Below are 55,848 nucleotides of genomic sequence, written 5' to 3'. Positions count from 1 at the left end.
TAAATAAGTTTGACGTCCACATTTCTGGGTTTTTGCTGGGGGCAAACCCGTCTAAAAACCAAGCATCTACGCTAGCATTTAATGCCGCAAAGCCCTCTTCCGCTTCGCCAAACCATAGGGTCAGCTGAATACGACCTTGAGCTAATTCAATACGATGAAAGCCATGGGTGAGCTCAGGGTAATGGGCAATCAACTGTTGGCTGTATTCTTTTAGAGACGGCCACATAGTTAGCGCGTTAGTGAGCATATCTTTTGTTAAAGGAAACTTTTCAACGGAAACGAAATGCAGGGTGGTATCGGTGGGGGCGTCTTCTAAAAAAGCTTTCCATGCGCAGAGAAAATTTAACCCTGTACCGAATCCAGTTTCTGCAATGGTAAAGTGATCTTGAGAAGGCCGAGCGCTGGATAGGTTTTTCCAACGCTCATTTAAATGGTTATTTTGAAGAAAAACATACCGTTTTTCTTCAAGCCCAGCGTCTTTATCAAAATACACATCGTCAAACTTTTCAGAGTGAGGGGCACCATCTTCCCCCCAATTTAGCTTGGGTGTTTCTAAACAATAACTAGTTAACACGTTTGATGCTCTCAATCACAATAGGGGTAGAGGGAACATTTTGGTAGGGACCCATAGAATGAGTAGGAAGCTTAGTAATATTGTCTACTACGTCCATACCAGAAATTACATGACCAAAGACGGTATAGCCAGGAGCGCCGCGAGCGCCATCGTTTAGAAAACTGTTGTCCGCTTGGTTTATAAAAAACTGAGACGTGGCACTGTCGGGGTTTTGAGTGCGGGCCATGGCAATAGTGCCTCGATTATTCGCTAGACCATTGTCACCTTCATAAGGAATCGCTGCATGGGTTGGTTTTTGTGTCATGTCAGGAGTAAAACCACCGCCCTGAATCATAAAACCTGGAATGACGCGGTGAAAAATAGTGCCATTATAAAAACCTTCTTCCACATAACTTAGAAAGTTTTTAACCGTATTAGGAGCCGCTTTATCATTCAAATCGATGCGAATAGCGCCTTGATTCGTTGTAATATCCACTTCTGTTGCATTGGCTTGAGAGCAAAGTGCGGTAAACATAAGGCCAGCAATGAAAATTTTACGCATAATAGGATTTCCTTAAAGAATGAATGGCCCAATAGTATTGGGAGCATGGCTGCAGGCCAAGTGGTTTTGACGTATTTATAGACATTATACAGGAGAGATTGATGCGAACGGCGGTTATAGAGATTGAATATTGTACATTGTGTCGCTGGATGTTACGTGCGGCATGGCTGTCTCAGGAATTACTGACGACCTTTGATGATGACATTAAAAGTGTCACCTTGATTCCTACGCAAGGCGGGATTTTTAAAGTTAGAGTAAACGGTGAAGAGGTATGGTGCCGTAAAGCGGAGAATGGTTTTCCAGAGGCAAAAGTGCTTAAGCAAAGAGTGCGAGATGTCATCGATCCAGAGCGAAATTTAGGTCATTCTGATGTAAAAACAGACGCATAATAAAAAACCGCTCGTTGCAATGGAGCGGCTTTTAAAATACCGGAGATGAAAGTGATCAGTTCGGAAAGACTTGTTTGAAAGGCTTCACTGTTACATTTTCGTAAACTCCAGCAGCCATGTAAGGGTCTGCATCGGCCCATGCTTGTGCTGCTTCTAAAGAGGAGAATTCTGCGACGACAACGCTGCCAGTGAATCCCGCATCACCAGGGTTATCTGAGTCTATTGCAGGGTTCGGCCCTGCCAAAACTAACTTACCGTCATCTAAAAGTTGCTGTAAGCGCGCAAGATGGGCTGGGCGTGCTTGTTGGCGTGCCGCTAAGCTATTTTCTACATCGTTACTAATGATGGAGTAAAGCATGATTATTCCTTGTTTTGAATTTGTGATGAAAGGTAGATGCCTTGTAAAATGATAAAGACAATCGTCATACCAAGTAGGCCAAATAGTTTGAAATCTACCCAGATTTCTTCGCTAAAAGAGAAGGCGACGTAAAGATTTACAGCACCTGAAAGAATGAAAAAGGCGACCCAAGCAATATTCAGCGTACGCCAAACTTTAAATGGAAGCTCGATTTTATCTCCCATCATTCGTTCAATGATGTTTCTTTCGCCAATAAACTGGCTTCCTAAGAAAGCGAGAGCAAATAAACCATTTACAATGGTTGGCTTCCATTTGATGAACTCGCTGTTACCAAATATAACCGTTGCGCCACCTAATAAAATAACCAATGCCAAAGAAACAAGGTGCATTTTTTCCACTTTTTTATAGCGGAGCCAATTATAACCAACTTGTAATATGCTGGCAGGAATCAAAACAGCGGTAGCGAGTATGATGTTTCCAGAGAGTTTGTAGACTACGAAGAAAACAAGGATAGGAAGAAAGTCGAATAATATTTTCATATAAAAACCAATTTATGTATGCTGAACCCATGATAACCACCATTTCTTTTAAAGAACAGCCTATCTATGCCTGAAGCCGCTTGTTACCGTAAAGTTGATCTACATTCTCATTCCAATTTCTCAGACGGGCGATTATCGCCAACTGAATTAGTGGATTTAGCCGTTGAGCAAGGTGTTACGCTCTTCTCACTTACAGATCACGACACCTTAGATGGATTGCCTGAAGCGCGTCAGAGGGCAAAAGAACATCAGTTAAGCTTTTTGAATGGCGTTGAGCTTTCTACACAATGGAAGGGGATTCCTCTTCACATGGTGGCGTTGAATTTTGATCCAAATAATGCCGCCTTATTATCTATCGTTCAGAAAAACCAACATATTCGCTTAGACCGAGCCCGTTGTATCGCTGACTTATTAGTGAAGCAAGGATTGCCTGACTTATTTGATGAGGCTGTTGCATTGGCGGGAAATAGCCAACTAGGGCGACCTCATTTCGCGACCTTGATGGTAGAGAAAGGGCTAGTGAAAGATGCGAATAAAGCTTTTGACCGTTATTTAGGCAATAAACGTCTTGGTAGTCTTAGAGATGTTTGGCCAGAGCTGGATGTTGTCTTAGGTATGTTGAAAGATGAAAATATGGCTTTGATATTAGCTCATCCCAAACGCTATCCGTTAACGGTGACTAAATTAAAACGCTTATTAGCAGACTTTAAAGCATGGGGTGGTACGGCAATGGAAGTTGCCTCAGGTAATGAACGCCCGGATCACGTTCGCCTTATGGAACGACTTTCTCAAGAGTTTGCTTTGAACGCCTCAGTGGGGAGCGATTATCACGGGCCCTTTGGTCCTTGGACGCAGGTAGGGCGCTTTACTCAGATACATGAAAGTGAAGTGGATCTAGTGTGGCGAGATTGGGTTTAGTTTTTTGAGTTGAGTCTTATGCCTCGAATGGTCTAGTATGTTGTTGATATGGCGTATTTTTAAACGCCTTCTTATTATAAATGGAGTGTATTTTGAGTCAGTTTTTTCAAATTCATCCAGAAAATCCACAAACACGTTTGGTGAAACAAGCTGCTCAAGTTATTCGTGATGGAGGAGTTGTTGCCTATCCTACAGATTGTGGTTATTCATTAGGGTGTCGTTTAGGTGATAAATCGGCAATGGATAAGATTAAAGCCATTCGTCGTTTGGATGATAAACATAATTTTACATTGGTGTGTCGAGATTTGTCTGAGATATCGACTTACGCCCGTTTTGATAACCATCTTTACCGTTTGCTTAAAAATAATACGCCTGGGCCATATACTTTTATTTTCCACGCAACGTCTGTTGTTCCTAGGCGTTTAATGCACCCTAAGCGTAAAACGATAGGGATTCGGATTCCTGATAGTCGTATCGTTTCTGCGTTATTGGATGAGCTAGGAGAGCCTTTGATGAGCGTGTCTCTTATTTTACCAGGTGAAACTGAGCCGATGACAGATCCTTATGACATTCGCGACACGCTAGAATACGCTTTAGATTTGGTTATTGATGGCGGTTTTTGTGGCTTAGAGCCAACCACTGTCGTGATGATGGATTCAGAAAAAATAGAGGTTGTACGCATTGGCGCGGGTGATCCTGCGCCTTTTATGTAAATAGTTAGGAATGTCGCTGTCAAGCACCGCTATGTATGACTATAATGCCCAAAATTTTGTGTTTAAAAAACTGGGTTGCTGAGAAGCATTCCCTCTAAGAGGTTCGTAATGGACGAGAAGTTACAAAAAGTTTTAGCTAGAGCGGGTCAAGGCTCACGTCGTGAAATGGAAACCCGTATTCGTGACGGGCGTGTCATTGTGAATGGCGCTGTTGCGACGCTGGGCGACCGAGTTAGCGTTAGTGATATTATTGAGCTGGATGGTTATCCTGTAAAACTGACCGAAGCAGGCGAAGGCCGTCGAGTCATTATTTATAATAAGCCAGAAGGCGAGGTATGTACTCGCAAGGATCCAGAAGGCCGTCCTACTGTCTTTGATAATCTTCCTAAATTGCGTGGTGAACGCTGGATTGCGGTTGGCCGACTAGACATTAATACCTCTGGTTTGTTGTTATTCACCACTGATGGTGAATTAGCCAATCGATTGATGCACCCTTCAACAGAGATTGACCGTGAATATTTGGTCCGTGTAATGGGTGAAGTCACTGAAGAAAATATAGCGACCCTTAAAAAAGGCATCAATTTAGACGAAGGTATCGCTAAATTCACTGACATCGTTGATGGTGGTGGCGAAGGTATTAACCGTTGGTTTTACGTTTGCTTGATGGAAGGTCGTAACCGTGAAGTTCGACGTTTGTGGGAATCTCAAGGCGTAAAAGTAAACCGTTTGAAACGAGTGCGTTTTGGCCCTGTCTTTTTACCTTCTAAAGCCAAAGTTGGCCGTTGGGTAGAAATGGAAGAAGTTGACGTTAATTCACTGTGTGCCATGGTGGATCTGAAAGTATCTGCTATTGCGCAAAAAACACAGCAGCAAAAGCTGGATGTGAAGCGTACTAAGAATAAGCATACTGGTGGCGCTCGTCGTCCAAAAGGCTTTGACTGGCAGAGTACAGACAAGCCTGAATTCAAGCCTAAAAAGCCAGGTAAACGTACATTTAGGTAGTAGTCACATTTTTTAGGAGTCGTACTGGCATGGTTCGTTGGATAAGCCTTTTTGTTGTTGTTTTAGTAATAGGTTTTTTTGCTTACATCAAAATAAATAATCGGCCACCTGAGGATTTAGGGGTGACTGCGGAATTATTAAAACCGTGCCCTACGTCTCCTAATTGTGTTTCTAGTCAGGCAGAAAAAAGTGATGCAGTGCACTATATAGAGCCAATTATTTATCATGGAAGCCGTATGGATACACAGCTTTCTATAGAGTCTTACTTTCTAAATCAAGGTTATACTCAAATTGTTAATAGCCAACTAGGGTATGTTCATATTCAAGTTAAAAGCCATTTTTTAGGTTTTATTGATGATGTTGAATTTTATTTGCCTGAGGCTGATAGCATAGTTGATGTTCGCTCTGCTTCGCGTGTTGGTTACTCTGATTTGGATGTTAATCGCGATCGTATTGAAAAACTTAGAAGCTATCTTGCTCATTAGTTTTTACAGAAAGATACATTTATTTATATAAAAATAGAGAACATATATTAGGAAGAGGATTGCTTATGAATACGGATGACAACTACTCAATTTTAATTGTTGAAGACGATGAGCGGCTAGCCTTACTTACTCAAGAGTATTTAATCAAGAATGGTTTCTTGGTTAATGTTGAGTCGGATGGACGAGCTGCTATCTCTCGTATTATTGAAGAACAACCCTCTCTTGTTATTTTGGATCTTATGCTTCCTGGCGCTGATGGTTTTACTGTCTGTCGTAGTGTGCGTAATGATTACAAAGGTCCTATTCTAATGCTGACCGCGCGCAGTGATGATGTAGACCAAATACTTGGCTTGGAAATTGGCGCTGACGATTATGTCTCTAAGCCAGTAAAACCACGAGTGTTATTAGCTCGAGTTCAATCGCTGTTACGACGTAGTACACAGGACGTAGACTTATTGGCTGCAGCAGAGAAGAAGCCAGAGCAAACGTTAACGTTTGGTCCTTTGGTTATTGATAACTCGCGCCGAGAAGCTTGGCTTTCTACTGAAGAAGTTGAATTAACAAGTGCAGAGTTTGATCTTCTTTGGTTGCTTGCTAGTCAAGCGGGAAGAATTCTAAGCCGAGAAGAGATTTTTGGTGAATTACGTGGTATTGAATACGATGGACAGGATCGTTCAGTAGATGTTCGTATTTCTCGCATTCGTTCTAAAATAGGGGATGATCCTATTCATCCTCGCCGGATTAAAACAATCCGCAGCAAAGGTTACCTTTTTGTAAAAGAGGTTTGATCGTCCAATGCAAAAAGAAATATGGCGGTTATTTCAACACCTGATTGTGGGTTGTTTAATCATACTCGTTTGTTGTTATGCCGCCGTTGAATTTGCAGATTATCGTTTTAGTCAAGCAAAGCGTGATCAGCTTTTATGTGTTGATGCTGAGCTCAGTGTTGCAATACTGGCAAGTGGCATCACAAGGTCACTCCCAGATTCTCAATTTAATTGGAAATCGGCTAATTTATCCCTTAACTCTCCTCAAGTGACGGCTTTGTTAGCGACAAAAAGAGGGGCTTATTTGCCAAATGGGGACTATCAGCTGTCATTTGGTCCGCTCTCACATCCCAGTTTAGTCGGTGTTGTTTCAGCAAAAAGTTATATGTTTCATCTAGAGGCATTACTTAAAACACTGCTTCTTTCCCCTCTTTCATATGCAGATAAGCAGTCTTTATTGAAAAGCATATCGTGCTTGAAGGTAGAGAAAACCTCTTCTCCAATGTCGCTTACAGTCGATGACGTTACCTTAGTTCACGCAGAACATAACTATTATGGCTTTTTGTGGAAGGGGGAAGTATCAGGTGATGTAAATTACATTTCTATTGATCACGTTAGCCCTGTCTCTTTAACGCTTATTGTTATTGTTATTGTTGCCATTGCAATTATCGCTATGCTTATTTTAATTTGGCGAGAGCTGTTTTATCTCGATGAAAAAAGAGAAATATTTGAGGATATGACTCGTCAGATTGCACGAGGGCTAAGTGGTTTGCCTACAGAAATATCTGACAGTAGTGGAACATTAAAAGAGTTGGCGTATTCTTTTGACTCTATGTCGTCGCATATTCAAAGATTGCTTAAAGTACAAAGAGACATGATCAATGCCATTTCACATGAGCTGAGAACGCCAATTGCTAGGCTTCGATTTGGCTTAGAAGTTGTCAAAGACGAAGTCGATCCATCCGTTGTGCATACTGTTATTGCTCTAGAAGATGATGTAGAAGAGCTAAATACATTAGTGGATGAAGTACTGACCTATGGAAAATTAGAAGAAGGTACGCTAGCGCTAAATTTCCACCCTTTCGGGATTAAGCAATTAGTAGACTCTATTTTGCAGAATAATGAATCGTTACTAAAACACTTGAAAGTAAATGTGGATATTTCTGAAAAAGATGTCGTCATTGCTGATGAACATCATTTGCATAGAGCACTGCAAAACTTAATCCTAAATGCTTCAAAATATGCCACCAGTCAAATTGCTATTATTTTTTCATACGATGAGGATCGCTGGCAGCTTGATATCGAAGACGATGGGCCAGGAATTTCTTTTGAAGATCGTGATAAGGTATTTATTCCATTTCAGCGCTTAGATAACAGTCGGACGCGCGCTTCGGGTGGCTATGGATTAGGGTTAGCAATCGTACAACGCATCGCTTTTTGGCATGGTGGTGCTGTGCTGGTGGATGAAAGCAGTCTTGGTGGGGCTAAATTTAGTTTGATTTGGTCTCGTAATCAACGTCAGGATAATTTGTCCTGATGTTGATTGCGGGCTTTGTAAGGTTAAAGGTCTGGCGATAAGATGCCTTTTAAGTTTTTAAAGCATGTTTTCGATGCGGTATTAATCAAGTCTTCCATATAGGCATTATTGCGCTGATCTTTTCTTATTGCTAAGTAAAGCTTGCACCAAACACCTTCTTCGCCCAATGATTTTGTAATCACATATTGTCTATTTGAATACTCGGTTAACGCCCAATTAGGGATGCAACAAACGCCACGGCCACTGGCCACTAACTGCATCATCATTAAGGTTAATTCACTGTGGCGAACTTTTGCAGGCGCAATTCCAGCGGGCATTAGAAAATGTTTAAAAATATCCAAACGCTCAGATTCAACAGGATAAGTTATCAGAGTTTCTTCTTTAAAATCTTCAGGTTCTAAAAATTCTTTCTTTGCTAATCGGTGGTGTCGAGACAAGGCTACTTGGGCCTCATACTGGAATAAAGGAATGTATTCCAGATTGGGTAGATCTTGAGGGTCTGAAGTAACCACTAAATCTAAATCACCGCGAGCAAGTGCTGGCAATGGCATAAAGCTAAAGGCTGTGGACAAGTCCAGCTCAACATCTGGCCAATGTTCGCGGAAATGATCAATGGTTGGCATTAGCCATTCATAACAGCTGTGACACTCAATAGCGATATGAAGACGTCCACTTTCACCTTCCGCAAAGCGTTGTATGTCTCTTTGTGCCGAGCGAAATGATAATAAGACATCGTCCGCCAGTTGCAATAGTCTAAGGCCAGCGCTAGTGAATCTAACAGGTTTAGTTTTACGGATGAATAAGGAGCAGCCGAGCTTTTCTTCTAGATCTTTAAGTTGGTGAGAAAGCGCGGATTGGGTTAAATGAACCCGCTCAGCCGCTTCTACTAAGCTGCCAGTTTCTCGAAGTGCTGTTAGTGTTTTTAAGTGCCTAACTTCAATAATACTCATAATAATTTACAGTACGTGAGTTTAATTCAGTGAATGAGATAGAAAAAAACCATGATATAAAATACATCACGGTTTTTTTAAGATTCTTTTATTTACACAATAAAAATTCGAGAAGGGCTTTTTGTGCATGAAGACGATTTTCTGCTTCGTCCCAGACAACAGACTCAGGATCATCGATAACATCTGCAGAGACTTCTTCACCGCGATGGGCAGGGAGGCAGTGCATAAATAAGGCATCAGTATTTGCTAACGCCATTAATTCTGTATTCACTTGGAATCCATCGAAGTCTTTTAGCCTTTGTTCTTGCTCATCTTCTTGTCCCATAGAGGCAAAAACGTCGGTTACGATAAGGTCTGCCTCTTTGGCTGCTGCTTGAGCGTCATGTAATACAGTGACTCGATCTTGATGCTCTGCAACCAATTCAGGGCTAGGTTCATAGCCTTTAGGGCAAGCGATAACCAATTTAAAATCCAGCAATGCAGCAGCATTGATGTAGGAATTACACATATTGTTTCCATCACCAACCCATACGACTTTTTTGCCTTCTATTGAGCCTCTGTGCTCTTGATAGGTTTGCATGTCGGCAAGTAATTGGCATGGATGGTAATCGTCTGTAAGCGCATTGATGACGGGCACAGACGAGTATTTAGCGAAGGTTTCAACAATGCTATGTTCAAAAGTACGAATCATTACTGCATCAACCATGCTAGAGATAACGCGAGCACTGTCTTCGATGGGTTCACCGCGTCCCAGTTGCGTATCACGAGACGACAAAAATAAAGCATGACCACCAAATTGAGCCATACCAGACTCGAATGAAACTCGAGTTCGGGTTGATGATTTTTCGAAAATCATTCCCAAAACACGATTTTTAAGCGGTTCGTATAGTGTGCCTTCGTGATGAATTTTCTTAAGTTCTGAAGCTCGAGATAGTAGCTGTTTTAACTCTGCAGACGAAAGGTCTTTGAGAGTAAGAAAATGCCTTGGCGACACGCTAAACTCCTTAACGGTTATTTAAAAAAGGGTAATCGTCCAATCTAATACACTCACGGGAGTGAGTAAAGCGTAATTCGCATTTGAAAGAACAAAGGAAACCATCAAATTGGGGTTGTAAATAGTAGGTCAACCCCCATAAACTGGGTCAAGTTGATCCATTTACCGTAATATTATTTTTGACGGTTATCACAAAAAGACGAGACAGGGTGAGGTTTTATAATGAGCAGTACAATTGAGACAATTAAAGAACAAGTAGCAAGTAACGATATTCTTCTTTATATGAAGGGTAATCCTCGCGCGCCACAGTGTGGTTTTTCATCGCAAGCAGTGCAAGCCCTTATGGCATGTGGCGAGCGTTTTGCTTTTGTTAATATTTTAGACAACCCTGATATTCGTGCTGAATTGCCAAAATACGCCAATTGGCCAACGTTCCCACAACTATGGGTTAAAGGCGAATTAGTCGGTGGTTGCGATATCATTATGGAAATGGCATCAAACGGTAAGCTTCAAACGCTAATAAATGAAGCGGTAGGCTCTACAGAAGAGTAACTGTTTTTAGTAGGTAGTTTACGCAAAATTCAACATTCGTATATTCAAGAGGATTTAATATCATGTCTATTCTAGTTGGTAAAAAAGCGCCAGACTTTATGGCTCCAGCGGTACTTGCTGATGGCCAGATTGTTGACTCATTTAGCTTGTCTGAAACGATTAAAGGAAAATACGCCATCGTATTTTTCTATCCATTGGATTTCACCTTTGTTTGTCCTTCTGAGATCATTGCAATGTCTCATCGTATGGATAAATTCCGTGAAATGGGTGTGGAAGTTGTTGGTGTGTCCATCGATTCCCATTTTACCCATAATGCGTGGCGCAATACTCCAGTAGAAGAAGGCGGGATTGGTCCGGTTGAATATACGCTAGTTGGTGACATGGATCATTCCGTTGCAAAGGCTTACGGTATTGAAGCTGAAGCTGGAGATTCTTATTACCCAGTAGGCGTTGCTATGCGTGCTTCTTTTATTATTGACCAAAAAGGTATTGTTCGTTCACAAATCGTGAACGATGAGCCAATCGGTCGCAATATGGATGAGTTGGTTCGTATTGTTGATGCGCTTCAGTTCTTTGAAGAGCACGGTCAAGTTTGTCCGGCTGGTTGGAATAAAGGCGACAAAGGCATGGTAAACACACCTGAAGGTGTTGCATCTTACTTGTCCGAAAGTGGTAAAGCGCTTTAGTCGTTATTAATTAGGTACATGAAAGCACGTATTGGTTTAGCTAATGCGTGCTTTTTTTTGATTTTTTTATGTTATTTCGTAGAGTTCTAACGGCAAGTTATCAGGGTCGGAAAAAAAGGTGAAGCGTTGGCCTGTAAGATGGTCTGTGTGTATATCTTCTACTTCAATTTTGTTCTCTTTCAGGTGTTTTACGCAGGCGTCTAAGTCACTGACTGCAAAAGCAAGGTGCCTTAAACCTTGCGCTTCTGGGTGGGAAGGGCGTATTGGTGGGTGAGGAAATGAAAACAGTTCAATTTGTTCATTCTCATTAATTTTTAAATCTAGCTTAAAAGATTGTCGCTCTTCTCGATAAGTTTCTCGAATAATGTCGAAACCTAACAGTTCGCTGTAAAAGAATTTAGACGTTTTGTAGTCTGAGCAAATAATAGCCACATGATGAATGTGTGAAACATTAAACATAGTGGCGCTCATTTTGGATTTATTTTTTTAAGCTCATTTGCAAGTTCAATTACTTGCCTTCTAAACCAAATATGGCTGGCGTCATGATGTAGCAAGGCGCTCCAAATCATTTTAAGCTCTATCTTAGGTATCTTGAAAGGGGGTTCCAGAATGACAAGGTCTGGATTGTTTCGATTGATCATGGCGACCTTTCTCGGCAGCGTGGCAATGAGGTCTTGTTCAAGCGCAAGATGCATTGCAGTATGGTAGCTTCTAGTGAAAACACGGATACTGCGCTTTCTATTGATGCTTTGCAGGGCTTCATCAACCCAACCTAGTTTTTGTACGTCGTTCGGGTCCATGCCAACACCAACGCCAAATCCTGTTTTGCTGACCCAAATATGCTGAGACTGTAAGTAGCTTTCAAGATTGAAATTGTTTCTTACCGCATTGTCAGTGCTCATCATGCAGACGAAATCATCATGCCAAACGCTTTTCTCATGAAAGGATTGTGGTAGTTCTTCAAAGCGATTAATCGCCATGTCAATTTTACCAGCTTCCACATCATGAAAGGTAACATCACTTGGTGTCATTATATCAAGAGTAATGCCTGGTGCATTTTCACGTAATCGATTTAAAAGTCTCGGAATTACGGTGGAAGCGGCGTAGTCACTGGCCATTATGCGAAAGACTCGGGTACTTGTTCGTTCGTTAAAGTCCGCTTCAGGTTGTAAGGCTTCTTCGAGTTCTAGTAATACTTTACGAACGATTGGCTGTAACCGAAGCGCTTTTTCAGTGGGTTTCATTCCTTCGCTAGTTCGGACTAATAATGGGTCGTTAAGTAAATCCCTTAGTCTCTTTAGTCCATTACTCATAGCTGGTTGTGTAATGTGTAATTTACTCGCCGCTCGAGTGACGTTACATTCTCGCAATAAGACATCTAAATAAATAAGTAGGTTTAAGTCTATTTTGTTTATATTCATCTTGGTTATGGCAGCCAGCTAGATTATCGCTTTAGGGTGTTGATTGTATTGACCTTAACGCAAAGTATAACTGAGTATTACTGTTTCTTGAGAACTTTTTAAGAGCGATAGGAAAAGCATTGGCAAGTGGGTTGGTCGGCTTACTCGCTTCTGGCATAATGCAGTCATTCTGATAAGGCTCGTTAGTACATGTGAAGTTGGCCTAGGGTTGTTTTGTTGCCCTATTGCCTTTTTAGTGTGTTTGTAAGGCTTTATGACTTTTTATGGGGTAATAATGAAAGCTTCATGTTTATGTGGTTCTGTTACGTTTACGATAACTTCTCCTTTTATAAGCGCCAGTATTTGCCATTGTAGCCAGTGTAGAAAAACACATGGTGGTACTGGAGCGGCTTATGGTACTTGCTTAAAAGAAGACGTAGAGTGGATTTCGTCGAAAAAAAGAGTGCGTCGCTTTGCGTCATCGGAACGAGTTAGGCGTGGGTTTTGTAAGGATTGCGGTAGCCCAATTTATTATTATCATAAGGATTTCCCTAACCATATTGAAATTTCGTTAGGGGTTTTGGATGAAGAGCCAACTATGGCGCCTGATCACCATTTATTTGTCTCCAGTAAGCCTGATTGGTATGACATAAATGATGATTTAACTCAATATCCAGAGCTTAAGTGAGATTGTGTTGATTGTTAGTTATTCCATTGCTTCTTATAAGGAAGGAATGGAATAACATTGATCCACAAAACTTTGTGCGTTTTTAGTAAGGGCTGTATTTTTCGGGGTGATAATGAGTAGGTTTCGATTGAGCTCCAAAGGCGTTTGGTAAAGTTTAATCAAACCAGAGCTGAGCTCTTGAGATAGGGCTATTCTCGACAAGCAACCTAATCCCATTTTATGAATAACTGCTTGTTTTACCGCTTCCATATGCGCGAGTGAAATAACCACATTAAGCTGCGTTATATTTTTTCCCATTGCTTGTTCAAGTATGTTTCTGGTGCCAGATCCTGCCTCTCTCATGACCCAATCCGCTTCTTGTAAATCATTCCAAGACAGGCTTTCTGGGCGAATTTCTTGTGCTGACCCAAAGACCACTAATTCATCTTTTAACCAGACTTTCGTCATTAGCTCTGCGTGTTGGCAATAACCCTCAATAAAGCCAACTTCCGCTTTGCCTGTTAATAATTGTTGGATTACGTGCTGTGTATTACCAATATCTAAATTAAATCTTATATTGGGGTGTTGTTGTTTAAATATCGACATCTGTTCTGGAAGTAGATAGTTTCCAACACTTACACTGGCCGCAATATGGAGCGATCCGCTTAGCTCGTCATCACTTCCCATGCTTTCTATTTGTTCTATTTGGCTTAGAACCGCTCGCGCTTGAGGTAAAAGATGCCTAGCCTGAGGCGTAATTTGTAAGCGCTTTCCATGCCTTCTAAAAAGTGACTGCCCCAATAATGCTTCTAGTTCACGCAAGGCCTGGCTGGCGGCTGGTTGGCTGATAGATACCATTTCGGCGGCAGCGGTCACTGAACCGGTATGGACTACGGCTTCAAAAATTTGTAATTGTCTTAAAGTTATTCTCATGGGCTCATTGTATCCGCATTTGGATTTTGATGAGTAGCCCTTTAAGCATTTAATAATCGCGAGCAGGGATCGCCTTTAGCATGCAATATTAAATTATCCACAGTGGTTGCAGCGATATGCTCTAACGCTTCTTGGGTAAAAAAGCCTTGGTGCCCAGTAACAACAACATTCGGGAAGGTCAGCATTAGCTGAAAGACGCTGTCCTGGATGATGTGTGAAGACATATCCTCAAAGAATATTGCATTCTCTTGCTCATAAACATCCAGTCCTAAATAGCCGATTTTACCTGTATAGAGCGCATCGATGGCTTCTTGTGCATTGACTAAAGCACCTCGGCTGGTATTAATAATCATGACGCCGTCTTTCATTTCAGCCAGACTGTTTTTGCCAATTAAATGATGAGTGGAGGCATTGAGAGGGCAGTGCAAACTAATAATATCACTTTCGTTATAAAGCGTTTCTAGGTCTGTGTATTCACATCCTGCTTCTAGTAGCGCTTCGTTAGGTGTTACGTCGTAACAAATAACCCTACAGCCAAAGCCTTTCATAATACGGCAAAAAGCTTGCCCTATGCGTCCGGTGCCAATGCAGCCAACGGTTCTGCTTTGGATATTGAAGCCGAGCAGGCCTTCAAGAGCAAAGTTACCTTCTTTCACTCTATGATAGGCAATGTGCGTTTTTCTATTCAGCGTCATGATGAGCGCAACCGCGTGTTCTGCCACGGAAGTAGGGCTGTAATCAGGGACATGATAGACCTTAATGCCAGCTGCTTTAGCGGCGGGTAAATCCACATTATTAAATCCCGCACAACGTAGCGCGATGGCGGTGAGCCCATGTGCTGCTAAATAGTCAATTACGTGACAATTAATATCGTCGTTTACAAAACAAGAAACCGCGTCAAAGCCTTTTGCTAGTGCCATCGTCTCTGGACTAAGTCTGCTTTCTAAATAGACTAATTCGATCGCTGGTGTTTTTGTCACAGCATCGGACAGTGTTCTTTTGTCGTAAGGTTTGCATGAAAAAACAGCCACTTTCATAATTGTTAGCTCCAATAGCGCTTTGTTTAGGGTTTAAAAAGTATACTAAGGTGGTTGGGAAAGAAACTATTCGATTCTTTGTTTCTTTATAGAGTATTGATTTGACTCAAGATAACTACTTTTAGCCATTATCTTGATAAAAATTGTTGAAAACTTGATTGACCTGATGGCGGGAAGCGGACTACAATCAATTTCGTTTAAAAGAGTTGGCAATATTTATGTCCAGAGTTGCGAATACTACGTCATGTATGTTCCGTCCTGTTAAGTCATAAGTAATACCGAGTTTTTTTAGCACAACAACGCATGATGATAACATCTGCGTGTAAATTAACTTACCTACAGGAAAACAGACATGTCTGACGTAGTAACTGGTACAGTAAAGTTCTTCAACGAAACTAAAGGTTTCGGTTTCATTACTCAGGATTCAGGTCCTGATGTTTTTGTTCACTTCTCTGCAATCAACACTTCTGGTTTCAAAACTTTGGCTGAAGGTCAAAAAGTTGAATTCCAAGTAGCTCAAGGCAAAAAAGGCCCTGAAGCTCAAAACGTTACACCTTTATAAGGTAACGTTGCTGAGGTTAACCTCAGCAGTGCGAATGCTAAAAAGCGACTTTTAAGTCGCTTTTTTTGTTTTTGTCCAAAATGGAAAACTTAACTTTACGTTACTCGAATACAAGATTTGATTATTATCGAATTTGTTACTTAGCATAGAAAAGAGGTGATTTGATGGCGGCTAAATCATTGCAGGAGCAGCTCTTAGGAGCGGGACTTGTTAATAAAAAGAAAGCAAATAAGCTAAAAGCGGAAAAACTGCAGCATAAACAGAAAGTAAAAAATGGCAAAGCGACTGCTCAGGATGATAGTGAGCGCCAGTTAGAGCTAAAAAAACAGCGTGAAGAAAAAGCAGAGAAAGATCGTCAGCTGAATTTAGAGAAGCAAAAAGAGCTCGAGAAAAAGGCGATACAAGGCCAAATACGTCAAATGATTGTGCAAAATAAAATTACCAAGCAAAACGGTGATATTGCCTATCATTTTACCGATGAAAAAAAGGTTAAGAAGCTTTATGTTAATCAAGCGATGCACGATGACTTAACAAAAGGACGTTTAGCTATTGCTAAGCTAGACAGCGGCTATGAGCTTATCCCTGAGCCTGTTGCGCTAAAGATTATAGAGCGAGACGAGCAGTATATTCTTGTTTGTAATAGCCGCACTGAGAGAGTCGAGGATGAAGAGGATCCTTATGCAGACTTTCAGATCCCAGATGACCTTATGTGGTAATGAACACAGTCTCTTTCCCCGGTGTTTGACCAAAACACCGGAAATACCCAGACAAAGCGCACTTAAAAGCTCTGCTATAAATACACATCTCTCAATCCTCTGTTCTTTTTTAGGATCATTGTCGATTTTCAAGAAAATGACATATTTTTTCTTTATTACCTTATTTCTTACGAATATGGTGGTATATTAGCCTCTACACAGTGCGGAAATTATGCAAATAGCGACTATAAATACCTGATTTATATTGCATTTATATTAATTAAAGAAGAAGTCTTCACATCTTTTTAAAACTGTGTATATAATAATGACGAAATAAGGATAAATAGTGCAACATAATGCCTTGTTATTGCCTATTTCGTAAGAATGTTTAGATTGTTTGATTGTTGCTTGCACATATCAAGCGCTCATAATAAAGAACGCAATACATCATCTATAAGGGAAACGAGAATGAAAAAATCAATTGTCGCTCTTGCAGTTACTAGCGCTGCTTTTGCCTCTATCTCTGCTTACGCAGCAGAAGATTCTTCTGTAGATTTCTACGGTAACATCCAATACGCATTTTCAAATCAAAATGGTGTAGGGACTAATTTTGAAGATAATGGTTCTACACTTGGTGTAAAAGGCGAGTCTAAAGTAGATGACAACTTAACCGCTTTTTTCAAGTATGAACTAGAATTTAAAGCTGACGAACAAGAAGATCGTGGTGCTGCTACTGCTTACAATCAATCTCATCTTGACCAAGCGTTTGTAGGTTTGAAAGGTGATTTTGGTAAAGTGACTGCCGGTACTCATGACACTATCTACAACAATGCCATCCAAGACGGTATAGATCAGTTTGAATATTTAGGTACGGCGAAGGCAGCTGGCTCTAGCCAAGGTGATACTATCACTTACTTCTCTCCATCTATGAGTGGCCTTGAGATGCAAGTAGCAGTACAAACTAAAGGTACTAATCCAAACGCTACTAGTAATACCTCTACAGGTGATAATAGCGGCAATGCGCCTATGGCAGTAATAAAGTACTCTACTGATATGTTTTCTGTTGCGGTTGGTTATGATTCACGTGGTAACACTGCAGCATCAAATACTAAATCATCAACTGGTGTAGCAGTTACTGTAACACCTATGGATAACCTTACTGTTACAGGTAAGTACGAAACAACTGAAGATACAGCGAATTACCTAGGCCTTGCAGCTCGTTATGGTTATGGTATGGGCGATGTTTACGGTTCTTACGTAAATGTTAATCCTGATTCTTCTCAAGTAAATCACGAAACTTATAATCAGTATGCTGTAGGCGTAACTTACAGTATCAATTCTAACATGTACACCTATGCTGAAATTGGTAGTTTTGGTAGTGCTACTGCAAATGTAGGTTCTACAGCTACATCAGTAGTTGGTGTAACATACGCTTTCTAAGATCATTTTACCTAGCTAGGTAATGTGACACTTGTTGATGATAAGGCTCTTCAAAGAGCTTTATTTATAACAAAATATAGATGGTTCTATAAAAAGCATTAGTCTTTACTAATGCTTTTTTGTTTTTGAGTACTACCTAGTTCCCTTTCTACAGTTTTATCTATAAATTCTTCTTTCGAATAATCACTTTCTTTATTGTAACGTTTTGAAGATATTGACTATTTCTTACCGTACGATAAGATGCGAGTAATTGGCTTTACTAATAATCCTTTCCCTCTTATGCTACTTCATAATAAAAACATCTAAATAGCCGCGAGGAATGTAATGAAGTATGTCGTCGAAAAGCAACCTGCTGTGTTGTTGCCAGTCACTAATAGCGATGATCTTTTTCCAGTCGGTCGAGTGTATTGCGTAGGGCGAAACTATGCTGAGCATTCTCGTGAAATGGGTGATGATCCAGACCGTGATCCACCCTTCTTTTTTTGTAAAGATGCTTCTTGTGTTTTTCCTGTGTCTTATGGTGTAAACAATACCATCCGTTATCCGATGGCAACCTCTCAGTTTGAGTATGAGGTTGAGTTGGTTGTTGCCCTTGGTAAAGGAGGGGTGAATTTATCTCTCGAGCAGGCTAAAGACTCGGTTCTTGGTTATGCGGTTGGCTTGGACATGACGCGTCGTGATCTGCAGGGGCAAGCTAAGAAAAAAGGACGACCATGGGAGGTGGGTAAATCGTTTGATCAGTCTGCGCCGATTGGTCCTATTACACTTCAGAGCCCTGAGTTGGCCGTTAGTGTCGCTTCAAGTGCTATATCCCTGTCGGTAAATGGCGATATAAAGCAAACTAGTAGTGTGGCTAATTTGACTTGGTCTATTGAAGAAGTGATTTGTAAGCTATCAGAGGTGTTTGAGTTGCGACCTGGGGATCTTATTATGACGGGGACGCCGGAGAATGTAGGCCCTGTTGTGATGGGTGATAGTATGTTGGCTAGCATTAATATGCTTGGTGATATTACCGTTTCTGTTACTGGTTAAACTCTAGAAACCTCTCTTTTAGTGCTGCTGCTTGTGGGGATTTCGCTTTATTTAAAAGATGGATGACCACTTCGGCAGTGCAAAGGCCTGCTTCTTTTTGATTTTTACGTTTTGTGTAAATTGATTTTTCTCCTTGGATTTCATAATGAGGGAAGTTTTTTAGGTAGGGGGATTGGTTGTACATTTTTCTGGCCTGCTGCCAGGTTCCATCTAAGATGATTATGTTTTGAATACTTGAAAAAGTGTCGCTTTCAAGGGTAGGAGAATCCTGATCGACTAAATAGACGATGGCGGTTGTGTTGGGGTTCAATGCCAATAGCTCAGGATGTGGGTTTTTTCTAGCCCATTCAATCATTCTACATTGGGCCATTAATACTTCTTGTACTAATTTCCCCGTTCCCGTTTTTTTCTTTCTCTCTTCACTGTGTGTTAATAACCAAATATTCATGTTGGATATCTTTACCCTCATTTTTGTTTTTCTATTATAATGATATTTAATGAGAAATATTGAATTTGAGCCTGATAAGTTATTAGTTTTTATATAAATCTTACATTTCATTACAAACTTTTTTTTAATGGGCTTCCCATTTGTTTTTCTTCGTCATATGATCAAAGTCTTAGTGTGTTTTTTAATCTATTTTCAGGTTTATAGATTGGGCGCTTTTAAACAGACTAAAAGATTATATTCTTTTAGTTTTAAATAAGGTGTTAAATTAATAGCACCATAAAAGAGAAATGAGGTTTTTATGTCAGGTCAATTAGTTTCCGGAATTGTTAAATGGTTTAATGACGAGAAAGGTTTTGGGTTCATTGAACGTGAAGGTGGTCCAGATGTGTTTGTTCATTTTCGTTCAATTAACGGTGACGGCCGTAAAACTTTGACAGAAGGTCAAAAAGTCTCTTTTGAAGTAACTCAAGGCCAGAAAGGTCCTCAAGCTGAGAACGTAACCGCTATCTAGGTAATGCGCGATAGAGGTCACTTTAGCGATTTAAAAAGCCATACCCTTGTGTGGTTTTTTTATGCCTCTCTTTTGCTGTATATTCAAACGTATATTGAATTACAGGTCTTGTGAGCAGATTTTGAATCCTATTTTATATTCCTTTCGTCGTTGTCCTTACGCGATAAGAGCAAGATATTGCCTTGCTATCTTAGATGTTCGTGTAGAAATAAGAGAAGTTGTTTTAAAAAATAAACCTGATGCTTTGTTGTTGCTCGGTGGTCGTACCAGTGTTCCTCAGCTGATTGACTCAAGGGGGCAGCGTTTTGCTGAAAGTTTAGATATTATTTTTTGGTCATTGGAAAATACAAATAACCAAACGTTAGCAAATTCTTTATGGCCGTGCGAGCGTACTAGGCAGCAGAAATTATTGTCTTGGATACATTATAATGACCATTTTTTTAAATATTGGTTAGATCGTTATAAATACGCAGACCGTTATCCAGAGTTTTCAGAGGAATATTATCGTTGTCGCGCAGAGGTGTTTCTGCGTAGGTTAGAGGGTCGATTAAAAAGCCATGCTTTTATAATGAGTGATTCATTGTCTCTTGCTGATATTTGTCTTTTTCCTTTTGTTCGTCAGTTTGCTGCTGTTGATCATGCCTGGTTTAACGGTAGTCGTTATGTAGAAGTGAGGCGCTGGCTGTCAGAGTTTTTGGCATCGGAGCTATTTTCTATTGTTATGACAAAATATGAAAAATGGGAAGATGGACAGCAGATGCGGACTTTTCCTGATTGAGGTTTTGTAAAAAGCTAACAGCAGAAGTTGTTTGCTGTTAGCTTTTTGTTTGCTAGTTTTTTATTTTCTAGTCAATGAGGCCAAAACTTACCCAATACCAAAAGTTTGGATTTGCGTCACTTGGCAATGGTAGTGGTATGAAATTCCCTTCTTTATTAAGGTGAGGGGAGTTTGGATAATTGTTCTTCAGCACGGATAAGTTTAATTGTGCTAAATCAGTGAGCTTAAGGTCATTATAAGACTGAATCGTGATTGCTAAAGCCTCTTCCACTGACGTTGACGTTGGGTAGTGGTCGATAACCGCTTGACCTCGACGTAATGCCGAAAGAGGGGCTTTGCGTTTTAGGTAGTAACGAGCAACTTGTAGTTCATGACGAGCGATTGTGTTGCGCAAGAAGATCATGCGCGCTTTGCCGTCAGGTGCGTACTTGCTGTTAGGGTATCTTTGTAAGAAGTCTCCCATTTCTCTAAAGGCTTTTTGCAGCTCTTGAGAATCTGTTTTACTAGGATCGCTATCTAGATAGCGTTGGAGAAGACTTTCAGATCCGCTATAAGTCGATAAAGCTCGCATGTAATACGCATAGTCAATGGCATCATGGTCTGGGTGGTTTTTTATAAAACGCTCAGCTGTTGAGTGAGCGGAAATATAATCTCCAGATTCGTATTGCGCGTAGATTAGATCCAGCTCTGCGCGAGTACTAAACTCGCCAAATGGGTAGCGAGAGTCTAAATCTTGTAGATTTTTGACTGCCGTTGCTGGAAGGTTTTCGGCGAAAGCTTGTTGAGCTTTTTCATAATAAGCATGTTCTGGGAGGTCCGGTTCTTGAACCTGTTTGCTTGAACATGCCGCAAGAAGTAAAGAAAAACTGGCGATTCCTGCGAATCGGAGCAGCGAGCGATTAAATCCCATGTATAATCAAAACCTTGAAGTGGTAAATTAGCCTCTATCGGCATTTTGTAGCGTTCTATTGCGAAATCAAAGTAAAAGGCAAGATGCTACACGTTTTTTCACTTTCAGATCTTATGATAAAATCAAAGGTCTGAAAACAACAGATTGAAATACATTGTATGGCAGAGCGCATAGTAAAAGAAGCCCAGGTCCCTTTTGATTTGGGTGGTACTCGTTTCGACCAAGTAGCGACTGAGCTATTTAATGATTATTCCCGTTCGAGAATCAAGATTTGGATAAAAGAGGGAACCCTTCTTGTCGATGGTAAAATCACCAAACCAAAAGAGAAGTTGTTTGGTGGTGAAGTGATAACTCTTGATGTTGTTCTTGAGGATCAGGAAGACCATGAAGCACAAGAAATGCCACTGGATATCATTTATGAAGATGATGATATTATTATTGTAAATAAACCGGCAGGCTTGGTAGTTCACCCTGCTGTGGGTAACCGAGATGGCACGTTAATGAATGCCATTTTGCACCACGCGCCAGAAACAGCCCATGTGCCTAGAGCGGGTATTGTTCATCGTCTAGACAAAGAAACAACCGGTTTGATGGTTGTTGCAAAAACTTTGGCGGCGCAAACAGATCTAGTGGCTCAGCTGCAAGAGCGTAGCATGGGGCGTGAGTATGAGGCTGTTGCTATTGGTGAGATGACTGGTGGTGGGATTGTTGATGAGCCTATTGGACGTCATCCTCATAACCGCCAGAAAATGGCGGTTGAGCCGGTGCATGGTAAAGACGCTGTGACTCACTATCGATTAGTGAAGCGTTTTAAAAACCATACGCACATACGTCTTAAGCTTGAAACAGGGCGTACACACCAGATTCGTGTTCATATGGCGTATATTCAATATCCGTTACTTGGTGATCCACAATATGGTGGACGCCTTAAAATGCCAAAAGCGTGTACGCCAGGCTTACAAGAGGCATTACGAGGGTTTCGCCGTCAGGCGCTGCATGCCAAAAAGCTAGAGTTATCACACCCTATTACGGGGGAGTGGATGCAATGGGAGATTGATCTTCCTGAGGATATGCAGTTGCTATTAGATGCCTTGAAAAAGGATCTGAAAGAATCGGACAGCGATGACTCGGAATATTTCTAATAAAAAAGCAGCTTCGGCTGCTTTTTTTTGCCCTGTTTTATTGCTCTGCTTTACTCTCTGTTCCTAATGGATTTTTTTATTGGAGAAAAATGTGACCGGCAAATCATCTCAAGCTTATTTAACCCCTTCATGGCCAGTGCCAGCAAATGTAAAGGCGTATGTATCAACGCGAAAGGGCGGTGTCAGTCAGGGAGAGTTTAGTTCGCTTAATTTAGGGGCGCATGTTGGTGATGACATGAGTGATGTGCAAACTAACCGCCAAATTTTTTCGTCTATTGTTGCTATGCCAGACAGTTTGATCTGGCTTAATCAGGTGCATGGGATTGATGTTGCTGTGTTACCTAATGATTGCGACTCTATTGCTGCTGATGCTGCGACTACGACAGAGCTAGGGCAGGTCTGTGCAGTGTTGACGGCTGACTGTCTCCCCGTATTTTTTTGTAATAAGTCGGGTACTCAAGTTGCGGTTGCTCATGCTGGCTGGCGCAGTTTGTGCTCTGGTGTCCTAGAGGAAACTTTGAGCCACTTCAGTGTATCGGATGACATTGTAGTTTGGTTGGGACCAGCTATCGGTCCTGAAGCCTTTGAAGTAGGGGGCGAGGTTCGAGACGCTTTTATTGAGCGGCAGAAAGAGGCAGAAGCGGCATTTACACTTCAGAATAATGGAAAGTGGTTAGGTGATCTTTATTTGTTGGCTCGCCAAAGGTTGGCCGCCCAAGGTGTGACTGAAGTGTATGGTGGCGATTTTTGTACTTATCAAAATGAAGATCAATTCTTTTCTTATCGGCGCGAGGGTAAGACTGGAAGAATGGCCTCGGTTATTTGGTTGGAAGCGTCGTTCAGCGTGTGAAAAATTTGTTTTTTATTGACGAGTGTCAAAAAAATGACACTCTCCTATTGAAAAGTCATTAAGCGGACCTATTTAATCAGTAACAAAAGATATTTCCCTTTTTCAAGGAGGTCAAAATGCAAATCGACCATTTAACGAGCAAGCTTCAGTTAGCCCTTTCCGATGCGCAATCCATTGCGCTTGGGCAGGATCATTCTTATATAGAACCTCTTCACTTAATTATAGCTTTGATGGATCAGCAGGGCGGTAGCACTCGTCCGATTCTCCAGCAAGCGGGTATTCAGGTAGCGAAATTTCGAGAAGGCTTAAACGCCCTGCTAGATCGTTTACCGAAAGTGAATGACCATGATGGCAATGTGCAGATCTCACCTGAATTGGGGCGTCTGTTTAACTTAGCGGATAAAGAGTCACAAAAACGAAAAGATCAATTTATTTCATCTGAATTGGTCTTAATGGTCATGTTTGATGGTAAAGATGATTTAGCAAAAGCATTAAAAGCGACAGGTGTGACGAAGGCTGATATAGCTTCAGTTATTGATAATGTTCGTGGTGGCGATTCAGTTGATGACCCGAATGCTGAGGAGAATCGTCAGGCACTTGATAAATATACTGTGGATCTAACCGCTAAAGCGGCTGAAGGTAAATTGGATCCTGTGATTGGTCGAGATGATGAGATTCGTCGCACTATTCAGGTGCTTCAGCGTCGTCGCAAAAATAACCCTGTGCTTATTGGTGAGCCCGGTGTTGGTAAGACCGCTATTGTGGAAGGTTTGGCGCAGCGCATTATTAATGGCGAAGTTCCAGAAGGATTGAAAAATAAACGGGTCCTATCGTTAGATATGGGCACCTTGATTGCTGGCGCGAAATTTCGTGGTGAATTTGAAGAGCGCCTGAAAGCGGTGCTGAATGAGTTGTCTAAGCAAGAAGGGCAAATCATCCTGTTTATTGATGAGATTCACACCATGGTTGGTGCTGGTAAAGCGGAAGGCTCTATGGATGCGGGTAATATGCTGAAACCAGCATTGGCTCGCGGTGAGCTTCATTGTGTAGGCGCGACCACACTAAATGAATATCGCCAGTATATTGAAAAAGATGCTGCTCTCGAACGTCGTTTTCAAAAAGTCTTAGTCGAAGAGCCTACGGTGTTGGATTCGATTGCGATTTTGCGTGGTTTGAAAGAGCGCTATGAAGTGCATCACGGTGTGGATATTACTGATGCAGCGATTATTGCGGCGGCTAAGTTGTCCCAGCGTTATATTACGGATCGCCAATTGCCTGATAAGGCCATTGATTTGATCGATGAGGCGGCGAGTCGAATTCGCATGGAAATGGATTCTAAGCCTGAGGATATGGATCGCCTAGAGCGCCGTTTGATTCAATTAAAAATTGAGAAAGAAGCGCTTAAGAAAGAAAAAGACAAGGCTTCTAAGGTGCGCTTAGGAGAATTGGAGGAAGAAATTGAGGTGCTGCAGAAGCAGTATTCTGATTTAGAAGAGATTTGGAATGCTGAAAAAGCCTCTCTTCAAGGTGCGCAAAAATTAAAAGAAGAGCTGGAGTCTGTCAAGCAGGAAATGGAAGAAGCCCGTCGTAAAGGTGATTTGGCAAAAATGTCAGAACTCCAATACGGTGTTATTCCAATGCTGGAAGCGGAGATCGTAAAAGCGGGTCAAGCTGAAGAGCAGACTGAAACGACGCTGTTGAAAAATCGAGTGACAGAAGAAGAAATTGCTACGGTCGTGTCTCGTTGGACTGGTATTCCAGTAGATAAGATGCTGGAAGGTGAAAGGGATCGTTTGTTGCGCATGGAAGATGCGTTGCATGAGTCTGTTATTGGGCAAGATGAGGCCGTTCATGCTGTCTCTAATGCGGTAAGGCGCTCCCGTTCTGGATTGGCAGACCCTGATCGCCCTAATGGCTCATTTCTCTTTCTAGGGCCTACTGGTGTCGGTAAAACCGAGTTATGTAAGTCATTGGCTACGTTCTTATTTGATACTGAGCAGGCGATGGTGCGAATTGATATGTCTGAGTTTATGGAGAAGCACTCTGTGGCTCGATTGATCGGTGCGCCTCCGGGCTATGTTGGCTATGAAGAAGGCGGTTATTTGACCGAGGCAGTAAGGCGACGTCCGTACTCTGTGTTGTTGCTTGATGAAATAGAAAAGGCACATCCAGATGTATTTAATATTTTACTTCAAGTGTTGGATGATGGTCGTTTAACAGATGGCCAAGGTAGAACGGTGGACTTTAGAAATACCGTTATTGTTATGACGTCGAATCTTGGCTCTGATGTTATTCAAGGGTACCAATCCGATGATCAATATGAAGAAATTAAGTCTAAAGTGATGGAAGTGGTGGGTATGCACTTCAGGCCTGAATTTATTAACCGCATAGATGAGACGGTCGTTTTCCATCCATTAATGCAGGCGCAAATTAAAGGCATTGCTAAAATTCAATTGGCGCATCTAAATGATCGATTGAGTGAAATGGGGATGACTTTGACCTTGTCAGAGGCTGCGTCAGATCAGTTGGCGGAGATAGGTTATGATCCTATTTACGGAGCTCGACCTTTGAAGCGAGCTATACAGCAATGGATAGAGAATCCATTAGCGAACCAATTGTTGTCTGGGGACTTTGTTTCGGGCGATCATATTCTTGCGAATGCCGTAGACAAAAAAATTGTTTTTACTAAGTCTGCTTAATTTATTTGAGTAATCGTTTTACTTATTGTTTAGATAAAAAAAGCCTCGCTGATTCAGCGAGGCTTTTTTATGCAGTCGCTTTTTTAGAAATCGACAAAAGCACCGATAAAGACGCCAGAGAAATCGCTTTTAACGTTTTTCCCGCCGATGTCGCTTAGGTCTAGGTTCATTTTGCGATAGCCGCCTTCGATACCGACTAAGAAAGGCGTTTCGTATTTTACTTTTAAAGTAGTGTCTGTGATGCTTGAGCCATCGAAACCGCCAGCTTTTACTTCACCACCAAAGGATAGGCGAGTACCTGGGACAGTGACGTATCCAGAAAGGTAGCCAAGTGGGTAAGAGTCAGATAAATCTGTTTTAGAGCCTGCTATCGTCACAGAACCATCAAATTTACGTAGGGTTAGGCCGGCGTCTAGGTCGATCCAAAGAAGCCCATCAAGAAATTCGTAGTAAAGTGTGTAATCTTGGTGAGAAAGGTCTAACTTGGCAGAATTGCTACCGCCGCTGCCATTGTCGACGTTGCCATTAGCTTTCAAGCTAAGGCTTTGGAATCGAACGTTAGGGATGATTGGCAGCGGGTGTTCAAAAGCAATACCAAAATAGGTGCCGCTTTTGCCATCTAGATCGGCAGACTTTTTACTGATGCCGTGATTATTGATAGAGCTATTATCGGCACTTGGAGAGTAAGAACCAACCTCGGCGGTAAGGCCAAGAACATCGGCATGCGCTGCGCCTGCTAGTAAAGCAGTGGTAAGGACTAGGGCTGATTTCATCATAATGTAGCATCCATAAATGAAAGATTGACAAATTTCTTCCATTATAGGTCTTCAGGTAACAAAATCCAGAAAAATAAGGAGTAAGAAAGAAGTAATGAGGATGTCAGTATGGAGTTAATGCATTATGAGGTGATGATATGTGCGATGTGGATATGATGGCTGGGGTAGCAGGATTCGAACCTACGCATGACAGGATCAAAACCTGTTGCCTTACCGCTTGGCTATACCCCAAAAATCATATTATCGTCGAGTGGTGGCTATGACTAGATTCGAACTAGTGACCCCATCATTATGAGTGATGTGCTCTAACCAACTGAGCTACATAGCCTAAACTCTATTTTTGTACTTTGTCTTTCGATGGCTGGGGTAGCAGGATTCGAACCTACGCATGACAGGATCAAAACCTGTTGCCTTACCGCTTGGCTATACCCCAATATCGAATTGTTGGTGGCTATGACTAGATTCGAACTAGTGACCCCATCATTATGAGTGATGTGCTCTAACCAACTGAGCTACATAGCCGTCGTCTATTGGCTGGGGTAGCAGGATTCGAACCTACGCATGACAGGATCAAAACCTGTTGCCTTACCGCTTGGCTATACCCCAATAGACTATCACAAGGACAGTTTTCGTATTACGATCTGCTGTCTCTGTGGCGCGATATTATTCATATAAGTCGTTAATGGGTCAAGTCTTTTCTAGATTTTTTTCTAATAAATCAAACGTTAAAACGAAAATGCATCACATCGCCATCTTTCACGATGTACTCTTTTCCTTCTAAGCGCCATTTACCAGCTTCTTTCGCGCCACTTTCACCTTTATATTGGATGAAATCATCATAAGCAACGACTTCTGCGCGGATAAAGCCTTTTTCAAAGTCTGTATGGATCACACCGGCTGCCTGTGGGCCAGTTGCGCCTTGTTTGACTGTCCATGCACGAACTTCTTTAACGCCTGCTGTGAAGTAGGTCTGAAGGCCTAAGAGCTCATAGCCTGCGCGAATGACTCGGTCGAGTCCTGGCTCTGTCATGCCCATTTCATCTAGAAACTCTTGCATCTCTTCTAAGTCCAGTTCAGAGATTTCTGCTTCTAGTTGATTGCAGATAGGAACTACCATGGCGCCTTCTGCGGCGGCAATTTCACGGACTTGATCTAGATGTGGGTTGTTTTCAAATCCATCTTCAGCAACGTTAGCAATGTACATCGTTGGTTTGGTGGTTAAGAGGTGAAATGCTTTTACTTCTTTTTCTTGATCTTCGGACATTTCCATTGCGCGAACAGGTAAGCCGTTTTCTAGGTGATCTTTAATGCTTTCTAGAAATGCTTTGTGGGCAATGGCGTCTTTGTTGCCACTTTTGGCATTTTTTCCTGTGCGGAATATTTGCTTCTCTATGGATTCTAGATCTGCAAAGATTAATTCTAAATTGATGACTTCAATGTCTGCTTTAGGGTCTACTTTGTTTGATACATGGATGACGTTGTCATCTTCAAAGCATCGAACTACGTGAGCAATAGCGTCTGTTTCACGAATATTGGCAAGGAATTTATTGCCAAGACCTTCGCCTTTTGATGCGCCTTCTACAAGGCCAGCAATATCAACAAATTCCATTGTGGTGGCAAGTACGCGTTCAGGCTTCACTATTTCAGAGAGAGCGTCTAAACGAGGATCAGGCATGGCGACGACGCCGGCATTTGGCTCAATAGTACAAAAAGGGAAGTTTTCTGCACCTATGCCTGCTTTGGTTAGGGCGTTAAAAAGAGTTGATTTACCAACGTTAGGTAGCCCTACGATGCCGCAATTAAAACCCATAGTGATATTCCTGAATAATTAAGTGGTTATGCTTTGAAGCTATGTAAATGATTCATCACGGGATTGAGGTTGCCGAGTACAATATCATCCACATAGCGTAACGATTCATCGATCGTTTGCTGTATTTTGCTGTAGTCATCTGGTGAGGCTTTTTTAAGAACATAATTAGCCACTTGGCTGGCATGTCCGGGGTGGCCAATGCCTATTCGTAATCGCCCAAAATCTCGATTATTTGCCAGTTTAGCTATGATGTCTTTTAAGCCGTTGTGGCCGCCGTGGCCGCCACCTTTTTTAAGCTTAACTGTGCCAGGGGGGATATCAAGTTCATCATGAATGACAAGAACTTCTTCTGGAGGGATTTTATAAAACTGGCAAACGGCCTGTACCGCTTTCCCGCTTAAATTCATATAGGTGGTGGGAATAAGTAAGTAGCATTCTTCACCAGCTATAGAAACTTTGCCAAATTGGCCTGAGAATTTTTTTTCAGTACGTAAAAGGCATTGGCTCTGACGAGCCAATGCCTCAATCCACTGTGCACCTGCATTGTGACGAGTATTCTCGTATTCGCTACCTGGATTACCCAGACCGACTAATAATTTGAAACCTGCCACAATACTACACCTTTAATGGTTTTTACTATTTCACTTTACCGATACGAGCGATAGGTTGGTCGTGATCTTCGCCTTTAAGTAAAGCGATTAGCTCAACGCCTTCAGGGATAGTCGTATCAGATAGGTGGAAAATCTGACCGAATTGGCCGTTGATAGCATCAACAACTAGTTCAGTTGGAAGGTTTGCTGGTAGGCAACGAACTTCCGCTAGTTTAGCTTCAACAGTCAAGCGACCGCCAGCTTTAACGCCGTCGCTTTTAGCTGCGTTGATGAAAGTTAAAGGAACACGAGTCGTGATCGTTTGGTCTTCAGCAATACGTAGCATATCCATGTGCATTACGTTGCCTGTTGCTGGATGGCGTTGAAGTGCTTTAACAAGTACTTTTTCCGCTTTTCCGTCAACAGATACTTCTACAATGCTAGTTAGGAAACCAGGCGTTGTAACAGCTTTCAGTATTTCGTTGTCTTTAAACGTAATGGATTTTGGTTCTGCGCTGCCACCGTAGATTACGGCAGGCACTAGGCCTTCTTTACGAAGGCGGCGGCTCGCACCTTTACCTTCTAGAGTACGGGCAGCGGCATTAACAGATAATGTCATGGTATTATTCCTAATAAATAGTAAGTTGTGCCCAGAACTGCGACCCGTTCCGAGCGAATGTGTTTGGATTAGGCCCCAAACATGGCACTGATAGACTCTTCGTTGCATACGCGACGAACAGCCTCCGCCATAATGTCAGACATCGACAATTGGCGTATTTGAGGGCAATTAAGCGCCTCTTGTGTCAATGGGATGGTATCAGTCACGACCAACTCATCAAGCACGGAATTTTTTATATTTTCGATCGCTTTGCCAGATAATACAGGGTGAGTGCAGTAAGCTAATACTTTCGCAGCACCATGTTCTTTTAAGGCTTTGGCAGCGGCGCATAAGGTGCCACCGGTGTCACACATATCATCGATAAGTACGCATGTTTTTCCAGCAACATCACCAATCAAATGCATGATTTGTGCTTCATTAGCGCGAGGTCGGCGTTTGTCGATGATGGCCAGATCTGCATCGTCTAACAATTTTGCAAAAGCGCGTGCGCGAACAACACCACCCACATCAGGTGAGACAACGGCGATATTCTCGTGGCCTTGGCGCTGTAGGTCATCTAGTAATAATGGCGTAGCATAAACGTTATCCACAGGGATATCGAAAAAGCCTTGAATCTGATCGGCATGTAGGTCGACCGTTAATACACGGTTAATGCCCACCGCAGAAATCATATCAGCAACCACTTTTGCGGTGATTGGAACGCGGGCAGATCGAACGCGTCGATCTTGTCGAGCATAACCAAAGTAAGGAATGACTGCCGTTACGCGAGAAGCGGATGCGCGACGCAGAGCGTCTGCCATCACAATCAATTCCATTAAATTATCATTACTAGGAGCGCAAGTGGACTGGATGATAAAAACGTCTTTACCTCGAACGTTTTCATTAATCTCAACCGCAATTTCACCGTCGCTAAATTTACCTACGGTTGCATTTCCGATGGGTAAGCCTAAGCGGCGAACTACCCTGCGAGCGAGCTCAGGGTTTGCATTACCGGTAAAAACCATTAACTTAGACACTGTTATACCCTTTGTATTTTGAAACGATGAACATAGAACAGCTGGGTAGATTAGCGAGTAACTTGGCTAACTATCCCTTATTTTTCTCAATCCATTGGTTTAGCGCAGTGTGAGTTGGAGAGATGTTGCAGCCTCGACAAACCCAAGCTTGCCATTTCTCAGGTGTAGACGCTTTTAATTGCTCAGCGTCTTTCTGGTCATCAAATGCCAAAAACAGACAAGCTCCCGTTCCGGTCAATTTGGCATCCCCATGATTTTTAAGCCATAAGTACGCTTCATTTACTTCAGAATTGTGCTTTATCACCACGTCTAAACAATCATTGTGCCCACCCAGCTCTAAGGCGTGCGATATTTTGATGGGAGGGGTGTCTCTTGTCAAATGTTTATCGGTAAATATTTGAACAGTGGATACGTGGCAATTGGGTTTTATGATTAAAAAATAAGGTGTCTCTAATTGAATGGGTTGGAGTCTTTCGCCAACACCTTCTGCAAAAGCAGATTCCCCCATAACAAAGACGGGGACGTCTGCACCTAATTGAAGACCTATTTCAGCGAGTTTCTCCAAGGGTAAATCACAATGCCATAGCGTATTAAGTGCCAATAAAGTGGTCGCGGCGTTAGAGCTACCGCCACCAATTCCTCCCCCCATAGGTAGTTGTTTTTCTAACACAATATCAACCCCAAAGCATAAGTTTTGGCGATAAGGCATTAGTAGTTTTGCCGCTTTAAAGATAAGGTTCTCTTCAAGGGGCAGCTCAGCTATTTCTGGTGATATGCTGATACGATCTTCTTCGTTTATCACGAACTCTAGCGTGTCGCAGAAATCGGTGAGTTGAAAAAGAGTTTGCAAATTATGATAGCCGTCATCACGTCGACCTGTAATATGCAAAAAAAGATTTAATTTCGCCGGAGAGGGGAGTTTCATGCGATTTACTGAATAGTCCATTGGGTAATAATTAGATTAACTCGATAAGGCGGGTGAGATATCTGCATTTTTTGTGGCAGAGATAAGCCTCGAATGTCTGAAAATCTTTCGTAAGAAATGCTCCAACCATCTTGAGTTATTTGACTCGGAAGGTCGCTTTTGAATTGTTTGGTGATTTTGTAGGGAGTATTTGGGTACGGCAACCCTCGTATCCAATAGGCGACTTGGCGTACAGGAAAGCGCCAGCCTAGGCGTTGTTTCAGTAGCTGTTCAGCATCAGAACCTTCTATTTTTTTACCTTCATAGGCTAATACGACTCGGCCTTCCTTATTTTTGCTAAGCTCGGTGCTTCCTTGTCCGAATGGGCCGTATATTCTTAGGTCGAATGTATTTGGTGTGTGGCTCCAGCTAAAATTACCAGATACCGCGTCTTGTTCTGTTCTAATGCCAACACGACCTTGCGCAGCCCATTTTTGAATAGCATTAACGCTAGAGGGTGGAGGTGTTTGTATTTGCGGTTGGCTAGAGCAGGCCGCCAACAACATCGTAAATAGCGCTAAGAGGACGAAACGGAAGAGCATCATTAATTATCCTTAATTTCTGATTGGTTGTTCTCTAATAGAGAAGGATGTAACCGTTTAATTGTTTCTAATAATAAAGTATTGTTTGGATTGTTACTAAGCGCTTCTTTCCAAATATCAATGGCTTGCTGATTGGCTTTTTGTTGCCATAAAACTTCACCATAGTGAGCACCAATTTCAGCATCGTTTAATATATCCCAAGCTTTTTTGAGATAAAAGGACGCTCTTGATAGCTTATCCTGTAAGAAAAACCCCCAGCCTAAACTATCAACGATCGCTGGATCCTCTGGGTCTTGTTGGTAGGCTTTTTCTATGTAGCTCATTGCCTTCGTTGTATCGTGAGTGTGTGTTAGAAGCGTATAGCCTAGAGCATTCAAGTATTGAGTGTTTTGTGGGCTTTTATGCAGCAAGAATTTCAGTTCGACAATCGTATTTTTCCAGTTTCCCATTGTGTCTTCAAGTAGTGCTTTACGATAGCGTAATGCATCTGATTGAGGGTAGATTTGTAGTGTTTTTCTTAATAGCTCTAATGATAGGTCGTTGTGTTTCTTTTCTTCGTGCAAACGGCAAATGGCAGTGACAACTTCTGGAATGTGCTCTCTAGAGGTGCGTTGTAATACCATGTTGTTAATTTGTTTTTCTTGGTCTTCGTCATAGAGCCAAAGTGCTATTTGGTTAGTTGCGTGGGTGTTTAATATGCCAGTAACCTTGTTCATTTCTTTAATTGCTTGGCCTTTTTTACCAAGGTCGGATAAAGCATTGGCAATTAAATAATGGATTTGACCTTCAAAGCCATATTGTTTTTCTGGTAACTGGTTCAATGTTGATAATGCTGCACCAGGGTATCCGTTGGAAAGTAGGGTGTTGCTAAAGTTGATACCAGCTTGAATGCGATCCACGTGGTTTAGTTTGGCTTCTTTATACGTTTTAGACGCTTTGTCCAATTGTTTTGATTGCACTAAAAATTCTAGCAAAGGGGTTAATAGTCGAGTGCTTTGTGGAAAACGGGCGCGGCCTTTTTCGATTGAAGAAATGGCTGTGTTTTTATTCCCGAGCTGGTCTTGGCTATAAGCTAGAATCAGAAAAAGCGGTTCTGTGTCGGTGGTGTTTTTATTTGCTAATAACTCGCTGCTTGTTTGTATCGCCGATTGATAGTTGCCTGAACTAAATTGGACGCGAGCATCGCTGGCTTTAATGAAGAGGTTTTTGTGGTCCTCATTAGGGAGCTGCTTTAAGGTAGCGGCTACTGTATTCATTAAGTCGTTGTTGCGGATGTTTTTATCGATAAAAAGAGGTAGAAACTTAATAGATATCCCTTTTTTGAGCGCTGTTACGATAACCGCTGATGCATCATTAGGGCGATTTGATTGCATTAGCATTTGCAGTTTTAGAGCGTAGGCTTGTTCGTCGTTTGGAGAAATGGAAATCAGCAGATCTGTACTTTTCTCAATGTTGGTATTATTTTGGCTGGCAACCGCAATGTGAACGAGTCTTTCTGCTAGCGCTTTATCTTTGGTTTTTTGAGTAATTTTATAAAATGGCAAAAAAGCTTGGCTAGGGCCTTCTCTTTGCAGTGAAAACTCGGCTTCAAGTAGTTCTTTGATTTGGTCATCTGGATACGTGGTGGCAAGAGTACTTGTATTATCCTGCTCTTTTGGCGTATCACTGGATTGATGCACTGAGCTGCAACCAAATAAAGTAAAGGAGCTCGCAATAAGAATGAATGTAGCGACTAGCCTTACTTTAGACAATTTAGTGCGTGCACAGATAAAGGTGTGCAAATAAGGAGGCATGTGTGTTCTCGATGCTAAATTCATATAACCCTTATGGTATCGTTAACCGATAGGTTGTGTCAGCCACAACTATAAACTAATCCTATTACTTTTATTGATCCTATGGGGTGCGAAAATAAGCTAATTTCTCGTATAATGTGTCCTCTTTATGTAAAGAGCCGTGCTGGAATGCTTATTCCTTTTCTCCTTGTGCTGTGATCCCGATCCTTGAAAAGAGTTTCTTAATGCCGCTAATTACCGTGGGTGTCAACCATAAAACAGCCCCTGTAGGGATTCGTGAACGAGTCGCCTTTGCTCCTGAAAAAATGGTGGAGGCTTTGTCTTCTCTGGTTTCTGATCAAAAAGCCAATGAAGCAGTCATCGTATCTACATGTAATCGTACAGAGCTATATTGTTCCATTGATAATGTAGAAGATGCGAATGAGATTATTCGCTGGCTTGGTAATTACCATGGGCTGGACTTTGATGATCTCAAGCAATATTGCTACACACATTTAAACGATGACAGCGTGCGCCATATCATGCGGGTTGCTTCTGGTTTGGATTCTTTGATCTTAGGAGAGCCTCAAATTTTAGGGCAGGTTAAATCAGCCTATGCGGTTTCTCAAGAAGGGGCTTGTATTGGCCCTGACTTACAATCTCTTTTTCAACGAACGTTTTCTATTGCTAAGCGTGTACGAACCGATACCGCGATTGGTGAAAACCCAGTATCGATCGCTTTTGCCGCGGTGAGTTTAGCGCAACGCATTTTCGCAGATATTAAAAAAAATACGGCATTATTGATAGGTGCAGGACAAACGATAGAGTTAGTCGCTAGACATCTTAAAGAGCAGGGTGTTAAGCGAATTATTATTGCTAATAGAACGTTAGCTCGTGCTGAAACATTGGCTAATGATCTGAATGCTGAAGCGATTATGTTAGGTGACATAGGCGATTATCTTGCTGAAGCGGACATCGTTATTTCATCGACGGCGAGCCAATTACCGATTATCGGCAAGGGAATGGTGGAGCGTGCCTCATCCAAACGCCGCCATAAACCAATGTTGCTTATTGATATTGCTGTGCCTAGGGATATTGAGCCAGAAGTAGAAGAGGTGAAAGATATTTACCTCTATACGGTCGACGACTTGCATTCTGTGATTGAAGAAAATGTCAGAGCAAGGCAAGATGCAGCCAAAGCGGCTGAGTTGATCATTGAAGAAGGGGTCGATTCTTACCGACGAATTGTGGAATCGCGTAAAGTATCGGATTTGATTGTTGACTATCGACATACTGCTGAAGATATCAAAAATATTGAACTGGTCAAGGCGCTGAAAAGTTTAGAGTCTGGCCACTCGCCAGAGCAAGTGATTAACAAGCTTGCTCATGGTCTTATGAATAAATTGATCCATGCTCCGACTCGCTACCTACGAGATGCCGGAGCCGATGCAGATCAAGACGCATTAACCATTGCCGCAAATGTTTTGGGCATTTATGAAGATAAAGATAATTAAAAATGAAAGATTCAATAAAATTAAAATTAGAAAGCTTGTCTGATCGTTACGATGAACTTGCTGTGCAGTTAAGTGAAGCTGAAGTTATTATGGATCAGGATTTATTTCGTTCTTACTCAAAAGAGTATGCGGAATTAGAGCCGGTTGTAAAATGCTTTAATGAGTATCAGCAAGTCGCTGATAACATTGAAGAGGCAGAGCTGATGATGACAGATTCCGACCCTGATATTAAAGAGATGGGTGTGGAAGAAATGAAAGCTGGTCAGCAACAGCAAGAAGCATTGCAGTTGGTTCTACAAAAACTGTTATTGCCCAAAGATCCTAACGATTCGCGCAACGTTTTCTTGGAGGTTCGTGCTGGAACGGGTGGCGATGAAGCGTCGATTTTCTCTGGTGATTTGTTTCGTATGTATTCACGCTATGCGGAAACGCAACGTTGGAAAGTTGAAATTGTCAGTGCGAACGAGGGCGACCATGGCGGCTATAAAGAAGTCATTGCAAGAATCGTTGGTGACGGCGCTTATTCAAAGCTTAAATTCGAATCGGGCGTACACCGAGTGCAACGTGTGCCTGCGACAGAATCACAAGGCCGTATTCATACTTCAGCTTGTACCGTAGCGGTTATGCCTGAAATGGACGAAGTTGCTGATATCATCATTAATAAAGGTGATTTACGTGTTGATACTTTCCGTGCTTCTGGTGCGGGTGGTCAGCACGTTAACAAAACAGATTCAGCCATTCGTTTGACCCATATTCCGACCGGTGTGGTTGTTGAGTGTCAGGAAGAGCGTTCGCAGCATAAAAACCGTGCTAAAGCGATGTCGTTGTTGGCGTCTCGTTTGTTGGCGGCAGAGCAAGAAAAAGCGGCAAGCGAGCAATCCGAAGAGCGTAAGTCTCTCGTCGGTAGTGGTGATCGCTCTGAACGAATTCGTACTTATAATTACCCACAAGGCCGTGTTACCGATCATCGTATCAATTTGACACTGTACAAGTTGGATGAAATTGTGGCTGGGGAATTGAATGTTTTGGTCAATCCTCTTGTTAATGAATTCCAAGCGGAGCAATTAGCTGCGTTGAGTTCAGACAGTTAATCGGCTTGTTATATTGGTCGACAGATAGGGTTTATATCGCACATGCGAATTGATGAATTACTAAAAGGCGCTTACGAGCGCCTTACTTTTGTTTCTGATACCGCACAACTGGATGCTCAGCTTTTGCTTGCGCATGTTTTGGGTGTGACGACCGCTTATTTCTACACCTGGCCTGATAAAATAGTGGCAGATGAGCATCTTGCTGAATTTGAAAGGTTAATTTGTCGGCGAGAGCAGGGCGAGCCGATTGCTTATATTATTAAGCATCAGGCTTTCTGGACACTGGATCTGGAAGTGGCCAGTTGTACCTTGATTCCGCGAGCAGATACTGAGCGTTTGGTGGAAGTTGCATTAGATTTGATTGATGTGAGTCGAGCTAACCAAATTTTAGATTTAGGTACTGGGACTGGAGCAATTGCGCTTGCGTTAGCATCAGAAAGCCCAAGCTCGACGGTCATCGGAGTCGATTTGATTGACGATGCCGTGGCGTTGGCTAAGCGCAATGCGGTTATCAACCAATTAGATGTAGAATTTATACAGAGCAGTTGGTTTGATCAATTAGATAGTGAAAAAACATTTGATCTCATTGTGTCTAATCCGCCTTATATTGATCCAGACGACATGCATTTGTCTCAAGGTGATGTGCGCTTTGAGCCTAAAAGTGCATTAGTTTCAGAGCAACATGGTCTCGCTGATATTTTGCATATCATTAACACCGCGCCAATGTATTTATCAAAAGATGCTTTTTTAGTCTTCGAACATGGCTATGATCAAGGGGAAGCTGTGCGTCAGGCTTTTCTTGAAAAAAATTACACCAAGGTGGAAACCTATCAAGACCTAGGTGGAAATGATCGAATTACTCAAGGTTGTCGGCCAATATAATCGGCCTTGATCTACATGGAGTTAAATGCCTCCATGCAGATCAAGGTTTTATTTTTGCGGCTGAGCGCTTTCTGGGCGAATAAAAATAGGTGTGTTTTCAGAGGAGCGCTCTGCATCGTAACGATAGCCCGCAAGATCAAATTGTTTTAATTCTTCTAGTGTTTCACAGCGGTTTTCAATCAGGTAACGAGTCATTAATCCTCGTGCTTTTTTCGCATAAAAGCTAATTACCTTAAACTGGCCATTTTTTTCATCTAGAAAATTAGGGCTAATTAGTGTGGTTTTGAGTTGTTTTACATTAACGGCTTTAAAATATTCATTAGAGGCAAGGTTGACGAGTAGCTCATTATCGTTTAATTCGCTGTTTAGCGAATCAACTATAATGTTGCCCCAAAATTGATACAGGTTTGATCCTTTAGGGTTTTCAAGTCTTGTGCCCATTTCTAAGCGATAGGCTTGCATGAGATCTAATGGCTTTAATACGCCATACAAACCGCTAAGGATTCTAAGGTGTTGTTGGGCATAGGCAATGTCGTTGTCTTTTAGTGAATAAGCATCAAGTCCGGTATAAACATCTCCCATAAATGTGTATATGGCTGGGCGGCTATTGTGGGTTGTATGGTTTTTCTCCCAGGCTTGATAGCGTTCGACATTGAGTGTCGATAGCTTGTCACTTAGTTTCATCAGAGACGCAACCTGTGCTGGAGTGTATGGCTTAATCGTATTGATAAGCTGCTGCGATTGCTCTAAAAATTGAGGTTGGCTGAATTCAGTGACACTCGGAGAGGATGTCATGTCTAGCGTTTTTGCTGGTGATATTAAAAATTTCATAGGGATTCCATTGGCTCTATTATTGCGTTTGTTAAAGATTATCCATAGAGTGTCGATAGATATCTAGAGGGCGAACCAATAGAGAAAGGTTATGAATGATAATCTGATATTATTTCCGAAAATAGAAAGAGTAGAAAGTACTAATTCAAAAAAATCCGCGTCAAGCCTTGAGCTTAAGGAATTGCGTGATGCTTTTGATCGAGCTCGCGAAAGCTGGCCTATCGAAATTGCTGAATTGCCAGAAGCAAATAAGATATACTCTCATAGTAAAAAATAATCATTTCAGCTTTCTATTTGAAAGTTCATATCTCAAGGATGTAAGTTACATGTTTGCTTTCCTCATTCGCCACTCTCTATTGTTTATGTTTTTGGCGGCTATTCTAGGTTTTTTGCTCCCTTCTTTGTCGCTCACTATCTTTCCATTTCTTTCCTATGTTTTGTTCTCTCTTATGACGTTAACATTGCTTGGTATTAAGCAAAATGCGTTAATCCTTAGGTTAAGAGATAAAAAGATTTGGGGATATGCGTTATTACACGCGGTATTTTACATGCTTTTTATCGGTGCTATTGGTTGGCTTTTTTCTGCTAATGCGTCACTTCAGTTGGCGATGGTTTCTGTTGCTGCGACAGGGTCATTGTTTGCAACGCCTGCTATTGTTAGGGCGCTTGGCTTTGACAGCGTCGAGGCGATGGCAATGACGATAGCTACTACGCTTTTTCTACCAGTCGTTATTTTTATAACGTTACTTTTTTATCAAGGCGATAGCGTTCACCTTGATCTTGTTTCGTATTTTTTACGATTAGTCATATTTGTTTTCGGGCCGATGGCTTTTTCTTTTGTCGTGCATACTTTTGCGCCCCGAGAAGCGCTCGATCGTATGTTGCTGAAAATTTCGCCTTATACTATTTTGCTCGTATTTGTTTTTCCTTTCGGACTAATTGGAAGTTTTAGGGTTCTTTATAATACAGATCCAATGGCCGCTCTTAATTATCTTCTTATAGCGACTGGCTTATGTGTGCTTTTCTTCTTTGTCTCGCTTGCTATGTATTGGCGTAGCGGAAAAGAAATGGCGCTTATTGCCGCCATTACTTCAGGTAATCGAAATGTTCTACTAACTTACAGTATCGCAGGTGCTTTATTGGGGCCTGCATTCCTTCCTCTTGCGGGAGCGTTGCAGCTGCCAACCTCTCTTCTTCCGATAATGACTCGTTGGTTAAATAAGAGGTTGTAGTTGTTTTTTTAATATTAATAACGTCTTTCAGAAACTAGAAAACTAGTGATAAGAAATATCTTATCAAATAATAGCCATGTCTTAGGGAAAGGCGTTCTATGCGTAAAAATCTTCACACCACTGATAATGAAAGAACTTTTGATGCAAAGGAAAAGCTTATTTCTACAACAGATTTAAGTGGTCGAATCTTGCATTGTAATAAAGCGTTTGTGGCAATTAGTGGTTTTGATTATGAAGAATTGATTGGTAGTCCACATAATATAATTCGCCATCCGGATATGCCGAAAGAAGCATTTTCTATTATGTGGGAGCATCTCAAGCAAGGTAAACCTTGGATGGGCTTGGTTAAAAATCGTTGTAAAAACGGTGATTTTTATTGGGTTGATGCTTATATGACTCCGGTGACAGAGAATGGCAAAGTCATTGGGTATGAGTCCGTTCGTACGGTTCCAGCCCGATCTGATGTTAAAAGAGCAGATAAACTTTATACGCGCATTAATGCGGGTAAAAAAATTACGTCAAGTGGTGCTTTTTCTAAGCTAATACTCTTGCTATTACTGGGCATGGTATTTGGCGCTACTGCTTGGAAAATGGGCGGTATGGCTTATGGTTTAGGCGCTTTACTGGCTTTCAGTCTATTGGGTAATGCCTTGTCGTTATTCAGTAAAAATCAGCAAGAACGCTCTCTGAAAGAAAAGTTAGCAACAGCTTTCATGCATCCTTTAGCGGCGATGAGCTATTCAGATAGTGGATTAGCGACAGGAATATTGGAAGTAGGAATAAAAAGCCAGCAGGCTCGATTAGAAACGGTATTGACCAGAATAGAAGATGAATCATCCAAGGTGTCGGAAAAGTCTACTATTGGTTTGTCTTTGACGGTTGAGTCAACGGAGAAAATGACTCGACAGCAGACTGAAACACAAGATGTTGCAGCGGCTATGCATCAAATGACAATGACGATCAACGATGTGTCATCACATGTACAAAATACCGCTGATAGTGCTAAATCCTCTTTAGTTTCTGCGCAAGAAGGCCGTATATTTATTGAGCAGACGAGACATTCTATAGAAGAATTGAGCGTTACGGTAAATGAGATTAGTGAGACCGTAGTTGATTTGTCGAATCAATCAGAGAAAATTGCTCAAGTTGCACAGATGATTGACCAAATTGCTGAGCAGACAAACTTGCTGGCCCTAAACGCAGCCATTGAAGCTGCCCGCGCAGGAGAGCATGGTCGCGGTTTTGCTGTTGTTGCCGATGAAGTTAGGCAGCTTGCTCAGCGAACTCAGGGTTCTACAAAAGAAATTCATCAAATAATTGAAACCTTACGTAGCGGTGCTCAGCGCTCGGTAGACACGGCTAATCAAGGCAAGCTAGATGCTGAGACGGGTGTTAAGCAAATGCTAGAAGCGGAGTCTACATTGCAGTCGATTGTTTCTGGTGTTGATACTATTGCTGATATGGCAACGCAAATGGCGGCAGCGGTTGAAGAGCAAGCTCATGTTTCTGAAGATATTAATTCGCAAATAGTCCGAATTTCGGATCTGGCGACGGACAGTTTATCTAAAGCTAATATGTCCAGTGATAGCATTCGTGAATTACAAGCAGTGTCATTAGAGTTGCATGAACTTGTCGTGCGTTTCAGATAAATTGCTTAAGCAGGCTATTTAGAAAAAAGACCGTTACTAATTAATTAGTAACGGTCTTTTTTTGAGTCTCATTATTAGGAAACAATAACATGGTGCCTAAATTAATGTTCTTGAGGAAGTGGTAGTGTTTTCAGTCGATTACTCGCTTGGTTAAGACTGACCATCACAATATCCTGACTTGCTTTCGTGTCCCCCATTGCTTTGAGTAGACGGCTTAGCTCAGCAAGGGCCTCATTTTGGCTGTCTAATGAGAAAGCTTGCTCGTAGTAATCTTTGGCTTTTCCCCAAAGGCGAAGCGATTGGCTCAAGCGCCCACATACAAGTAATAAATTGGCGCTACTGGTTTCTTTTTTAAGCCAGTTTTCACAGTTAGCTAACAGTTTTTTTGCCGCTAGTTCGCGTAGGTTTCCATATTCATAAATTAAGTCATTTGACCATTTTTTGTTTAAACTATGGCGAATAAAGCTTTCTGCTTTTTCCTCATCTTTAAAGCTAATAAGTGTTTGAGCATACAGTTGTCGCATATGGTCATCTTGAGAAAGCGTATCTAGTTTATTCCATAATTTTTCTACATCAGTGACAAGTTCTTTATTGCTTTCACCTAGTTTGTTGCGGAAGGTTATCTTATTTAATAAAGCCAAAAACGCATTTTTCTCCAATTCAAGCATGTTGTCGTTATCGAAAATGCCTTCTTTTTTGAGTGTTGGAGTGAGTTCGAGCAATGCATCCCAGTCTTTCAGTTTGGTATAAACGGCAACTAACATTTTTAAGATTTGTCTGTGCTTTGGTTTTAATTTTTGTAAACGAATTAAAGAAGCGAGAGCACCTTCATAATGCCCTTGCCTCATTTGTATCTGACTTTGTGCGAAGCCAATGGCAAATTCAGCCTCGGGTGAGGATTTGTGTGCTGTTCTTAATAAGGCTTTAGAGCGTTCGTGTTCGTCTTGTTCATTAGCTGCATAAGCGGCACCAATGTAGTTTATCAGGGGATAAGCGACATTGTTTGCACTGTTTGTTAATAGCTTCTCAGCTTTACGCCAGTTACCTCCGACCAGCTCAAGCATGCCTCGAATTGTGTTTTTTGTGGCGCGTTTACTGGCCAAATTATCTGTAATCCTAGACAGGGAGTTGCTCGGTCTAAGAATAATGAAAAGAATGCGTTTCACCCAACTTAATACGAATAGGGCAACAATCAAAGCGGCAACTAACACCCATACGCTGGTTTCAATGGTGACACCGTTGTATGCAATTAAGACATAACCACTGTCTTGTCGCATTAGCAATCCTAGTACGCCACCAATTGCCATCACGATGACCAGAATAAAGAGAAGCTTTCTCATGCTTGTTCTCCTGCAGCTTTGTCTTCAGTGATTTTTTTATCAGATTCACCTGAAAGTGGTACGACTTTATCTTTTGCCGATTGCTTTGTGCTCTCTTGTGGAGGCTTATTCAAGGTAGAGGGGGTTGTATCTGGCGTTGAATCAGCTTTTGGAATAGAGCGGGTATTCCATTCTTTCATAAGTTTTTTCATGGCATTGAGAGAGTCTCTGGGTATAGGAAGCTCTGGAGCCGGATTAACTTGTTGTAATGAGGTTAAGCTGGTCATGAAGGCAATGACGCTTTGAGATCGAGTATCAAAATGTTCGGTGATGGCATTGGCAACCCGAGATAATGCTTTTTGATAGATAGATGTTTCGCCTTTCACCATAGCAACTTGGGCGACATCAATTTGTAATTGTAGCCCAGTGACTAACTCTTGATATTCGGCTGGTGGTAATAGCGTTTTAATCGGTTTGTGATTGTAGTTTATAACAACAAGGGACTTAATAGAGTCCCATATTTTTGCCAGTGTGCTACTTACTTCGGCAGTCGTTTGTTTTAATTTGCTTTGCTGCTCTTTTTTATTGGCTTCTAACCATTTTTCAGAAGGTTCGCGTTGCGGCAGCTGGCTTACTTGGTCGTAAAGCGCGCCTAATTGTAAGTAGCGTCCTTCTACATCAAAGTGTGTGGTTGATTTTAGTGCTTGGATATCACGCGCAATGGCTTTTCTTGCATCAAAGAAGAGAGGGTCTTGCAGTTCAGCAAGAATACTGTCGGCATTGCTTAATAATGCTTCGGCACCATTAAGGTCAGATTCAAGCAGTAGTCTTTGATTGGCTAAGCGAACAAGGTATTCCACTTCTGCTAGTTTCCAGTCTTCTTTGCTCGCACTGTTTATTTGGCGCATGCGATTTTCAAGCGAAATCAACTGGTTCTGCTGTGTGGTTTGTTGAGCTTGTAGCGATCTTGTTTGTTGTTTGGTGTTTTGCTCTGATTTAGCAACTTGATCGGAAAGTTTCGTGAGCTGATTGTAGGTATTATTGTGTGCGTTAAGTTCTGAATTAAAATTATCTTGCTGATTTTTTAAGGCGGTTAACTTGGCTTGAGTATTATTTTGCTCACTTTGATAAAACAACCAACCCGCAGCGCCTAAAGCAATCAAAGAAATAACGAGTGAAGTGGCGATTAATGTTTTGTTAAGGGCGGCAGGGTCTTTCGTTCCAGCAGAGTTCTTTTTTGACGGCTCTGATGTGTCTTTTTTAAATTCTTCGTCAATCGCCGTTTTAGGTTCTGAGGCTTTCTTATTGATCTCTATCATTCTTGTGTCCTGTGTGAAATTCCGTCGCCGTTATAAGACTCGCGTCATCTGCGCCATTCGCGCAAATCGCATTCTGCCACCCCATATCCTTTGCCAATCTGTTCACTCTTTCGCTTGGCGTTAGAATTAACAGTGATTTATGGCTGGGCTTATATTGTTCTATGTAACTATTTAAGTTTATTAAACTTTCGCCACTGGTTGTCCATATTAGGTCAATATCAGGTAGTAATGCGAAGGTTTGAGCCTGATAAACCGGCTTTTTTCGTTCATAAAGGGAAAGATAGCGTACTTGTGCGCCTCTTTGCTCTAATTGATTGCCTAATTCTGGTCGTCCCCCTTCCCCGCGAACTATTAAAACTTTCATTCCTCTCATTTTTGCAGGCTTTAGCCATTTCAAAAGTGCTTCGCTTGTATGGCCAGGGTTGGCGATAGCGGGAATGTTTTCTTTAATTAATTCTTCGGTTGTGCCTTGCCCGATTCCGATCCAATGAGTGTCAATAGGCAGCATCGGCCAGCAATTATAAATCCATTCTGCCGCTGCTCTAGCCGCATTTTTACTGACGAATATCACGTACTGATATTCGTCAATATTGAAAACATGTGAGCGAATGGCGGCGACTTTCCTTGTGTCGTTAATAGGTACTATATCTAGCATTGGAAGAGCAATGCCATGAAAACCTTGCCGAATTACTCTTTCGCAGCTAAGTGCGTTTTCAGGTTCAGGTCGGGTGATTAGAATGTTTAATTTACTCACCAAGGTTAGTTGCCTTTATTCGCTATTTTGTTATTAATGGTAAATAGAGGCTAGGATAATGTCAGCGCCACGTTTTAGTAAATCATCTGCGAGTTGAACGCCTAAATGCTTAGCGTCATCTTTATGACCAGTGATTTCGCCTTCAATGATGGTTTTTCCATCTGGGCTGCCAACTAAGCCGCGCACAAATAACTGGTCGCCATCTAATGTAGCAAAGCAAGCAATAGGGGCTTGGCAACCGCCATTTAAGCGTTCATTGATCGCGCGTTCCGCGGTGACTCGAATCGCAGTTTCTTCATGTTGAAGAGGCTCAAGCAATGTTAAAAGTTCTAAATCATCAGAACGACACTCAATCCCCATGGCTCCTTGGCCGCCAGCAGGTAAGCTGATGCTGTCAGGAATTCTTAGTTTGATGCGATCTTGCATCTCTAGTCGCAATAGCCCCGCAGTCGCTAGAATGATGGCATCGTATTCGCCGTTATCTAGTTTTCGTAGTCGAGTATTGACGTTGCCACGAAGGTCTTTCACTACAAGGTCCGGTCTTTTCATGCGTAACTGGCTAGATCGTCTCAGGCTGGAGGTGCCAACGACACTGCCAAGAGGCAGTTCATCTATTGAACTGAAATTATTAGATACAAATGCATCTGTAGGGTCTTCTCGTTCGCAGATAACCGCAAGGCCAAGGCCTTCAGGGAATGCCATAGGAACGTCTTTCATCGAATGAACGGCGATATCTGCGCGACCATCCAGTAAGGCGGTTTCGAGCTCTTTTACGAACAGACCTTTTCCTCCAATTTTGGAAAGAGGCGAGTCTAAAATTTGATCGCCTTTGGTCGTCATACCAAGTAGCTCAACCTTGATCTCTGGGTAGAGTGATTCTAATTGGGCTTTGACGTTATTGGCTTGCCATAGGGCGAGTTGGCTTTCACGCGTAGCAATCACAATTTTCTCTTTCACAGATACTCCTAGTAAGACTTCGGAAGAAAAAGTATTCTTCGTTGATATATAAGCTTAATCATACTCGTTAAGAGTAGGGGCGTCATCCTTCTGTGCTTTATATGTATGGGCGCTTGAGGTACTCTTGGCAGCTGTTTGAATTTGTGTGGGAACCGATTGAATGACTGATACTAATAAAACCACGAACCAGCAATGGGGTGGTCGTTTTTCTGAGCCTGTTGATGCTTTTGTAGCACGTTTTACGGCTTCTGTTGAGTTTGATCAACGAATGGCCAAACAAGATATTCAAGGATCAATTGCCCATGGCAAAATGCTGGCTAGTGTTGGCGTTTTGACGGAAGAAGAGCGTGATCAGATTATTCAAGGTTTGACTGAAATCGAAGAAGAAATCGCACGCGGTGAATTTGCTTGGTCGATTGAATTAGAAGATGTTCATATGAACATTGAAGCTCGATTGACTCAAAAAATTGGCATTACTGGTAAGAAACTTCATACCGGTCGTTCACGTAATGACCAAGTCGCAACGGACATTCGTTTGTACCTGCGTGATGAAGTGGATTTCTTGCTAGAAGAAGTAACTCGTCTGCAGCAGGGTATTTTGAGTTTGGCTGAAAAAGAAGCTAATACTATTATGCCAGGCTTTACGCACTTACAAACGGCTCAACCTGTGACTTTTGGTCATCATTTGATGGCGTGGTACGAAATGATGCAGCGTGATTACGAGCGTCTAGTTGATTGTCGTAAACGTATTAATATTTTGCCATTGGGTGCCGCGGCACTGGCCGGTACTACGTATCCAATCGATCGTAATATGACAGCGGAATTGTTAGGTTTTGAGCGCCCAACCTATAATTCATTAGACTCGGTTAGTGACCGTGACTTTGCTATCGAATTTACCTCAGCAGCTTCCATTATCATGATGCACATGTCTCGTTGGGCAGAAGAAATGGTGATGTGGGCATCTGCGCAGTTTAATTTTATTTATCTACCAGATCGTTTTTGTACTGGTTCGTCGATTATGCCGCAAAAGAAAAATCCTGATGTACCAGAGTTAGTGCGTGGTAAAACAGGTCGTGTTTATGGTCACCTAATGGGGTTATTAACATTAATGAAATCTCAGTGTTTGGCGTACAACAAAGACAACCAAGAAGACAAAGAGCCGCTGTTTGATACTGTTGATACATTACGAGGGTCGTTACGTGCTTTCGCGGACATGATTCCAGCCATTGAGTCTCGTAAAGACAACATGTATGAAGCTGCGCGTCGTGGTTTCTCCACAGCAACTGATTTAGCGGATTATTTGGTTCGTAAAGGCGCTGCTTTTCGTGATGCTCATGAAGTGGTAGGTAAGGCGGTTGGTTATGGCGTGAAAGAAGGTAAAGACCTTTCTGAAATGACCCTGCAAGAACTGAAAAGCTTTGGCGAGATGATAGAGCAAGATGTTTTTGATGTATTAACGCTAGAGGGGTCAGTGGCCGCTCGAGATCATATTGGTGGAACCGCTCCCGCTCAAGTCATTAAAGCGGTAACTCGCGCTAAGCAGGAATTAGCCGTGCGCTAATTATTGTTTCCTAGAGTGAGTAATTAAAACGGCGCATTAGGCGCCGTTTTTATTTTTCTAGGGTAAAGGGTGAGTCAGGCCCAAGTAACTCATTGGTTAACATACTTGGGCTGATATTTAGCTCAAAGTTAAAAGATTTACTCTTCAAGCCACAGCCATCAAAAACAATAGCCCAGCCGCTGTTGGTTCTATTGTTACTTGAGTTCTTGGGCATTCGCCAGCAAACCCCTTTTATATTGACATAACGTGTGCCGTCAGCGTCCTCAGTGATTGGGTAACTGGTTTCTCTTTTTGTCCCTTTTAAATAGTCTTTTTGGGCTTGTTTAGAGGCGGCTATTTTTTTCTGTAGTTCTTTAGAGAAAATTTTCTCGGTCACTTCTTCATCAACATCTGGAGAAAGCGAAATTTTGGATAAATCTAACACCGATGATTTCGTTGATACATCGCCATGATTTTGCTGTGCGTTGTCATGATCTAATAGCGAATCATCTGTAACCTTGGTAGTTGATTGCGATTGAAGGTCATTTGAGGTGACATGGTTATCGCTTGGTTGAGTGTTGAAAAAATGGTCTTTCTCATCCTGTGTCTTGGTGTTTTTAGGAGGAGCCTCTGGAGTTCTTGTTTCTAAAGGTGTTTCGTTCGTTACTTCTGGCGTTGTTGAGGGGGGTGTTTGTTCTTTTGAGGCAACAAGTGTGATTTCTAACTTTGGGGTTGTTGCTGTGCTTTTACTGTCTTTAGTCGCAAACCAGCCTGCTGAGTAGATTGAGGCGATAGCAATAGCGTGCAGGGCAAGTGCGAAAATAAGTGCAATTACCCAAGCAGGGATGTGCTGTTTGCTTTTTTGAATCAAAGCGGTTGCCCAATTGCGATTGAAAATAACGAACCCCTGTCTAAATATTCATCTTTCTATAAATTGACGCAAATATAGTAAATTCAAGCCCTGAGTGGTTATATTATTAGTAAAGAATATTGCTATTAATAGTGCACGAGGGTTGGGAAACGCTTAGCCTACCAGTATACTGTTGTCATCAAAAATTGAAGAGATTAAGACGATGTTCAAATGGCTTACAGTACTTATCCTAGCTACGTTTCTTATAGCGTGTGGTAATAAAGGCGCGCTTTATTTGCCGACTGATAAGACTGTGTCACAACAAGAATCGTCTACTAATTGAGGATACCCCTTTGGACTTTTTTAATTATTCAAACCAGATGTTGCAAGCTGAAAATGTCGCATTGTCTGATGTTGCAAAACAATACGGAACCCCTTGTTATGTCTACTCTCGAGCAACCTTAGAGCGACATTATACGGCTTATTCGGAAGCGTTTTCATCCCACCCAACGTTGATTTGTTATGCTGTGAAAGCGTGTTCGAATATTGCTATTTTGAATGTGCTTGCTCGATTAGGTTCGGGTTTCGATATTGTTTCTATCGGCGAATTGGAGCGCGTACTTAAAGCTGGCGGAGATCCAGCCAAAGTCATGTTCTCTGGTTTAGGGAAACAAGCGGTAGAAATGCGTAGAGCGTTGGAAGTGGGTATCCACTGTTTCAATGTGGAATCTGAGGCTGAATTGTATCGGTTGGATCAAGTCGCTGGCGAAATGGGTAAAATTGCGCCCGTGTCACTGCGTGTAAATCCAGATGTGGATGCAAAAACACACCCGTATATCTCGACCGGTTTGAAAGAAAATAAATTTGGTATCGATATTCAAGATGCGGTTCGCATCTATCAAATTGCTCACAAATTACCAAACTTAAACGTCATGGGTGTGGATTGTCACATCGGCTCTCAATTGACAGAATTGAAACCTTTCCTCGACACCTTTGATCGTTTAATTGGTTTGGTAGATCAGTTGGCGGGCGTTGGCATTGAGATTAAGCACCTTGATTTAGGGGGCGGTTTAGGCGTGCGTTATCGTGATGAAGTGCCGCCGGAGCCTGCTGAGTATGCCAAGCTTATTTTAGAAAAAGTAAAGGGTCGTAATGTTACTTTAGCATTTGAGCCAGGCCGCTCTATTGCAGCGAATGCTGGTATCTTATTGACTCAAGTTGAATTTTTAAAATGCACGCCACACAAGAATTTTGCGATCATTGATGGTGCTATGAATGACTTAATTCGCCCTTCTTTGTACGGTGCTTGGATGAATATTGTGCCTGTTTCTCTTACGCCGACATCGGAAGGCGTTCGTACCTATGATTTGGTAGGCCCTATTTGCGAGACTGGGGATTTTTTAGGTAAAGATCGAGAGTTGGATATTCAGTCAGGTGATTTATTGGCAGTGCGCTCTGCTGGTGCTTATGGTTTTACCATGTCTTCAAATTATAATAGTCGCAACCGTGCGGCTGAAATAATGGTAGATGGCGATAAAACGTATCTTATACGCGCTCGTGAAACGATAGAGCATCAATTAGCCGGCGAGCAAGTATTGCCCGACTAAGGAGCCTATTGTGTTATTAAAATTTACAAAAATGCATGGTCTCGGTAATGATTTTATTGTTGTTGATGCCGTGTCTCGAAAAGTGTTTTTTAACCAAAAACAAATACAGCGGTTAAGCGATCGTAACTTTGGTATCGGTTTTGACCAATTATTAATGGTGGAGCCGCCAACCAATCCAGATATGGATTTTCGCTATCGTATTTATAATGCGGACGGGTCTGAAGTTGAGCATTGTGGTAATGGTGCGCGTTGCTTTGCGAAATTTGTGTTGGATCGCGAACTAACGAATAAACGCGTTATTAACGTTGAAACGAAAGGCGGCCCAATTCAGCTTCGCGTTGTGGATGGCGGGTTGGTAACCGTTGATATGGGAATGCCGCGTTTTGAGCCTAAGGATTTGCCTTTTATCGCAGAACCTTCTGCCGCGTTATATCCGCTTAGTGCTGGTGGTCAAGATTATGAAATCACGCCGGTTTCTGTTGGCAATCCGCATGCTGTGTTACGAGTTGATGCATTGCAAGACGATGAAGTTTTAACGGTAGGTGCGCTGATAGAGTGTCATGAAAGGTTTCCTAAGAAGGTCAATGTTGGCTTTATGCAGGTGCTAAACGAAGGCGAAATTAACCTTCGTGTTTATGAACGTGGTGCAGGTGAAACTAAAGCTTGTGGTACCGGTGCTTGTGCGGCTGTAGTCGCTGGCATTAAGCAAGGTTGGTTAGGTCATAAGGTGACAGCGCATTTGCGCGGTGGCGATTTACATATTGAATGGCAAGGTGAGGGTCACCCCATTCTTATGACAGGTCCTGCAGAGAAAGTTTTTGAAGGACAGATCTACCTATAGAGGTGTTATGAACGAAGCGGACGTTATTCAGTATTTATCAAATAAACCGGATTTTTTTGTGAAAAATCCTGAGTTGTTGGAAAGCTTAACGCTTCCGCATCCAGTTCATGGCAACACAATTTCTTTGCTTGAATATCAAGTCAATTTATTAAGAAAATCTACGGTTGGCTATCGTCAGGAATTTGAACGTTTAGTCGAGGTGGCTCGTGAAAATGAGACCATCATGCAAAAAACTCGACGACTTATTCTGGCTGGTTTGAAGTGTGCTACGTTGGATGAGTTCGCCGTGATAGTTGACGATATGGTAAGAGATGATTTTGCTGCTTCTCATCATGTTTTTTTGCTCTTTGGTGATAATCATGGGTCTTCTATTCGAGGCTGCTCAACAGAGGATGTGTCAAAATATCTTACTAATGCTTCTCGAATGAAAAAATCAGCTTGTGGTACTTTATCAAAAAAAGCATTGGCTTATTTGTTTCAAGAAGAGGCCGCGAGTATTCGTTCCCACGCCGTGCTTCCAATGATTCACCTTCATGGTGATAAAAAATATACGGCTGGATTGTTAGTTCTTGGGGCAGAGTCGGAAAAAATCTTCTCTAAAGAAAGAGAGACCTTGTTCCTAGAATACACGGCAGAATTACTAAGTGTATTAATTCAAAGGTTGTCATCATGAAAAAAGTAGTCGCTTTCGACCTAGATAACACATTATGGGATGTTGATCCTGTGATCGTGAGAGCAGAATACGCTATGGAGTCTTGGTTTGAGGCGCGCTTCCCTGGCTTTAATTCGCGTTACCCATTTGCGGTACGACAAGATATTCGAAAAGTGCTAATTGATGAACAGCCTTCTTTGCTGGCCAATATTTCAGCGGCTCGCTATGAAGTATATAAAAACACCTTGAAGCAGTTTGGGTTGCCGACAGAAGAAGCGGATTCGGTGGCTCAAGCTGCGCTGTCTTATTTTTCTGAATGGCGTCAAAAAGTCGATTTGTACCCGCATGTGAAAGAAGTGCTTGAACGTCTTCAGTCTGACTATTCGCTGATTGCGATTACCAATGGCAATGCGGATGTATTTCATCCTTATGTTGGTATTGGGCAGTATTTCGATTTCGCGATTCGTGCCGATCAAGTAGGTGTTGCTAAGCCAGACAGCAGGCTGTTTTCGATGGCCGCAGAGAGGGCGGGTGTCTCGGTAGAACATATGGTTCACATTGGCGATCATCCTATTGATGATGTTGCAGGAGCTGCTAGAGCAGGAATTAAAAGTATTTGGTTTAACCGGCACGGTGCTCGACGCTGGGATGATCAATGGTCCTTGCGCTCAGATTCTGAAGTACATTCTATATTGGAGTTGCCTGAAGCAGTGCGTTCGCTGCTGTTATAGTGTTTTTCTATTGCCTTAGTAGATGGAACTTATTTTTACCCAAATAGTTTAGTGTTACACTAGGCTCATTCATTAGTTAAAACCGATTTTAAGGAAAATATTATGAGTGATAAAATAGCTCACATTAGCGATGCTCAATTTTCAGAAGAAGTACTGAATTCTGATGTACCTGTTATTGTTGATTTTTGGGCACCTTGGTGTGGACCTTGTAAAATGATTGCACCAGTATTGGAAGATATTGCTTCTGAATTTGAAGGCCGAGTTAAAGTGGTTAAGTTAAATGTTGACGAAAACACTGAAACAGCGCCAAAGTACAATGTTCGTGGTATTCCAACGCTATTAGTTGTGAAGGGCGGAGAAGTGGTTGCTACTAAAGTAGGCGCTGTATCTAAGTCTCAACTAACTGAATTCGTAAACGGCGCTATCTAATATTAGTCGCTCTGTTTATATGAAAAAGCAGCCTGATGGCTGCTTTTTTTTGTCTACTATTTATGTACCTAACGATAGTCTGCCTTATTTACGGACTATCAATCTTTAAGTAGGGCTAATCTTTGTGAAAACTCTGCAGAGTTGGAGTTCGTCAAATCCGCAACCACACCTTGAGCATAAGGTAGGTATTTCTTTAAGTCTGCTTTCGGCATTGGATCGTCATTGGGTAGCTTCACGGTTACAGGGTTTTTATGGACGCCATTTACTCTGAACTCGTAATGAAGGTGTGGCCCTGTTGCCCAGCCGGTTTGCCCAACATAGGCAACAATGCTCCCTTGGTTCACTTTTTTACCCTTACGCATGCCACGCGCAAAGCCGCGTAGGTGGGCATATAGGGTTTGATAGCCTTTCCCGTGATTGATAATAAGTACATTGCCGTAACCATTTTGTTTGCCTGCAAAAGAGACTTTGCCATCTCCTGCTGCTTTAACGGGTGTGCCGCTGGCTGCGGCATAGTCTACGCCACGATGAGGGCGACTGGTTTTGAATATTGGGTGCAGTCGGTTCGGATTGAACTTGGATGATATTCGAGTGAAGTCTACAGGTGTTCGGATGAATGCTTTGCGCATTGCGAGGCCATCAGGGGTGTAATAGCTCGCTCCCTTTTTCGTCTCGTAGCGAATAGCCTGAAAAGTACGGCCGTTATTAATGAACTGTGCGGCAAGGATTTTTCCATTAGCAATTTTTTCACCATCTAAAAACTTCTCTTCGTATAGAAGGCTAAAGCGATCGCCTTTACGAATATCGAGAGCGAAATCGATGTCCCAGCCAAAGATATTTGCCAGCTCAATGAGAAGGGGTTGATCAATATTTGCGTTCATACCATCCACAAATAAAGAGTTATTGATTACCGCTTCTTTGTAAGTTTGAGAAATATCCGGCGTTCGGCTGGTTTCACCACGCTCGAATTGATCGTCTTTGCGTTCGAAATTGATGCTTTGTAGTCGATTTAGCACCAGACTTAAATGTTGGAGTGAGCCAGATGGTTGCTTTATTGCAAACTCAAGGTGTTGTCCTGGTCTCATGCGTAACAAGCTTTTTTGCTTTTTATCAGCGCTGGATACCTTGTAAATATCGTTGGCAGATATTTTGTAGCTAGACAGTACTTTAGAAAGGGAGTCGCCTTCTTTAATTTGTACTGAGTGTTTCTCTAGAGTGAATGTTGGGCTCGGATTAATGGGTGATGATTGTTTTGAGCTTGTTGTATCTTGATGAGAGTCACCACTATTATTTGATTTATTATCAATAACATAGGCTGAGCCATTATCAGAAAGCGAACTGTCGGTAGCCTGAGTATTGACGCTACTTAATGAGGACGAGTCGCTCTTAAATAAAGTCAGTTCAGATTCCTTAATAACTTGTGGCGTTATTGTTAAGGAAATGTGCTGCGTGTCTTTTGATGCGTCTGTTGGAAAAGCAAAAAACACAATTGCTAGAAAGGCACAGACAATGCCGATCAGTAAAAGATGCTTCGCTGGTATAAGTTTAAACAAAATGAGTACCCAAAATTCTTTATTAAAGCCTTATAATCGTACCAACATTACTTTTATAATTGAATGCTTTAATCAAACTAACTCTCAGGAAATGGATCTAACAAATGACAGTAAGCAGTAACGACCTTTTAAAAGACTTACAGGCTCGTGGTCTAATCGCCCAAATGACGGCAGAAGAAGAGCTTAAATCTCATCTAGCTGGTGGAAGTCGTACGCTTTATTGTGGTTTTGATCCAACTGCAGATAGTCTGCATTTAGGGCATCTTGTTCCTTTGCTTGTGCTAAAGCGTTTTCAAGATGCGGGGCATAACCCTATAGCTCTAGTCGGTGGCGCAACAGGTTTAATTGGTGATCCAAGCTTTAAAGCCGCAGAGCGTCAGTTGAATACCTCTGATGTAGTGGCAGATTGGGCGGAAAAAATCCGTGGTCAAGTCAGTCAGTTCGTAAAATTTGATGATGTGCCAAACCCAGCAAAGGTGGTGAATAACCTTGATTGGGCAGGTGAAATGAGCATGCTAGATTTCCTGCGTGACATTGGTAAGCACTTTTCAGTTAATGCCATGATCAACAAAGAATCAGTACAGCAGCGTCTTAATAGAGAAGGTGCTGGTATTTCATTCACTGAGTTCTCGTATGCTTTGTTACAAGGTATGGACTTTGCTGAATTAAATCGCGCTTACGATTGTACGATTCAGGTAGGTGGTAGCGATCAATGGGGAAATATTGTTGGTGGGATCGATTTGTCACGCCGTCAGAATAAGTCACAAGCATTCGGCTTGACGGTTCCTCTAGTAACAAAGTCTGATGGTACTAAGTTCGGTAAAACAGAATCCGGTGCGGTTTGGTTGGATTCAGCCAAAACCAGTCAGTACGCTTTCTATCAATTTTGGATGAATACATCAGACGCAGATGTTTATAAATTCCTCAAATTCTTTACTTTCTTAAGCCTTGAAGATATTGAAACGATTGAAAAGGCGGACCAAGAAAGTACAGGTAAACCTGAAGGGCAATCAATTCTTGCGCGCGAAGCTACAAAATTGGTTCATGGTGAAGATGGGTTGCAAGCTGCAGAGCGTATTACCAAAGCTTTGTTTAGTGGTCAGGCTGATGATCTAAGTGAACAAGATTTAGAGCAAATTCAGTTGGATGGTTTACCAAGTAGCTCATTGCAAGGGGTTGACCTAGCCGCTACGCCATTAACTTCTTTATTGGCTGATGCTGGATTGGCAGCAAGTGGCAAACAAGTAAAAGATGCATTGCAGCGTAATTCGGTTGTAGTTAACGGGCAAGCACAAGGCCTAGATAACAATATGGACGCGGCGAGTATCTTTGCAGCAGAAAACGGATACTACAATAAGTACTTCCTAGTGAAGCTAGGCAAGAAAAAGCATCATCTTTTTGTTCTTTAATAGGATGTTCACTTAGGTTACAAAAAAGGCGCTTCGGCGTCTTTTTTAATATGTGGTTAGATTTTTTAACAAACTATCAAAAAACTTTAAAAAAGCCCTTGCGCTAGAATTTTTACGATGTATTATACGCACCCACTGACACGGACAACGACGCAAACAACAGTTTGCAACTTAGCTTGCTAAGTAAGTCGACCGACACGTCAGACGCTCTTTAAAATAGATAATCAGATAATTTGTGTGGGCGCTCATTGGAGTCTTCAGAAGATCATCGCCGTTCGGTTTACCGGAAGGTAGTTGGTCAAAAAAATTGAAGTCTTACGAGAGTCTACACGGCAATCGCTTTATGTTGATTTGTTGCTTAGGCAATGGATCGATTAAGTTATAGTTAGTGTAATACGATTTGAGTGAGCAAGTTCTTTAACTGAAGAGTTTGATCATGGCTCAGATTGAACGCTGGCGGCAGGCTTAACACATGCAAGTCGAGCGGAAA

Annotated in this window: 60 protein-coding genes, 5 tRNA genes and 1 rRNA gene (1 of these 66 only partly in view); 34 read left to right on the top strand and 32 right to left on the bottom strand. The window is 41.9% G+C overall.

From position 1 onward, the window contains the following. Positions 1–574: the start of a bifunctional tRNA (5-methylaminomethyl-2-thiouridine)(34)-methyltransferase MnmC2/FAD-dependent 5-carboxymethylaminomethyl-2-thiouridine(34) oxidoreductase MnmC1 gene (gene mnmC, locus E0D70_RS07860; protein WP_133011724.1), read on the bottom strand. Its footprint begins 1,463 nt before the window's first position; only the first 574 of its 2,037 coding nucleotides appear in the window; its start codon is at positions 572–574; its stop codon lies beyond the left edge, outside the window. After that, on the bottom strand, positions 564–1,115 hold the full coding sequence (locus tag E0D70_RS07855) for a peptidylprolyl isomerase (RefSeq protein WP_133011723.1): 552 nt from the start codon (positions 1,113–1,115) through the stop codon (positions 564–566). The genes mnmC and E0D70_RS07855 overlap by 11 nt, the downstream gene beginning before the upstream one ends. Before the next feature lie 101 nt (positions 1,116–1,216). On the opposite strand from E0D70_RS07855, the gene E0D70_RS07850 reads away from it, so the two are divergent. Beyond that, positions 1,217–1,504: a SelT/SelW/SelH family protein gene (locus tag E0D70_RS07850; RefSeq protein WP_133011722.1), complete on the top strand. Its 288-nt coding sequence runs from the start codon at positions 1,217–1,219 to the stop codon at positions 1,502–1,504. A gap of 55 nt (positions 1,505–1,559) precedes the next feature. On the opposite strand, the gene E0D70_RS07845 is transcribed toward E0D70_RS07850, so the two are convergent. Beyond that, the gene (locus E0D70_RS07845; RefSeq protein ID WP_133011721.1) at positions 1,560–1,862 is read right to left on the bottom strand and encodes a YciI family protein; all 303 of its coding nucleotides are present in this window, start codon (positions 1,860–1,862) and stop codon (positions 1,560–1,562) included. A gap of 2 nt (positions 1,863–1,864) precedes the next feature. Further along, positions 1,865–2,401, bottom strand: a complete 537-nt coding sequence (locus E0D70_RS07840) for a septation protein A (protein WP_133011720.1) — start codon at positions 2,399–2,401, stop codon at positions 1,865–1,867. A 66-nt stretch (positions 2,402–2,467) separates the two neighbouring features. Here E0D70_RS07840 and E0D70_RS07835 point away from each other — a divergent pair, with 66 nt between their 5' ends. From E0D70_RS07835 to E0D70_RS07810, 6 genes are all read left to right on the top strand, one after another. Further along, positions 2,468–3,319 (top strand): PHP domain-containing protein, encoded by an 852-nt coding sequence (locus E0D70_RS07835; protein WP_133011719.1) that lies wholly within the window; start codon positions 2,468–2,470, stop codon positions 3,317–3,319. 92 nt (positions 3,320–3,411) lie between these two features. Beyond that, positions 3,412–4,032, top strand: coding sequence for an L-threonylcarbamoyladenylate synthase (locus tag E0D70_RS07830; protein ID WP_133011718.1), 621 nt, complete (start codon positions 3,412–3,414; stop codon positions 4,030–4,032). Positions 4,033–4,140: 108 nt separating this feature from the next. Beyond that, positions 4,141–5,034, top strand: a complete 894-nt coding sequence (gene rluB / locus E0D70_RS07825) for a 23S rRNA pseudouridine(2605) synthase RluB (RefSeq protein ID WP_133011717.1) — start codon at positions 4,141–4,143, stop codon at positions 5,032–5,034. Between the two features lie 29 nt (positions 5,035–5,063). Further along, positions 5,064–5,519, top strand: a complete 456-nt coding sequence (locus E0D70_RS07820) for a DUF1499 domain-containing protein (RefSeq protein WP_133011716.1) — start codon at positions 5,064–5,066, stop codon at positions 5,517–5,519. Between the two features lie 65 nt (positions 5,520–5,584). Next, positions 5,585–6,307 carry a winged helix-turn-helix domain-containing protein gene (locus tag E0D70_RS07815; protein WP_133011715.1) on the top strand — a complete coding sequence of 241 codons (723 nt, stop codon included), beginning with the start codon at positions 5,585–5,587 and terminating at the stop codon, positions 6,305–6,307. A gap of 7 nt (positions 6,308–6,314) precedes the next feature. Then, a complete protein-coding gene (locus tag E0D70_RS07810; RefSeq protein WP_133011714.1) occupies positions 6,315–7,823 on the top strand; it encodes an ATP-binding protein in 1,509 nt (502 codons plus the stop codon). Between the two features lie 23 nt (positions 7,824–7,846). On the opposite strand, the gene E0D70_RS07805 is transcribed toward E0D70_RS07810, so the two are convergent. Both E0D70_RS07805 and argF read right to left on the bottom strand, forming a co-directional pair. Continuing rightward, positions 7,847–8,773, bottom strand: coding sequence for a LysR family transcriptional regulator (locus E0D70_RS07805; RefSeq protein ID WP_133011713.1), 927 nt, complete (start codon positions 8,771–8,773; stop codon positions 7,847–7,849). Between the two features lie 88 nt (positions 8,774–8,861). Further along, positions 8,862–9,767 (bottom strand): ornithine carbamoyltransferase, encoded by a 906-nt coding sequence (gene argF / locus E0D70_RS07800; protein ID WP_133011712.1) that lies wholly within the window; start codon positions 9,765–9,767, stop codon positions 8,862–8,864. A gap of 222 nt (positions 9,768–9,989) precedes the next feature. On the opposite strand from argF, the gene grxD reads away from it, so the two are divergent. Both grxD and E0D70_RS07790 read left to right on the top strand, forming a co-directional pair. After that, positions 9,990–10,319 carry a Grx4 family monothiol glutaredoxin gene (grxD, locus tag E0D70_RS07795; RefSeq protein ID WP_133011711.1) on the top strand — a complete coding sequence of 110 codons (330 nt, stop codon included), beginning with the start codon at positions 9,990–9,992 and terminating at the stop codon, positions 10,317–10,319. Positions 10,320–10,381: 62 nt separating this feature from the next. Continuing rightward, positions 10,382–11,005, top strand: coding sequence for a peroxiredoxin (locus E0D70_RS07790; RefSeq protein WP_133011710.1), 624 nt, complete (start codon positions 10,382–10,384; stop codon positions 11,003–11,005). A 66-nt stretch (positions 11,006–11,071) separates the two neighbouring features. Here E0D70_RS07790 and gloA2 read toward each other — a convergent pair whose 3' ends face one another. Further along, entirely contained in the window at positions 11,072–11,464 is a 393-nt protein-coding gene (gene gloA2 / locus E0D70_RS07785) for an SMU1112c/YaeR family gloxylase I-like metalloprotein (RefSeq protein ID WP_133011709.1), read from the bottom strand. Between the two features lie 8 nt (positions 11,465–11,472). Next, positions 11,473–12,426, bottom strand: a complete 954-nt coding sequence (locus E0D70_RS07780) for a LysR family transcriptional regulator (protein WP_133011708.1) — start codon at positions 12,424–12,426, stop codon at positions 11,473–11,475. A 274-nt stretch (positions 12,427–12,700) separates the two neighbouring features. On the opposite strand from E0D70_RS07780, the gene E0D70_RS07775 reads away from it, so the two are divergent. Then, complete coding sequence (locus E0D70_RS07775) at positions 12,701–13,093, top strand: GFA family protein (RefSeq protein ID WP_165942884.1); 393 nt, start codon at positions 12,701–12,703, stop codon at positions 13,091–13,093. 33 nt (positions 13,094–13,126) lie between these two features. Here E0D70_RS07775 and E0D70_RS07770 read toward each other — a convergent pair whose 3' ends face one another. Further along, positions 13,127–14,005, bottom strand: coding sequence for a LysR substrate-binding domain-containing protein (locus tag E0D70_RS07770; RefSeq protein ID WP_133011706.1), 879 nt, complete (start codon positions 14,003–14,005; stop codon positions 13,127–13,129). A gap of 41 nt (positions 14,006–14,046) precedes the next feature. Further along, complete coding sequence (locus E0D70_RS07765; protein WP_133011705.1) at positions 14,047–15,042, bottom strand: 2-hydroxyacid dehydrogenase; 996 nt, start codon at positions 15,040–15,042, stop codon at positions 14,047–14,049. Positions 15,043–15,394: 352 nt separating this feature from the next. On the opposite strand from E0D70_RS07765, the gene E0D70_RS07760 reads away from it, so the two are divergent. The 4 genes from E0D70_RS07760 (at position 15,395) to E0D70_RS07745 (ending at position 18,771) form a co-directional block, all read left to right on the top strand. Next, entirely contained in the window at positions 15,395–15,604 is a 210-nt protein-coding gene (locus E0D70_RS07760) for a cold-shock protein (protein WP_024024079.1), read from the top strand. Positions 15,605–15,768: 164 nt separating this feature from the next. Continuing rightward, complete coding sequence (locus E0D70_RS07755) at positions 15,769–16,320, top strand: DUF2058 domain-containing protein (protein WP_133011704.1); 552 nt, start codon at positions 15,769–15,771, stop codon at positions 16,318–16,320. Positions 16,321–16,767: 447 nt separating this feature from the next. Beyond that, entirely contained in the window at positions 16,768–17,739 is a 972-nt protein-coding gene (locus E0D70_RS07750; RefSeq protein WP_133011703.1) for a porin, read from the top strand. A 324-nt stretch (positions 17,740–18,063) separates the two neighbouring features. Further along, a complete protein-coding gene (locus E0D70_RS07745) occupies positions 18,064–18,771 on the top strand; it encodes a fumarylacetoacetate hydrolase family protein (protein ID WP_133011702.1) in 708 nt (235 codons plus the stop codon). Here the strand turns inward: E0D70_RS07745 and E0D70_RS07740 are convergent. Next, positions 18,761–19,240: a DTW domain-containing protein gene (locus E0D70_RS07740; RefSeq protein WP_338068572.1), complete on the bottom strand. Its 480-nt coding sequence runs from the start codon at positions 19,238–19,240 to the stop codon at positions 18,761–18,763. The two genes, E0D70_RS07745 and E0D70_RS07740, sit on opposite strands and share 11 nt — an antisense overlap. 277 nt (positions 19,241–19,517) lie before the next feature. Here E0D70_RS07740 and E0D70_RS07735 point away from each other — a divergent pair, with 277 nt between their 5' ends. Together E0D70_RS07735 and E0D70_RS07730 are read left to right on the top strand one after the other, a co-directional pair. Further along, entirely contained in the window at positions 19,518–19,730 is a 213-nt protein-coding gene (locus E0D70_RS07735) for a cold-shock protein (protein WP_133011700.1), read from the top strand. Positions 19,731–19,851: 121 nt separating this feature from the next. Continuing rightward, the gene (locus tag E0D70_RS07730; protein WP_240537026.1) at positions 19,852–20,508 is read left to right on the top strand and encodes a glutathione S-transferase; all 657 of its coding nucleotides are present in this window, start codon (positions 19,852–19,854) and stop codon (positions 20,506–20,508) included. A gap of 67 nt (positions 20,509–20,575) precedes the next feature. Here E0D70_RS07730 and E0D70_RS07725 read toward each other — a convergent pair whose 3' ends face one another. Next, on the bottom strand, positions 20,576–21,418 hold the full coding sequence (locus E0D70_RS07725; protein WP_133011698.1) for an outer membrane protein assembly factor BamD: 843 nt from the start codon (positions 21,416–21,418) through the stop codon (positions 20,576–20,578). 158 nt (positions 21,419–21,576) lie between these two features. Between E0D70_RS07725 and rluD the strand changes: the two genes are divergently transcribed. The 3 genes from rluD (at position 21,577) to clpB (ending at position 26,109) form a co-directional block, all read left to right on the top strand. Beyond that, a complete protein-coding gene (gene rluD / locus E0D70_RS07720; RefSeq protein WP_133011697.1) occupies positions 21,577–22,560 on the top strand; it encodes a 23S rRNA pseudouridine(1911/1915/1917) synthase RluD in 984 nt (327 codons plus the stop codon). Positions 22,561–22,651: 91 nt separating this feature from the next. Further along, complete coding sequence (pgeF, locus tag E0D70_RS07715; RefSeq protein WP_133011696.1) at positions 22,652–23,410, top strand: peptidoglycan editing factor PgeF; 759 nt, start codon at positions 22,652–22,654, stop codon at positions 23,408–23,410. Positions 23,411–23,526: 116 nt separating this feature from the next. Then, positions 23,527–26,109 (top strand): ATP-dependent chaperone ClpB, encoded by a 2,583-nt coding sequence (gene clpB / locus E0D70_RS07710; protein ID WP_133011695.1) that lies wholly within the window; start codon positions 23,527–23,529, stop codon positions 26,107–26,109. 83 nt (positions 26,110–26,192) lie between these two features. Here the strand turns inward: clpB and E0D70_RS07705 are convergent, their stop codons facing one another. From E0D70_RS07705 to E0D70_RS07645, 13 genes are all read right to left on the bottom strand, one after another. Next, positions 26,193–26,885 (bottom strand): TIGR04219 family outer membrane beta-barrel protein, encoded by a 693-nt coding sequence (locus E0D70_RS07705; RefSeq protein ID WP_240537024.1) that lies wholly within the window; start codon positions 26,883–26,885, stop codon positions 26,193–26,195. A 156-nt stretch (positions 26,886–27,041) separates the two neighbouring features. Beyond that, positions 27,042–27,116 (bottom strand) — tRNA-Gln (locus E0D70_RS07700). Between the two features lie 20 nt (positions 27,117–27,136). Continuing rightward, positions 27,137–27,213, bottom strand: a tRNA-Met gene (locus tag E0D70_RS07695). A gap of 30 nt (positions 27,214–27,243) precedes the next feature. After that, positions 27,244–27,318: transfer RNA gene (locus E0D70_RS07690), tRNA-Gln, on the bottom strand. A 12-nt stretch (positions 27,319–27,330) separates the two neighbouring features. After that, a tRNA-Met gene (locus E0D70_RS07685) sits at positions 27,331–27,407 on the bottom strand. 9 nt (positions 27,408–27,416) lie between these two features. Next, positions 27,417–27,491, bottom strand: a tRNA-Gln gene (locus tag E0D70_RS07680). A gap of 112 nt (positions 27,492–27,603) precedes the next feature. Further along, on the bottom strand, positions 27,604–28,695 hold the full coding sequence (ychF, locus tag E0D70_RS07675) for a redox-regulated ATPase YchF (RefSeq protein ID WP_133011694.1): 1,092 nt from the start codon (positions 28,693–28,695) through the stop codon (positions 27,604–27,606). Positions 28,696–28,721: 26 nt separating this feature from the next. Further along, positions 28,722–29,306, bottom strand: a complete 585-nt coding sequence (pth, locus tag E0D70_RS07670) for an aminoacyl-tRNA hydrolase (protein ID WP_133011693.1) — start codon at positions 29,304–29,306, stop codon at positions 28,722–28,724. A 25-nt stretch (positions 29,307–29,331) separates the two neighbouring features. Continuing rightward, positions 29,332–29,904: a 50S ribosomal protein L25/general stress protein Ctc gene (locus E0D70_RS07665; RefSeq protein WP_133011692.1), complete on the bottom strand. Its 573-nt coding sequence runs from the start codon at positions 29,902–29,904 to the stop codon at positions 29,332–29,334. A gap of 68 nt (positions 29,905–29,972) precedes the next feature. Further along, entirely contained in the window at positions 29,973–30,920 is a 948-nt protein-coding gene (locus E0D70_RS07660) for a ribose-phosphate diphosphokinase (RefSeq protein ID WP_133011691.1), read from the bottom strand. Between the two features lie 70 nt (positions 30,921–30,990). Beyond that, a complete protein-coding gene (ispE, locus tag E0D70_RS07655; protein ID WP_240537022.1) occupies positions 30,991–31,845 on the bottom strand; it encodes a 4-(cytidine 5'-diphospho)-2-C-methyl-D-erythritol kinase in 855 nt (284 codons plus the stop codon). A gap of 5 nt (positions 31,846–31,850) precedes the next feature. After that, a complete protein-coding gene (gene lolB / locus E0D70_RS07650) occupies positions 31,851–32,429 on the bottom strand; it encodes a lipoprotein insertase outer membrane protein LolB (protein ID WP_240537021.1) in 579 nt (192 codons plus the stop codon). Beyond that, the gene (locus E0D70_RS07645) at positions 32,429–34,219 is read right to left on the bottom strand and encodes a tetratricopeptide repeat protein (RefSeq protein WP_165942883.1); all 1,791 of its coding nucleotides are present in this window, start codon (positions 34,217–34,219) and stop codon (positions 32,429–32,431) included. Before E0D70_RS07645 ends, lolB begins: the two co-directional genes overlap by 1 nt. A gap of 224 nt (positions 34,220–34,443) precedes the next feature. Here E0D70_RS07645 and hemA point away from each other — a divergent pair, with 224 nt between their 5' ends. Genes hemA through prmC form a run of 3 tightly spaced genes read left to right on the top strand, consistent with a single transcriptional unit; the run spans position 34,444 to position 37,685 of the window. Next, a complete protein-coding gene (gene hemA, locus E0D70_RS07640; RefSeq protein WP_133011688.1) occupies positions 34,444–35,712 on the top strand; it encodes a glutamyl-tRNA reductase in 1,269 nt (422 codons plus the stop codon). A gap of 2 nt (positions 35,713–35,714) precedes the next feature. Beyond that, positions 35,715–36,803: a peptide chain release factor 1 gene (prfA, locus tag E0D70_RS07635; RefSeq protein WP_133011687.1), complete on the top strand. Its 1,089-nt coding sequence runs from the start codon at positions 35,715–35,717 to the stop codon at positions 36,801–36,803. A 42-nt stretch (positions 36,804–36,845) separates the two neighbouring features. After that, complete coding sequence (gene prmC, locus E0D70_RS07630; RefSeq protein WP_133011686.1) at positions 36,846–37,685, top strand: peptide chain release factor N(5)-glutamine methyltransferase; 840 nt, start codon at positions 36,846–36,848, stop codon at positions 37,683–37,685. 48 nt (positions 37,686–37,733) lie between these two features. Here prmC and yaaA read toward each other — a convergent pair whose 3' ends face one another. Next, positions 37,734–38,516, bottom strand: coding sequence for a peroxide stress protein YaaA (gene yaaA / locus E0D70_RS07625; RefSeq protein WP_133011685.1), 783 nt, complete (start codon positions 38,514–38,516; stop codon positions 37,734–37,736). A gap of 91 nt (positions 38,517–38,607) precedes the next feature. On the opposite strand from yaaA, the gene E0D70_RS07620 reads away from it, so the two are divergent. The 3 genes from E0D70_RS07620 (at position 38,608) to E0D70_RS07610 (ending at position 41,397) form a co-directional block, all read left to right on the top strand. After that, the gene (locus E0D70_RS07620) at positions 38,608–38,793 is read left to right on the top strand and encodes a hypothetical protein (protein ID WP_133011684.1); all 186 of its coding nucleotides are present in this window, start codon (positions 38,608–38,610) and stop codon (positions 38,791–38,793) included. Positions 38,794–38,842: 49 nt separating this feature from the next. Continuing rightward, entirely contained in the window at positions 38,843–39,748 is a 906-nt protein-coding gene (locus E0D70_RS07615; protein WP_133011683.1) for a hypothetical protein, read from the top strand. A 98-nt stretch (positions 39,749–39,846) separates the two neighbouring features. Continuing rightward, a complete protein-coding gene (locus E0D70_RS07610; protein ID WP_133011682.1) occupies positions 39,847–41,397 on the top strand; it encodes a methyl-accepting chemotaxis protein in 1,551 nt (516 codons plus the stop codon). A 101-nt stretch (positions 41,398–41,498) separates the two neighbouring features. Here E0D70_RS07610 and E0D70_RS07605 read toward each other — a convergent pair whose 3' ends face one another. Genes E0D70_RS07605 through hemC form a run of 4 tightly spaced genes read right to left on the bottom strand, consistent with a single transcriptional unit; the run spans position 41,499 to position 45,746 of the window. Beyond that, positions 41,499–42,737, bottom strand: a complete 1,239-nt coding sequence (locus E0D70_RS07605) for a heme biosynthesis HemY N-terminal domain-containing protein (protein WP_133011681.1) — start codon at positions 42,735–42,737, stop codon at positions 41,499–41,501. Next, positions 42,734–44,035: a uroporphyrinogen-III C-methyltransferase gene (locus E0D70_RS07600; RefSeq protein WP_133011680.1), complete on the bottom strand. Its 1,302-nt coding sequence runs from the start codon at positions 44,033–44,035 to the stop codon at positions 42,734–42,736. Before E0D70_RS07600 ends, E0D70_RS07605 begins: the two co-directional genes overlap by 4 nt. After that, on the bottom strand, positions 44,019–44,789 hold the full coding sequence (locus E0D70_RS07595) for a uroporphyrinogen-III synthase (protein ID WP_133011679.1): 771 nt from the start codon (positions 44,787–44,789) through the stop codon (positions 44,019–44,021). Before E0D70_RS07595 ends, E0D70_RS07600 begins: the two co-directional genes overlap by 17 nt. Before the next feature lie 33 nt (positions 44,790–44,822). After that, a complete protein-coding gene (hemC, locus tag E0D70_RS07590; RefSeq protein ID WP_133011678.1) occupies positions 44,823–45,746 on the bottom strand; it encodes a hydroxymethylbilane synthase in 924 nt (307 codons plus the stop codon). 160 nt (positions 45,747–45,906) lie between these two features. Between hemC and argH the strand changes: the two genes are divergently transcribed. Next, positions 45,907–47,307 (top strand): argininosuccinate lyase, encoded by a 1,401-nt coding sequence (gene argH, locus E0D70_RS07585; protein WP_133011677.1) that lies wholly within the window; start codon positions 45,907–45,909, stop codon positions 47,305–47,307. A gap of 49 nt (positions 47,308–47,356) precedes the next feature. Here the strand turns inward: argH and E0D70_RS07580 are convergent, their stop codons facing one another. Continuing rightward, the gene (locus E0D70_RS07580) at positions 47,357–48,157 is read right to left on the bottom strand and encodes a hypothetical protein (RefSeq protein ID WP_133011676.1); all 801 of its coding nucleotides are present in this window, start codon (positions 48,155–48,157) and stop codon (positions 47,357–47,359) included. Positions 48,158–48,359: 202 nt separating this feature from the next. Between E0D70_RS07580 and lptM the strand changes: the two genes are divergently transcribed. From lptM to trxA, 6 genes are all read left to right on the top strand, one after another. Next, a complete protein-coding gene (lptM, locus tag E0D70_RS17780; protein WP_133011675.1) occupies positions 48,360–48,479 on the top strand; it encodes an LPS translocon maturation chaperone LptM in 120 nt (39 codons plus the stop codon). Between the two features lie 10 nt (positions 48,480–48,489). Then, the gene (gene lysA, locus E0D70_RS07570) at positions 48,490–49,743 is read left to right on the top strand and encodes a diaminopimelate decarboxylase (RefSeq protein WP_133011674.1); all 1,254 of its coding nucleotides are present in this window, start codon (positions 48,490–48,492) and stop codon (positions 49,741–49,743) included. 10 nt (positions 49,744–49,753) lie between these two features. Further along, positions 49,754–50,584, top strand: a complete 831-nt coding sequence (gene dapF / locus E0D70_RS07565) for a diaminopimelate epimerase (protein WP_133011673.1) — start codon at positions 49,754–49,756, stop codon at positions 50,582–50,584. A gap of 7 nt (positions 50,585–50,591) precedes the next feature. After that, positions 50,592–51,257, top strand: a complete 666-nt coding sequence (locus E0D70_RS07560) for a DUF484 family protein (RefSeq protein WP_133011672.1) — start codon at positions 50,592–50,594, stop codon at positions 51,255–51,257. Continuing rightward, the gene (locus tag E0D70_RS07555; RefSeq protein WP_133011671.1) at positions 51,254–51,967 is read left to right on the top strand and encodes an HAD family hydrolase; all 714 of its coding nucleotides are present in this window, start codon (positions 51,254–51,256) and stop codon (positions 51,965–51,967) included. Before E0D70_RS07560 ends, E0D70_RS07555 begins: the two co-directional genes overlap by 4 nt. 102 nt (positions 51,968–52,069) lie before the next feature. Next, positions 52,070–52,396 carry a thioredoxin TrxA gene (gene trxA / locus E0D70_RS07550; RefSeq protein ID WP_133011670.1) on the top strand — a complete coding sequence of 109 codons (327 nt, stop codon included), beginning with the start codon at positions 52,070–52,072 and terminating at the stop codon, positions 52,394–52,396. 98 nt (positions 52,397–52,494) lie between these two features. On the opposite strand, the gene E0D70_RS07545 is transcribed toward trxA, so the two are convergent. Beyond that, a complete protein-coding gene (locus E0D70_RS07545; RefSeq protein ID WP_133011669.1) occupies positions 52,495–53,949 on the bottom strand; it encodes a peptidoglycan DD-metalloendopeptidase family protein in 1,455 nt (484 codons plus the stop codon). 104 nt (positions 53,950–54,053) lie between these two features. Between E0D70_RS07545 and tyrS the strand changes: the two genes are divergently transcribed. Continuing rightward, entirely contained in the window at positions 54,054–55,358 is a 1,305-nt protein-coding gene (tyrS, locus tag E0D70_RS07540) for a tyrosine--tRNA ligase (RefSeq protein WP_133011668.1), read from the top strand. Positions 55,359–55,776: 418 nt separating this feature from the next. After that, a 16S ribosomal RNA gene (locus E0D70_RS07535) occupies positions 55,777–55,848 on the top strand; the annotation flags it as partial.

Source organism: Marinomonas flavescens, assembly GCF_004352835.1.
GTDB lineage: Bacteria > Pseudomonadota > Gammaproteobacteria > Pseudomonadales > Marinomonadaceae > Marinomonas > Marinomonas flavescens.
Note: the sequence above shows the minus strand (reverse complement) of the source record. Positions and strands in the feature narration are given on the sequence as shown.

What these genes read in the sequence shown, in the direction of transcription:
- E0D70_RS07855 (WP_133011723.1), bottom strand. Translation starts at nt 1,115, where the DNA reads ATGCGTAAAATTTTCATTGCTGGCCTTATGTTTACCGCACTTTGCTCT.
- E0D70_RS07850 (WP_133011722.1), top strand. Translation starts at nt 1,217, where the DNA reads ATGCGAACGGCGGTTATAGAGATTGAATATTGTACATTGTGTCGCTGG.
- E0D70_RS07845 (WP_133011721.1), bottom strand. Translation starts at nt 1,862, where the DNA reads ATGCTTTACTCCATCATTAGTAACGATGTAGAAAATAGCTTAGCGGCA.
- E0D70_RS07840 (WP_133011720.1), bottom strand. Translation starts at nt 2,401, where the DNA reads ATGAAAATATTATTCGACTTTCTTCCTATCCTTGTTTTCTTCGTAGTC.
- E0D70_RS07835 (WP_133011719.1), top strand. Translation starts at nt 2,468, where the DNA reads ATGCCTGAAGCCGCTTGTTACCGTAAAGTTGATCTACATTCTCATTCC.
- rluB (WP_133011717.1), top strand. Translation starts at nt 4,141, where the DNA reads ATGGACGAGAAGTTACAAAAAGTTTTAGCTAGAGCGGGTCAAGGCTCA.
- E0D70_RS07820 (WP_133011716.1), top strand. Translation starts at nt 5,064, where the DNA reads ATGGTTCGTTGGATAAGCCTTTTTGTTGTTGTTTTAGTAATAGGTTTT.
- E0D70_RS07815 (WP_133011715.1), top strand. Translation starts at nt 5,585, where the DNA reads ATGAATACGGATGACAACTACTCAATTTTAATTGTTGAAGACGATGAG.
- E0D70_RS07810 (WP_133011714.1), top strand. Translation starts at nt 6,315, where the DNA reads ATGCAAAAAGAAATATGGCGGTTATTTCAACACCTGATTGTGGGTTGT.
- E0D70_RS07805 (WP_133011713.1), bottom strand. Translation starts at nt 8,773, where the DNA reads ATGAGTATTATTGAAGTTAGGCACTTAAAAACACTAACAGCACTTCGA.
- grxD (WP_133011711.1), top strand. Translation starts at nt 9,990, where the DNA reads ATGAGCAGTACAATTGAGACAATTAAAGAACAAGTAGCAAGTAACGAT.
- E0D70_RS07790 (WP_133011710.1), top strand. Translation starts at nt 10,382, where the DNA reads ATGTCTATTCTAGTTGGTAAAAAAGCGCCAGACTTTATGGCTCCAGCG.
- gloA2 (WP_133011709.1), bottom strand. Translation starts at nt 11,464, where the DNA reads ATGTTTAATGTTTCACACATTCATCATGTGGCTATTATTTGCTCAGAC.
- E0D70_RS07780 (WP_133011708.1), bottom strand. Translation starts at nt 12,426, where the DNA reads ATGAATATAAACAAAATAGACTTAAACCTACTTATTTATTTAGATGTC.
- E0D70_RS07775 (WP_165942884.1), top strand. Translation starts at nt 12,701, where the DNA reads ATGAAAGCTTCATGTTTATGTGGTTCTGTTACGTTTACGATAACTTCT.
- E0D70_RS07770 (WP_133011706.1), bottom strand. Translation starts at nt 14,005, where the DNA reads ATGAGAATAACTTTAAGACAATTACAAATTTTTGAAGCCGTAGTCCAT.
- E0D70_RS07765 (WP_133011705.1), bottom strand. Translation starts at nt 15,042, where the DNA reads ATGAAAGTGGCTGTTTTTTCATGCAAACCTTACGACAAAAGAACACTG.
- E0D70_RS07760 (WP_024024079.1), top strand. Translation starts at nt 15,395, where the DNA reads ATGTCTGACGTAGTAACTGGTACAGTAAAGTTCTTCAACGAAACTAAA.
- E0D70_RS07755 (WP_133011704.1), top strand. Translation starts at nt 15,769, where the DNA reads ATGGCGGCTAAATCATTGCAGGAGCAGCTCTTAGGAGCGGGACTTGTT.
- E0D70_RS07750 (WP_133011703.1), top strand. Translation starts at nt 16,768, where the DNA reads ATGAAAAAATCAATTGTCGCTCTTGCAGTTACTAGCGCTGCTTTTGCC.
- E0D70_RS07745 (WP_133011702.1), top strand. Translation starts at nt 18,064, where the DNA reads ATGAAGTATGTCGTCGAAAAGCAACCTGCTGTGTTGTTGCCAGTCACT.
- E0D70_RS07740 (WP_338068572.1), bottom strand. Translation starts at nt 19,240, where the DNA reads ATGAGGGTAAAGATATCCAACATGAATATTTGGTTATTAACACACAGT.
- E0D70_RS07735 (WP_133011700.1), top strand. Translation starts at nt 19,518, where the DNA reads ATGTCAGGTCAATTAGTTTCCGGAATTGTTAAATGGTTTAATGACGAG.
- E0D70_RS07725 (WP_133011698.1), bottom strand. Translation starts at nt 21,418, where the DNA reads ATGGGATTTAATCGCTCGCTGCTCCGATTCGCAGGAATCGCCAGTTTT.
- rluD (WP_133011697.1), top strand. Translation starts at nt 21,577, where the DNA reads ATGGCAGAGCGCATAGTAAAAGAAGCCCAGGTCCCTTTTGATTTGGGT.
- clpB (WP_133011695.1), top strand. Translation starts at nt 23,527, where the DNA reads ATGCAAATCGACCATTTAACGAGCAAGCTTCAGTTAGCCCTTTCCGAT.
- E0D70_RS07705 (WP_240537024.1), bottom strand. Translation starts at nt 26,885, where the DNA reads ATGATGAAATCAGCCCTAGTCCTTACCACTGCTTTACTAGCAGGCGCA.
- ychF (WP_133011694.1), bottom strand. Translation starts at nt 28,695, where the DNA reads ATGGGTTTTAATTGCGGCATCGTAGGGCTACCTAACGTTGGTAAATCA.
- E0D70_RS07665 (WP_133011692.1), bottom strand. Translation starts at nt 29,904, where the DNA reads ATGACATTATCTGTTAATGCCGCTGCCCGTACTCTAGAAGGTAAAGGT.
- ispE (WP_240537022.1), bottom strand. Translation starts at nt 31,845, where the DNA reads ATGAAACTCCCCTCTCCGGCGAAATTAAATCTTTTTTTGCATATTACA.
- lolB (WP_240537021.1), bottom strand. Translation starts at nt 32,429, where the DNA reads ATGATGCTCTTCCGTTTCGTCCTCTTAGCGCTATTTACGATGTTGTTG.
- E0D70_RS07645 (WP_165942883.1), bottom strand. Translation starts at nt 34,219, where the DNA reads ATGCCTCCTTATTTGCACACCTTTATCTGTGCACGCACTAAATTGTCT.
- hemA (WP_133011688.1), top strand. Translation starts at nt 34,444, where the DNA reads ATGCCGCTAATTACCGTGGGTGTCAACCATAAAACAGCCCCTGTAGGG.
- prfA (WP_133011687.1), top strand. Translation starts at nt 35,715, where the DNA reads ATGAAAGATTCAATAAAATTAAAATTAGAAAGCTTGTCTGATCGTTAC.
- prmC (WP_133011686.1), top strand. Translation starts at nt 36,846, where the DNA reads ATGCGAATTGATGAATTACTAAAAGGCGCTTACGAGCGCCTTACTTTT.
- yaaA (WP_133011685.1), bottom strand. Translation starts at nt 38,516, where the DNA reads ATGAAATTTTTAATATCACCAGCAAAAACGCTAGACATGACATCCTCT.
- E0D70_RS07620 (WP_133011684.1), top strand. Translation starts at nt 38,608, where the DNA reads ATGAATGATAATCTGATATTATTTCCGAAAATAGAAAGAGTAGAAAGT.
- E0D70_RS07615 (WP_133011683.1), top strand. Translation starts at nt 38,843, where the DNA reads ATGTTTGCTTTCCTCATTCGCCACTCTCTATTGTTTATGTTTTTGGCG.
- E0D70_RS07610 (WP_133011682.1), top strand. Translation starts at nt 39,847, where the DNA reads ATGCGTAAAAATCTTCACACCACTGATAATGAAAGAACTTTTGATGCA.
- E0D70_RS07605 (WP_133011681.1), bottom strand. Translation starts at nt 42,737, where the DNA reads ATGAGAAAGCTTCTCTTTATTCTGGTCATCGTGATGGCAATTGGTGGC.
- E0D70_RS07600 (WP_133011680.1), bottom strand. Translation starts at nt 44,035, where the DNA reads ATGATAGAGATCAATAAGAAAGCCTCAGAACCTAAAACGGCGATTGAC.
- argH (WP_133011677.1), top strand. Translation starts at nt 45,907, where the DNA reads ATGACTGATACTAATAAAACCACGAACCAGCAATGGGGTGGTCGTTTT.
- lptM (WP_133011675.1), top strand. Translation starts at nt 48,360, where the DNA reads ATGTTCAAATGGCTTACAGTACTTATCCTAGCTACGTTTCTTATAGCG.
- E0D70_RS07560 (WP_133011672.1), top strand. Translation starts at nt 50,592, where the DNA reads ATGAACGAAGCGGACGTTATTCAGTATTTATCAAATAAACCGGATTTT.
- E0D70_RS07555 (WP_133011671.1), top strand. Translation starts at nt 51,254, where the DNA reads ATGAAAAAAGTAGTCGCTTTCGACCTAGATAACACATTATGGGATGTT.
- trxA (WP_133011670.1), top strand. Translation starts at nt 52,070, where the DNA reads ATGAGTGATAAAATAGCTCACATTAGCGATGCTCAATTTTCAGAAGAA.
- tyrS (WP_133011668.1), top strand. Translation starts at nt 54,054, where the DNA reads ATGACAGTAAGCAGTAACGACCTTTTAAAAGACTTACAGGCTCGTGGT.